This is a genomic window from Bacillus sp. S4 (assembly GCF_040838205.1).
GTDB lineage: Bacteria > Bacillota > Bacilli > Bacillales > Bacillaceae_G > Bacillus_A > Bacillus_A cereus_U.
Window position 1 is genome coordinate 1 of record NZ_JBFPJI010000010.1, and the last position, 43117, is coordinate 43117.

Consider the following 43117-nt stretch of genomic DNA (forward strand, 5'->3'; position numbering starts at 1 on the left):
CCGCTATTTGTGGGCAGTAAACGCCCGATTGGTGAAGGCTAATAATCAGTGGGGGGATGAACAAAACCCCCACTGATTAAAGTTTCACTTTATGGGACTAATTTTTTTACAACCGGTATTCTTTGCAACACTAAAGTGATTAACATACTAAGGACAATTGTAATCATCACATTAATAGGTATCGCCAAGATTGCATGTACATGTTCATTTACCTTTGGAAAGACCCTGTACAGATAGTTATTTAATAAGAAAAAGTGAAGGATATAAATACCAAGGCTCGTTTGATTTATACCGCGTAATAAAAATGGTAATTCCCTTTCCGAATTTTGGAAATAATATTTAAAGAATATAAATAAGCCAATTGTCATAAGTACAACACCTGGAGCAAAGTATCCATACCAAAACTGGTCCAATTGTCCATTTGCTTGGACTGTATAGTAATATGTAATAAAGAATGTAGTACTAAATCCTACGATTCCTCCGACGTAAGCGATAGTCCTCCATTTTTTAACAATATCATAATTTGATAAATAATAACCAAGTAGAAAATATCCTACATAATTCGTAACATAAAATAATTCAATATTAAAGTTAATAGGGTAATAATATTTTGCTAAATTAACCACAACAGATGCATATATCCATAAAATTAAAAAATACTCTATCTCCCTCTTTTGAGCATTCTTCACAAAAATTTTCAGTAAAGGTGTAATTAAGTATATCCCTACAATCATGTACATGAACCATAAATGTCCACCAATACTATCTGTTAGAAAATACTTTATCCCCTGCTTTATCGAACGTGGGAAATATCCCGCATAAGCCCCGTATAAGTAAAATAAAGCACTCCAAGCTACAAAAGGTATAATTACCTTACTTGCACGCTTCCGTATAAAATCACCAATAGAAATGTCTTTCGTTCCCTTTAATAATAAAGCACCACTAATCATCACAAAAATTGGAACACTGGCACGTGAAATTGATTCAAAAAGGTTACCAGCCATCCAGCGCGACACGTTATTTGCATCTAACATGGAAACATAGCCAGCAGCAACATGAATTGTAACGACTGCAATTGTCGCTAATACACGCAACCAATCCATATACACTAATCGGTTCATTAACACCCCTCCTAAATTTACATATTTAATTTTTTATTTACCACACATAATTTTATATTAAATTCCGATATATTAAAACAAATTGTGACGATATCAACCTATAACAAACCTAAATAAACTTAATTTTTTAATATAAACATTAAAACCTTTGACTTATTAGTGAAAATAATGTAAATTATCTTTTGGACGAACATTTTCAAAGAAACTAAATAAAATATTCGTATTTTAGGGGTGTAAATGATGGAAAACGTATTTGACTATGAAGATATTCAATTAATTCCTGCAAAATGTATTGTAAATAGCCGATCCGAATGTGATACAACTGTCACTTTAGGAAAACATAAATTTAAATTACCTGTCGTACCTGCAAATATGCAAACGATTATTGATGAAAGAATCGCAACTTATTTAGCTGAAAATAATTACTTCTACATCATGCATCGTTTTCAACCAGAGAAACGAATTTCATTCATTAGAGATATGCAATCACGTGGATTAATTTCTTCAATCAGCGTTGGTGTTAAAGAAGACGAGTACGAATTCGTACAACAATTAGCTGCTGAGCAACTTTCACCTGAATACATTACAATCGATATCGCACATGGTCACTCTAACGCTGTGATCAACATGATTCAACATATTAAAAAACATTTACCAGAAAGCTTCGTTATCGCTGGAAACGTTGGAACTCCAGAAGCGGTAAGAGAATTAGAAAACGCTGGTGCTGATGCAACAAAAGTTGGCATTGGACCTGGTAAAGTTTGTATTACTAAAATTAAAACAGGCTTTGGAACTGGCGGTTGGCAGCTAGCTGCACTTCGCTGGTGTGCAAAAGCTGCAAGTAAGCCAATTATCGCTGACGGTGGTATTCGTACACATGGCGACGTAGCTAAATCAATTCGATTTGGAGCAACTATGGTTATGGTCGGTTCTCTATTCGCAGGTCATGAAGAGTCTCCAGGGGAAACAATCGAAAAAGATGGCAAACTTTATAAAGAGTACTTCGGTTCAGCTTCTGAATTCCAAAAAGGTGAGAAGAAAAACGTTGAAGGTAAGAAAATGTTCGTTGAGCATAAAGGTTCTTTAGAAGACACTTTAATCGAAATGGAACAAGATCTTCAATCTTCTATCTCTTACGCTGGTGGAACAAAATTAGACGCAATTCGTACTGTAGATTATGTAGTCGTGAAAAACTCTATTTTCAACGGTGACAAAGTATATTAATTTATAAATTTAACTAGAAGGACAAGCATAAAAAATGCTTGTCCTTCTTTTTCATGTATAAAAATGTAAAATATTTTCATTTCACTGAATTTTCTAGTATCATGTTTTTAGATACTTATAATAAGGGGGATATAACAAATGAAAAATGTAATTGAGAAACGCCTTATTCGCGCGGAAGTCCCTACTGAATTGACATGGGACCTTTCTGATTTATACGAATCTGATAAAGAGTGGGAAACTGCATTACGTGTATTAACAGACGATATAAAAAAACTTGATGCATTTAAAGGACAATTACACACTAGCCCCGCTACCTTATTAAATTGCCTACTTTTAGAAGAAGAGCTTTTAATGAAGTTAACAAAACTCGGCGCATATGCAAATTTAAAAGAATCCGCTGATCGTACAGATTCAGTTATTCAAGCGAACTCTTCCAAAATTTCCGCTCTAGGAACGAATGTACATACCGCACTATCCTTTATTCATAACGAAATTCTCTCATTTAAGGAGGGAATAATTGAAAAATATTTAACTGAGGAAATAAAACTTGAACCTTTCCGTAAATCATTACTAGAGATACTCAAAAAGAGGCAGCACTCTCTCTCTCCTGAAACAGAAGAAGCTCTTGCTGCACTCGGCGAAGTTCATAGTTCACCCTACAAAATTTACGGCATGACTAAATTAGCCGATATGGATTTCCCTTCTATACAAGATGAACAGGGAAATGATTTGCCTGTATCGTTTGCATTATTCGAAAGCAAATATGAATTTTCTCCAAGCGCATATATACGTAAAAAAGCATATTCATCATTTGTTTCCACATTGAAACGATATAAAAATACAGTTGCAACAACATATGCTACTGAAGTAAAAAAACAAGTGGCGCTTTCTCGTTTGCGCAAGTACGAGTCCGTTACCCATATGCTTTTAGAACCTCAAAAAGTTCCACTTGAAATGTATAACAACCAACTAGATATTATTTATAACGAATTAGCGCCTCATATGCGCCGTTTTGCAGATTTAAAAAAGAATGTATTAGGGCTTAATCAAATGCTTTTCTGTGACTTACATGCACCGTTAGATCCTGAATTTAATCCAACAATCACTTACGAAGAAGCTGGCAAACTCATTCAAGATTCTTTAAAAGTATTAGGAAATGAATATAGTTCCATTATCGAAAAGGGCTTCAAAGAAAGATGGGTAGACCTTGCAGATAACGTAGGAAAATCAACAGGTGCCTTCTGCTCTAGCCCATACGGTTCTCACCCTTATATTTTAATTACATGGCAGGGTACGATGCGCGGGTGTTTCACATTAGCTCATGAATTTGGACATGCTGGTCATTTTTATTTAGCAAATAAAAATCAGCGCATTATGAATGTACGTCCTTCTATGTACTTTGTTGAAGCTCCATCAACGATGAATGAATTACTATTAGCTCAGCATTTACTTGCGACTACTGAAGATAAGAGAATGCGCAGATGGGTTATTCTGCAACTACTCGGCACATATTACCACAACTTCGTTACCCATCTACTTGAGGGAGAATATCAAAGAAGAGTATACGCTCTAGCAGAAGAAGGGCAAGCACTCACAGCTACAACTTTAACTGAAATAAAAACAAAGGTCCTTTCGACATTCTGGGGAGATTCCGTAGAAATTGATGAAGGCGCTGGTTTAACATGGATGCGTCAACCTCACTATTATATGGGCTTATATTCTTACACATATTCAGCAGGCCTAACTGCATCTACCGCTGTAGCCCAAATGATTCAGGAAGAGGGACAGCCTGCTGTTGATCGCTGGCTCAACGTACTCCGCGCAGGCGGTACGATGAAACCACTCGAATTAATGAAACACGCTGGAGTAGACATGTCAAAACCAGATGCAATCCGTAAAGCTATTTCTTACGTCGGTTCCTTAATTGATGAACTAGAGCACTCTTATCAAGAATAAAAATAAGCCCTCGTTTTATGAGGGCTTATTCTATATTTACTTTCCAAATCTTTTGCGGTATCCGCACTTTCTACACAGTTCTTCTACTGCAACCCTTTTTGAAAATCCATCTACAATATTTTGCGCTCTATCGCCTTCAATAATATTAGAGAATGAATCATTATTAATATTTCCAAGGTTAATAATTCCCTCACCATCTAAACAGCAAGGAATAACCGTTCCGTTCGCTAAGATTCCAGCCTGATTACGAAGTCCATGACAGAAGCCTTTTCCATCATCCTCTTCTTCATGTAATGCTGGCCACTGGAATTCATAATCTTGATTAATAAATACACGTTCTGCAATTTTTATACCTTTTCCTGGTGTAAGCTTCTCTTCAATGTTATAAGAAAGATCAAATTCATTTTCGATAATAGATAATAAATCTCTATTCCGTTGAATTTCAAGATTCGTTTTGTTATCCTGAGTTAAATTCCACAACCTTAGCGAAACAATTAAATCCGATTGACTTGTCGCCTCTCTAATGAAAGAAAGTATACTCCTTACATAGCCCTCTTTATCTTGCGATCCTGGGTGTCCATCAAAACTGTGCAGTGAAAAATTCATTTGTCTTAACGCAGGCTTATTTAACAGTCTATGTCTTCTCTTATTAATTAACGTTCCGTTCGTTGTAATGTTAACTTTAAACCCTTTTTCATGGCTTAAATCTAATAGTTGATCTATTTTCGGATGGAGCAATGGCTCACCCTTCACGTGCAAATAGATGTAGTCTGTGTGAGGTTTAATTTGGTCTAATCTTTTAGCAAAATCCTCCACAGAAATGAATTGCTTCTGCCTTTCCGTCGGCGGACAAAAGCTGCACGCAAGATTACATACACTCGTAATCTCCAAGTAAAACTTTTTAAACTTCTTCACCTTTAATTCCTCACTTCTATGACTACTTATACTTTTTTCCTCTTCATATTACAACACACTTTTTTATAAATAGAAACATACTTATTTTAGGAAACCTTCGTACTACCTATTAATGTTTAAAAGACCATCGGTGGTTTTTGTCCAATGGTCTTTTTTACTCTTTATATACAAAGGAAAAATTTATTTATGATACGGTTCACCGCGATTAATACGAAACGCTCTATACACTTGCTCAAGCAATACTAATCGCATTAATTGATGTGGTAATGTCATCTTTGAGAAGGAAAGAGATTCGTTTGAACGCTTCATTACTTCAGAACTAAGCCCCAGTGATCCACCAATTACAAATGTGATTTTGCTCTTTCCATATGTAGCAAGGCGATCTATACTTGCTGCAAATTCTTCTGATGATTTTTGTTTTCCTTCTATAGCTAACGCAATGACGTGCGTATCATCAGAAATTTTATCCAGTATACGTATGCCTTCTTTTTCTTTTACAATTAGCATTTCTGCTGCACTTAAATTTTCTGGTGCCTTTTCATCTGGCAACTCAATTACTTCTACTTTTGCGTAAGAAGATAATCGTTTTAAGTATTCTGCTATACCTTGTTTTAAGTATTTTTCTTTTAATTTTCCGATTGAAATAATCGAGATATTCACATCTATTCCCCACCTTACAAACACGTTATCCACAGGACTTATCCACATATCCACAAATGTTACCCACATATTGTGTGAGAATCTGTGTTCGATACAACATATGTCGCCTCATTTTGACAAAATTCACATGTTTTTTTCTCTTCTTTAGAGTTATCCACATTGTTAATAACCGGTGCGACTTCACACTCATCCACAATGATATCTAATGCTAATTCAACATGTTCTAAACAACAAGGTAAATTCATATTCTTCACCTCACTTTTCTACAATAGAAAACAGGAGGTAGGCCCTCCTGTTTTTAATACTTTTGAATGCCTAATTTCACCGTTGTTGTCGCTCGTTTTGTACCACGATAAAACGTAAGAGTCATTTTATCATTAATTTTTTTATTATATAAGGCCGTGCGGAACCCAATAATATCGTGCACCGCTTTTCCATCTACCGCCACAATAACATCATGTTCTCTAAGACCCGCATCCGTACCTGGCGAAGGACTTTTCACATCTAAAATGCAGACTCCTTCTGTTACGTTACCTGGTAAGTGTAATGTTTTTGACCAATAGTAACTCGGAATCTCATTTAATGATCTTAGTTCAATCCCAACGTAAGGTCTTCTTACTTTACCGTACTTTTCTAGTTCATTCATAATAGGAACAGCTCTCGTAACTGGAATAGCTAGTCCAATTCCTTCTACTTCTTTTGCTGCAATTTTCATTGAGTTAATACCTATTAATTGTCCCGCTACATTTACAAGCGCTCCACCACTATTACCTGGATTAATTGCCGCATCTGTTTGCAATACTTCTACTTGCCAATCGTAATGTCCATCTTGATCTAAATCTACAGGAACAATACGCTCATTAGCCGAAATAATACCTTGTGTGACAGTTCCGGAAAATTGTAACCCCAGTGGATTTCCAATCGCAATAACTGGTTCTCCTCTACGAACGGTATTAGATTCGCCAATTTCAATCACTTTCTTCACATGCTTCGCATCTATTTCTAGTACAGCTAAGTCCGTGACTACATCGGTTCCTAATACTTTACCTGGAATTTTCTTACCGTCACTTAAGCTCACTTCAATACGATTCGCCCCAGCAACAACGTGGTTATTCGTTACAATATACGCATGTCCATCTGTTCTCTTATAAATCACACCAGAGCCTGTACCAGCCTCCGAATCAGCCTCTGAAAAATCGTCTCGTTGAATATTAATAACACCAACAACAGCCTCTGAAGCACGATCAACAGCATCTACAAAGCTAATCTGTTTAACAGGAACATTTCCACTTTGAGCTTCAGCCATATTTTTTTCACTTGCTTCAGCTTGCGGAAGCTTACCTGCATGATTTGAAAATAAAGGAGCTCCAAATGCAAATAATGAAGCACCTACAATTGTTCCCGCTATGCTAGAAATGACAATACCTTTATGTTTCTTTTTCCCTGCGCGTTTAATACGATATTTTTCTTCATCAATAAAGGACATATTTGTTCACCTATCTTCCTGAAAACAACTATATTCACCTTTATTGTTTACTAAAATGAAGAATTATACGTATTGAATTTTCGTAGGCATTTTTTGATCCGTATCATGTATTTCAAAGGATTCTCCAACCCCAAAACCTTTTTCTTCTAATACTTGTGATACAGACATACGCGCTAATTCTTTCATGTTATTATCTAAGCTTAAATGCGCTAAATAAATGTGTTTTGTCTCGTCTGTAATAACATCAGCCATCGCTAATGCAGCGTCCTCATTACAAACGTGGCCAACGTCGCTTAAAATACGTCGCTTAATGCTCCATGGATAGCGCCCCATACGAAGCATTTCCACATCATGATTACTTTCAAATACGAAAGCGTTCGCTCCCTTAATAACACCTTTCATACGGTCACTTACGTAGCCTGTATCTGTAATAAGAGCTAACTTTCTATTATTGTTATGAAAAGCATAAAACATCGGTTCCGCCGCATCATGAGAAACACCAAATGATTCAACTTCAATATCTCCAAATGTTTTCACGTCTCCTACTGAGAAAATGAATTTTTGATCAGTTGGGATATTACCTATTAAATGTTCCATTGCATTCCATGTTTTCTCGTTCGCATAAACAGGTAAATCATATTTACGCGCCAATACACCTAATCCTTTAATGTGGTCACTATGCTCATGTGTTACAAGAATACCTGATATGTCATTTATATTCAGTTCAGCTTGTTTAAATAAAGCCTCTGTCGCTTTACCACTTAAACCTGCATCGACGAGCAGCTTTTTTTCATCTGTTCCTACATATAACATATTCCCTGTACTTCCACTTGCAAGTACACTAAAATGCATACTCATTCTTTCTCACTCCATTATGTTCTTCCGGCACTTGAGTTTCCCCTAATTCCATAACTTGTCCTTCAATTGCATTCACAAAAAAATCCTTTTTCTGTTCTGTCTTTAAGTTCCATGTTGGAGCAAGCACTTGTATATTAGAAGAAGACTCCGCAAGAGTCGCATATCCAATCTGCGCCTCTTTCACGTGCGTATTTTCTGCAATTTTATTTTTCAAATATATATTTTCTAAAGCTGTTTGCGCAGTAATAATTTCTTGTTCTTTCGTCTTTTCGCTTTCGCCCATTTCCTTCAAATCCGTTAACATTGTTTGTTTATACGAAATAAGCTCATTTTTTTCATTTAAATCTACAACAATCATCGCACGATTATTGTAGAAGATTGGTTTATCTTTATACTTTTGAAAGAAGTAAATTTTTGAGTCCTTTATTGCCCCAAACTCATATTTTTGTCCATCCAGCACATAATTTTTCAAAAACTCATTATACTTATCTTTTGACAATGATTTTGTATTTAAAAAAGGCTCTTTTAATTTACTCTCTATTTGATATTCGTCTTGCACATGCGCCGTCTGATTTTTTAAAGATTGCACATCTTCTTCTTTGAAAACCTTATTTTTTGCCATTATAAATGACTCTTTTTTCGGTTCTTTAGGAAAATTCCCCATAGTAATTTTTTCAGCTTTTAATTGTTGATCGATTTTCGTTTCCGTCACAATTTCTAATTGATTACTATCTTGCTTTTGAATGAACTGAAAAATAAGAAAGAGGTCTAAAACAAAAAAGGTCACAATAAATATGGTTTTAATTCGATCCCAATCCATTTAGTCCCCCCTCACTCCACTCATATATTTGTTGCTTACCATCTTCTTCACATTTTACATACCATATCGGCTGTAAGACAGCGATTCTCCCACTCCCATCACTGATGGAAGGTTCCAATGACATTTTATAACCAATACCAACATCCTGAATTGATTTTTTATCAATTTCCGGGTTATTCTCTAGTGATGTCATCACTGTATGACCTGATGCAAGAGAAGTTGTTTGTTGTTTACTAGGCAAAGTAATACTGAACTCAAAAAAGGGTCTTTCATACTGCATAATTTCACCTGAACCCCATACTTGTTTTAATTCCGCTATTCCATTGGCATTAAATACAGGCAAACCATCCTCATATAAACGGAATGAAGTTTTCCTCCCATTAATATAATCAAAACGATAGGACTTAAAGGATCCACTATGCCCACTTACAAAGTCAAAACTTTTTTGTAAAATCACCGCATTATCCGTAGGTTTATCACCATGTACAGCGGAATTTTTATATTTCAACATTGCATCCAACTTATCAATTTCCATAGAACGGATGCCATCCGTAAATGTTTCCTTTTCTTTCTCAGAAATAGGACTTAAATAACGTGGATCACTAAATAAAGCATTTTTGAATGGATCCACCTCTAGTTTAGCTGTAATATACTCTGCCTTACTTAATTCCGTAATCCCATCTGGTAAAAAAAGTTTTTTTGTATCATTTATTTGATATTCAAAATATGGTCTTGCTACTGTTATAAGTTGATTTTGAGCATTTATAATATCCTTTATATAAGCACCGCTCAATTTTGCTTGATATATTTTATGAGGAGTATCATAGGAAACAAAGCTAACTTTAATTTCTTGGTCCGTACTTCTAGAAGGATCAATTATAATACGATTAAAACTTCTGTTACTTTCTATGTTTTTATCTTTAATATTAAACATATCTTTAATCGTATCTAACGGGATATTTGTAGGGAAAACAAATTCAATTTTTTCTTCTCCGTGTACATAAGACAGAAAATCACCTTTAGGGACTGTCCCCGTTATTTCCCTAAAATCATGTAATTCTCCGTTTTCAAGAATTTTATAGATTGAATCCACATTTTCCTTCTTTTCGCTTACATAATGATTTTTCTCTTTATGAATAACGACAGAGGATGGGCGAACAACCTCCGAAATCTTTACCTGATTTATCTCTTCGTTACCTTGAACGAACTTTGTATTTTGCATAGAAGTGGAATCAGGAACATATGTCCATAAGTTAAAAGTAAGAAATAGACTAATGACAACCAAATTAATTAGAACTATCGTTTTAAAGTTTTCCATACTCATTCCCAATCGTCCTCTTCATCTGTCGCCATTGGCAATGTGAAATAAATAGTTGTCCCTTTTCCTTCCTCACTTTTCGCCCAAATCGAGCCGCCATGTGCCTCAATCATTTCTTTCGCAATAGCTAACCCAAGACCTGTACCACCCATTTGTCTCGAACGCGCTTTATCTACACGATAAAAACGTTCAAATATTTTATCTACATTTTCTTTCGGAATTCCCATTCCTTGATCACTCACACTAATCTCTAATAACTCCCCGCGGTCACGCAGGCGATATGTTACTGTACCACCTTCTGGCGAATATTTTAGTGCATTGGAAATAATGTTATATAAAACTTGTGTGATTTTGTCTGTATCCATATCAATAAATCGAGATTTTTTAGAGAAAGATCGTTTGAAGCTTACATTTTGCTCTTTAGACATTTCAAAGCGATCGATAACATTATTAAAGAAGTCAGTAAAGTCGACCCATTCCTTCATTAAGCGATGTTCTGTACTATCTAGTTTAGATAGTTGTAACAATGCATTTACAAGCCTGATCATTCTTTCCGTTTCCTCTTGTGTAACCGTTAAAAATTGCGGTGCAATATTTGGATCTTGCCATGCTCCATCAGTAAGTGCTTCTAAGTAACTGCGCATTGTTGTTAACGGCGTTCTTAACTCATGAGATACGTTCGCAACAAACTCACGGCGCTCTTGTTCTATCCGCTCCTGTTCTGTTACATCATATAATACAGCAATTAAACCATTTGCCTTCCCTGTTTCTTTTTGAATAACAGAGAAACTAGCACGTAAAATATATGGTTCATTTCTCGTACTAAAATCTAATAAAACTGAATCAGGTTCTTCATATAAATGATCAAGTGTAAATTCTTCTTGTATTCCTAACACTTCTAACACTGATTGATCTAGCGCCGTTTCACGCGAAACATTTAACATCTTTTCCGCAGGATCATTTAATAAAATGATATCCCCTTTTCGATCAGTAGCAATTACTCCATCTGTCATATGTGATAAAACGGATGATAATTTTCGTCTTTCACTTTCTGTGGAGGAACGAGCTTGTTGTAATTTTTTAGATAAATTGTTAAAAGATAATGCTAATTGTCCAATCTCATCGTGACTATGCACCTTTACTTTTCGCGAATAATTTCCTTTCGCCATTTCAATTGCTTGTCTTCGCATATCTGAAATTGGTCTCGTAATTGTTTGAGCCAATAAAATTCCAAGTACAGCTGTTACTAATAAAGCAATTACTGTCCCCGTTGCGAAAATTTGGTTGATGTCCTTCATTTGTTTATACACATCTTCCATAGATGCAACAATATGAATGACGCCAAGTACATCTCCGCCCGGCTCTTTTAGAATAGGGGTAATCATAACTTGAACTCGATGACCTGTATGTCCATCTTTCTCAATCTTTGACTCTGGTTTCTTTTGTACCATTACCCGTTGTACAGCTGTATCTGCTGACGTTCGTCCTACCTTATTTTGCTTAGACCCATCTGAAATTGCCATTAATTTTTTAGTAGAATCAATTACACTTACTTCTTGAATATCTCTCTTACGATCTGATGCGAATTTTTGAATCGAATCATTAATAGCTTTATCTACTGATTCTGTTTTAGGACGTTCTTTTACAAACTCTTGCTTCAGGTTATAAGAAAGTAAGTTTGTTTGCTGCGTTAAGGAATCTTGAAAGCCTTTTACAAGGCTTTTTTCTAATTCCCTGACGAAATATACACCAATTACTTGCATTGCTATTAATATTAACAGCATATATATGAGCACAAATTTTAAATGAATAGATTGAAAAAACCCAACTTTCTTCATATACTATTCCTGTTCTGGGTCACGCAAGTAATACCCTACCCCACGTCTAGTTACAATTAAAGTAGGATGACTTGGATTATCTTCAACTTTTTCGCGTAAACGACGTACTGTTACGTCTACTGTACGTACATCTCCAAAATAATCATAACCCCAAACTGTTTGTAATAAATGTTCACGAGTCATAACTTGACCTAAATGCTTCGCTAAATAATGTAGTAATTCAAATTCACGATGTGTAAGCTCAATGCTTTCTTCACGCTTCGTTACACTATAAGCGTTCGAATTGATAACGATTGGTCCAATAACCATTTCGGTATTTTCTTCTTTCTCTGCAGCACCACCCTGCTGATGGCGACGTAAATTTGCTTTCACACGAGCAAGTAACTCCCTCGTACTAAATGGCTTCGTTACATAATCATCTGCCCCAAGCTCAAGCCCCAATACTTTATCAATTTCAGAGTCTTTTGCTGTAAGCATAATAATTGGCATTTCTGAGCTTTTACGTATTTCACGACATACCTCTAAACCGTCTTTTCCCGGTAACATAATATCTAATAAAACCATATCTGGCTGTTCTTCATTTGCTTTTTCAATCGCCTCATCACCATCATGCGCCATTACAATTTCAAAACCTTCTTTTTCTAGGTTGAACTTCAAAATATCCGCAATCGGCTTTTCATCATCAACTACTAAAATTTTCTTTCCCATCATCGTCTATTTCCTCCTTATAAAAATATGATCAATAATCCTCAAACATATTGGTGTTTCTATAGTATGTTCCTATATGACAACAATCTTAGTCTAAGTATTTCTCCTCTATTCTCATAGACTCATGTATCATCCACTTTTACACGGAATCCTATACGATCTATAGAAAAACCTCTAGCTTCAACTGCTAGAGGCTCCTCATTCTATTGTAAAATAACTACCCACTTTTGTAAAACTGGACAAAATAAAAAGGATATTAAGTGGGCCCACTTAATATCCTGAGAGTGGCTCGGGACGGAATCGAACCGCCGACACGAGGATTTTCAGTCCTCTGCTCTACCGACTGAGCTACCGAGCCAAAACTATATATAAAACCACTAATGGTGGTATAAACAAAAGTGGCGGTCCCGACCGGGGTCGAACCGGCGATCTCCTGCGTGACAGGCAGGCATGTTAACCACTACACCACGGGACCAAAAATGAACATAAAAAAACATGACCCGTACGGGATTCGAACCCGTGTTACCGCCGTGAAAGGGCGGTGTCTTAACCACTTGACCAACGGGCCACGAAAAATAAAATGGTGAGCCATGAAGGATTCGAACCTTCGACCCTCTGATTAAAAGTCAGATGCTCTACCAACTGAGCTAATGGCTCATACTCACCAACGTCATATTTTCGTGACGACAAGACATATCATAACATGTTATCTTTCATTTTTGCAATACCTTTTTTTATTTTTTTATAAAAGATAAGAAAAAACTCATGAAAACATGAGTTTTTTCTTAAAAGAATCAATTTTTTATATCAATTAAGCTTCGTATACATTACGAACGATATTTGTTTGATTACGATCTGGTCCAACTGAGAACATAGATAATTGGATTCCTGTTAATTCAGAAACACGCTCTACGTATTTTCTTGCATTTTCAGGAAGTTCATCTAATGATTTCATAGCAGTAACATCTTCTGTCCAACCTGGAAGCTCTTCATATACAGGCTCACATTTCGCTAAAATGTTTAAGTTAGCTGGAACTTCATCGATAACTTCGCCATTGTATTTGTAAGCAACACAAATTTTAAGAGTTGGGATACCTGTTAATACATCGATAGAGTTTAATGATAAGTCTGTTAAACCACTAACACGACGTGCATGTCTTACAACAACGCTATCGAACCAACCTACGCGGCGCGGACGACCAGTTGTTGTTCCGTATTCACGACCAACTTTACGAATTTGATGACCGATTTCATCATTAAGTTCCGTAGGGAATGGACCATCACCTACACGGCTTGTATATGCTTTACATACACCTACAACGCGAGTAACTTTCGCAGGACCAACTCCAGTTCCAACTGTTACACCACCAGCAATTGGGTTAGAAGATGTAACGAATGGATACGTACCGTGGTCAATATCAAGCATAACACCTTGTGCACCTTCAAATAATACACGATGATTGTTATCTAGTGCATCATTTAATACGACAGATGTATCGCATACATACTGTGCGATTTGTTGTCCGTATTCGAAGTACTCTTCAAAGATTTCTTCTACGCTGAAACCTTCTGTATCGTACATTTTTTCAAACAAACGATTTTTTTCCACTAAATTGCGCTCAAGCTTCTCTTTAAATGCTTCACGGTCTAAAAGATCAGCCATACGGATACCAATACGAGCAGCTTTATCCATATATGCAGGACCGATACCTTTTTTCGTTGTACCGATCTTGTTATCACCTTTACTCGCTTCTTCTAACTCATCTTGTTTTAAGTGATAAGGTAAAATAACGTGCGCACGGTTACTTACACGTAAATTATCAGTACTTACACCACGATCGTGTAAGTATTTTAACTCTTCAAGTAATGCTTTCGGATCTACTACTAAGCCATTTCCGATTACACAAATTTTCTCTTTATAGAAAATACCAGATGGAATTAAGTGTAATTTATATTTAACTCCGCCGAAAACAATTGTATGTCCCGCGTTATTTCCACCTTGATATCTTGCAACTACTTCCGCATGCTCAGAAAGAAAATCAGTGATTTTACCTTTTCCTTCGTCGCCCCATTGTGTTCCTACAACTACTACTGAAGACATTATTAAAGCACCTCCGCAATTTTCAAACGATCTATTCAAACAATATAATTGTACCAAAACAGAAAAAGAAGTCAACCAAAAAGCGAACATTTTTTTATCGAAAAACGTTTTCGTTCGTAAGAATTACATATTCACCTTATGAAAGCCCTATCTTTCATATAAAAAAAAAGAAACACATCTTATTATAAGAAATGTGTTTCTTTTTTATACTGCCTTTATGCGTGCGGTGCATGTCCATCCTCAAAGCGGCGTTCTAAGTTGACGAATTTATTAAATTCCTTAACAAACGCAAGCTCTACTGAACCTACTGGACCATTACGTTGTTTTGCAATGATAATTTCAATTGTATTTTTATTTTCTGTTTCACGATCATAGTAATCTTCACGATATAGGAAGGCTACAATGTCAGCATCCTGCTCGATACTTCCTGATTCACGAATGTCAGACATCATCGGACGTTTATCTTGACGAGATTCTACACCACGAGATAACTGCGACAAGGCGATAACAGGTACTTGCAATTCACGTGCAATCCCTTTTAATGTACGAGAAATCTCAGATACTTCCTGCTGACGGTTTTCTCCTGATTTCCCACTTCCTTGAATAAGCTGTAAATAGTCAATCAAAACCATCCCAAGACCTTGTTCTTGCTTTAATCTACGACATTTTGCTCGAATCTCATTTACTTTAATCCCTGGTGTATCATCAATATATATACCAGCATTAGAAAGGCTACCCATCGCCATTGTTAATTTCGCCCAATCATCAGAAGTTAATGAACCGGTACGAAGTCTTTGCGCATCAATATTTCCTTCTGCACAAAGCATACGCATAACAAGCTGATCAGAGCCCATCTCCAAACTAAAAATCGCTACATTTTCATCAGTTTTCGTCGCTACGTTTTGTGCGATATTTAATGAAAATGCAGTTTTCCCCACCGACGGACGCGCTGCTACGATGATTAAATCATTTCGCTGAAAACCCGCGGTCATCTTATCTAATTCAGTAAATCCAGTTGGTATCCCAGTAACTTCACCTTTTTGATTATGCAAAAGTTCAATTTTATCATAAGCATCTACAAGAACATCTTTAATGTTTTGGAATGCTTTTGCATTTGTTTGATGTGATACTTCTAATATTTTTTTCTCAGCCTCATTTAAAAGGCCATCCACATCATCTTCTCGCTCGTATCCATCCGATACAATATGAGTTGCCGTTCGAATTAAACGACGTAAAAGTGCCTTTTCAGCGATGATGCGTGCATAATATTCTACATTAGCAGCTGTTGGAACAACTTCTGCTAATTCTGCTAGATAAGAAACCCCACCAACTTCTTCTAGTAACCCTTGATCAGCCATCGCTGATGTCATTATTACTAAGTCGATTGGTTCTCCCTTATCAGACAACCCAAGCATGACTTCAAAAATCTTTTGATGTTTCGTTCGATAGAACGAGTCAGGTAGCAACAGCTCTGATGCTGACGTTAATGCATCTTGATCAATCAATATAGCCCCTAAAACCGCCTGCTCTGCTTCTATATTATGCGGAGGGGTACGATCAGCCAGTACATCACTCATGCGCAATCCTCCTTGCTTAATTTATTTTTATTGTTCACTAACATGAACTTTTACTGCCGCTGTTACTTGCGGATGCAATTTTACAGTGACTTTTGTATAACCTAATGCACGGATTGCATCGTCCATTTCAAATTTACGTTTATCAAGTTTAATCTTGTGTGATTTTTGCATTGCATCTACAATTTGTTTGCTTGTAATAGAACCAAATAAACGGCCACCTTCTCCAGATTTCGCCTTTAATTCTACAGTTAATTTCTCTAATGTTTCTTTTAATTGTTTTGCACCTTCAAGCTCTGCTGCTGCATCTTTTTCCTCTTTGCGCTTTTGAGCATCTAAAGTTTTCATACTGCTGTTTGTCGCTTCGGCAGCTAACCCCTGTTTTAGTAAGAAATTATTTGCATAACCGTCTGGTACGTTTTTTATTTCTCCTTTTTTACCTTTACCTTTTACGTCTTTTAGAAAAATTACTTTCATGATTGTGTGCCTCCCTGTAAATAGTCATCAATAACAAATTGAAGCTTCTCCTCCGCTTCATCTACTGTAACATTTTTCATTTGTGTGGCTGCATTTGTTAAGTGCCCGCCACCTCCTAAATTTTCCATAATTAGCTGTACATTCAATTCACCTAAAGATCTACCACTAATTCCAATGAAATTTTCTCCACGTTTTGCAATAACAAACGATGCAATGATACCTGTCATTGTCAATAATGTGTCTGCTGATTGTGCAATAAGTACTTGGTCATAATATTCATCACCATCAACTTTAGCAATCGCAATTCCATTTTTATAAATGTACGCATTTTTAATGGCTTTTGCAACTCGTAAATACTGACCCATATCTTCTTTTAAAAGTTCTTGTACAAGTACAGTGTCTGCGCCATGCGAGCGTAAATAAGAAGCGGCATCAAAGGTACGAGCGCCTGTACGGAATGTAAAACTTTTCGTATCAACAATAATACCAGCTAACAATGCCGTTGCTTCTAACATGGTCATCTTTAAATTTTTCGGTTGATACTCAAGTAACTCTGTAACAAGCTCTGCCGTTGAAGAAGCGTATGGTTCCATATAAACAAGTAATGGATCTTCAATGAAATCTTCTCCACGGCGATGATGGTCAATAACTACTACATTTTCAATCTTATGTAACAGTTTTTCCTCCATCACCATTGAAGGTTTATGCGTGTCAACAACAACAAGTAATGAATCATCATTTGCAAATTCCATCGCTTGCCCTGGTGTAATAAAGTGTGACCATAACTCTTCATTTTGTTTCACTTTATCCATCAAACGCTTGATTCCTTTATCAGAATCATTTTCATCTAATACAATATATCCTTTGCGCTCATTTAATTGAGCTACCTTTAAAATACCAATCGCCGCACCAATCGCATCCATATCAGGGGCTCTATGCCCCATTATAATGACATTACTGCTTTCTAATACTAAATCCTTTAATGCATGCGAAATAACTCTAGCACGTACACGAGTACGCTTTTCGACCGGATTCGTCTTGCCACCGTAAAACTTAACTTTACCCGTTGCTTGTTTAATAGCTACTTGGTCTCCTCCTCGTCCTAATGCAAGGTCTAAACCAGATTGAGCCATCGCTCCAAGCTCCGCTAAAGGTAAATCACCTGAGCCAACACCAACACTTAATGTAAGTGGTATATTCCTTTTTGATGTTTCTTCACGCACTTGATCCAAAATACTAAATTTCCCTTTCTCCATTTGCGCTAAAATACTTTCATTTAGTACAACGAAGAATCTTTCTGAAGATGCACGTTTCAAATATGCACCATACTTAACGGCCCATTCATTTAGACGTGACGTCACAAGACTTGTTATATTCGTACGTAATTGATCATCTAACCCTTGTGTAACTTCATCGTAATTATCTAAATAAATAACAGCCAAAACAGTGCGCTGATCCTCATACATTTTTTCAATCTCTGTTTGCTCAGTTACATCAAAAAAATAAATTAGTTTTTCTTCTTTCCTTACAAACACACGGAACTTCCGACTATTTAAAGATACTATATCATCAGAAGTCTCTCCTTTAATAAAAAGGAGTAATGTTTCTGATACATCGTACAGATGCCACCCAGCTAATGCGTGTTGCCCCAAACATGAAGACAAGTAAGGATTTGCCCAATCAATCCCATACTCCTTATTGTATAACAATATACCGATTGGCATCTGGTTGAATGCTTCGTTACTCACTTTTTTTACCCTAGTAATCATATCTGTCGTATACTTTTCAAAGTTCCTTTGAAAGGTAAGTTCAAATCGTATAACTAAAAAGAAAACGATGCTAAAAACCAAAAAGGAAGATATCCCCATAATTAAGTGGAAATAACAGAGAATCGAGATTAGCACCAACACAAAAAATGCCAATACGTAAACAGGATATAAAAACCACTGTTTCTTATAAAATTCAGGCATGTATACAACTCCTATAAAGTAAAACTAACTCACCTTCCAGTTAGTTAAACAAATTAAAATAGTGTAAGGAATATTATTTTATTCCCCTATTTTAGAACGCAATGAAATCCCTAAATCAATTATACCTAAGATTGTCACAAGAGGAAACAGCATTGGAATAAACATACATACAATAAAACTAATAATAGGAATACCCCTCGTAAAACCTTTTCTGTGTGCTAAAAAGGTGATAAACGTTAATCCTTGCAATACGAGCAGCAAAGCAAAGATTACATATAGGTTAGAAAATACCATATGTAAATATGATGTTGGTTCTACTTTTATAAAAGTTGCTAACAAAATAAATATGACGTAATACCAGACAATACTCTTTGGCAATTGTATATCTTTAAATTTAGGCCAAGGTGTAACCTCGTGCTTTAACTTTCTCAAAACACTACCTGATATTAGCACTGTGATCCAAGAAAAACATACAGAAACTAGTACAAGTATACTTGGAAATAACGTCTGTAATATATCATTCATTTGTGCAAATAACTCTTTTTGTTCCTTACTAACTGGCATACCAGCAGCAGTTGCTATCTTTTCACTTTGCGCCATACTTTCACTAAATATATTTTGCATTTGCTTCATTAAATCTATGTTGAAAAATTTTATACTTCCAACATAAATGAGCATCATACCAATTAAATATGCAAGCGTTCCAGCTATCAATATCTCCACTGGTTTTTTCCCTTTTTTATACATATACCCTAATACAACACCTATTAATCCAAACATCACTGTCTTTATGAGACTAATCGGCTGACTCACAATAACTGTAATAAAAAGTGCCGCTACAAAAATAACGAGTATATTAGATAGTTTATGTCTTACTGTTAATAATATAAATGGTAACGGCAACACAAACGTTACCATTGTACCTAAAATCGGAACATACATAGATATAAGCAACAAAATTGCATATATAGCCAACAACGCTGCACCCTCAGTAATAAATCTCGTGTTTTTCATCATTCAACCTCTCTCTCAAAAAAGAAAAGCATAGCAAAATGCACAGTAGAGTCCGACTCTACTGTGCATTTCATACGCTATTATTCACCAACATATGGTAAAAGTGCCATTTGACGAGCACGTTTAATTGCAACTGTAAGTTTGCGTTGGTATTTCGCGCTTGTTCCTGTTACACGACGTGGTAAAATTTTACCGCGCTCAGAAACGAAACGTTTTAATAAATCAACATCTTTATAGTCAATGCGAGTGATGCCGTTAGATGTGAAGAAACACACCTTACGACGTTTCGCACGTCCACCTTTGCGTCCTGCCATGTCTATTCCCTCCATTCTTTGTTAAAAATATCCGATTCATACCATTAAAATGGTAAATCGTCGTCCGAAATGTCAATCGGTTGACCAACATTCGAAAATGGATCGTCATTCTTCGTAAATCCAGTGTTACCTGAGTTACCTGAGTTACCCGAGTTACCCGGATTACTAGATTGACCAAATGGGTTAGAGCTTTGGTTACCGAAACCAGCTCCTGATGGTTGCTGATTGAATGACCCACGTTGCTCCCCACCGCCATTACGCGGCTCTAAAAATTGTACGCTCTCCGCAAGAACTTCTGTTACATATACACGTTTACCATCTTGTCCATCGTAAGTACGAGTTTGAAGACGTCCGTCTACGCCTGCTAAGCTACCTTTTTTCAAATAATTTGCCACGTTTTCTGCTTGTTTACGCCATATTACACAATTAATAAAGTCAGCTTCACGCTCACCTTGTTGATTCGCAAATGCGCGATTCACAGCTAACGTAAAAGTAGCTACTGCAACACCATTGGGCGTGTAACGTAAGTCAGGGTCCTTAGTTAAACGACCAACGAGGATAACACGATTCATCAATCGAACCACTCTCCCTATATATCTTAATTATTTTTCTTCTTCTTTAACAACGATATGACGAAGGATATCTTCGTTGATCTTAGCTAAACGGTCGAATTCGTTAATCGCTTCTGAATTAGAGTTCACCTTTAAGATCATGTAGAAACCTTCACGTAAGTCGTTGATTTCGTAAGCTAAACGACGCTTACCCCACTCTTTTGTGTTAATGATTTCTGCACCATTGTTTGTTAAAACACCTGCGAAACGTTCAACTAAAGCTTTTTGAGCTTCTTCTTCAACGCCAGGACGAATGATGTACATAATTTCGTACTTTCTCATTACACTTTCACCTCCTTTTGGTCTAAACGGCCCATAATGGGCAAGGAGCAATTAATTTATAGTAATTACTCACGAGTTTAGATTATATCATAGTAAGTTATATGAATCAACTCACCAATACGTAAAAAACTTGGCAAACATATAATATATTTGCCAAGTCTATATCTTTATTTTTCCTAGGAAATATTAAATTAAACGTTAAAGCGGAAGTGCATAACATCTCCGTCTTTTACGATATACTCTTTTCCTTCTAAACGTACTTTACCAGCTTCTTTTGCAGCTGTCATAGAGCCATTTGTCATTAAATCAGTATAAGAAACTGTTTCCGCACGAATAAATCCACGTTCAAAGTCCGTATGAATAACACCAGCACATTGTGGTGCTTTCATACCTTGTTTAAACGTCCATGCACGTACTTCTTGCACACCAGCTGTGAAGTAAGTAGCAAGTCCTAATAAGTCATATGCAGCACGAATTAATTGATCTAAACCAGATTCTTCAATACCTAGTTCTTCAAGAAATACTTTCTTCTCTTCCTCATCTAACTCAGCAATTTCTGATTCGATTTTTGCACATACAACAATTACTTGTGAATTTTCATTTGTTGCAAATTCTTTTACCATTTGTACATATTTATTGTCAGAAGGATCCATAATATCATCTTCACTTACGTTTGCTACGTACAGCATTTCTTTCGTTGTAAGTAAATGAAGGCCTTTAACAATCTTCATTTGCTCTTCTGTAAATTCAACAGTACGAGCTGGTTTTCCCTCTTCAAAAGCTTCTTTTAAACGAACTAAAATTTCATGCTCATATACAGCTTCTTTATCTTTTTGTCTTGCTAACTTCGCAACTCGTTCGATACGTTTATCAACAGATTCCAAATCCGCTAAGATTAGCTCTAAGTTGATTGTTTCAATGTCATCAATTGGATCTACTTTTCCTGAAACGTGCGTAATATTTTCATCTTCAAAACAACGAACAACTTGGCAAATTGCATCTACTTGACGAATGTGAGATAAGAATTTATTCCCTAACCCTTCACCTTTACTTGCACCTTTTACGATACCTGCGATATCAGTAAATTCAAATACAGTCGGAACAGTTTTTTTCGGTTCTACCAATTCCGTTAATTTATTTAAACGCTCATCTGGTACTTCTACAATCCCTACGTTTGGATCGATTGTACAGAATGGATAGTTCGCAGATTCTGCTCCTGCTTGTGTAATTGCATTAAATAAAGTGGACTTCCCTACGTTAGGTAATCCAACAATCCCAGCCGTTAATCCCATATTTTTCACTCCTATGTCTCAATCTTTCATCATTATAGATAGTAACGAAAAAAATGACAAGTTTCCACCAAATGAAAAAAAGCAACGGCTGTCTACTGCAGCTGTTGCTTTTTCACTATTCTTCATGCTTCACAAGTATTTTTTTTACCTTGCGATCAAACTCTCTTCGAGGAATCATTACCGAATGGTCACACCCCTCGCACTTAACGCGGATATCCATTCCCATACGAATAATCTTCCAGCGATTTTCACCACATGGATGGGCTTTCTTCATTTCCACAACATCGTACAAGTTATATTGCTTTTGCTCCATTCTCTAAATCCCTCCCACTATTAAATTGCTTTTTCACTAACTAATTCTTCGCGACTATATAAAACCATACGTGGGTATGGAATTTCAATCCCATGTAAATCAAGACGATTTTTAATCTCTTTGCGAAGAGCCCTCGCAATAACTGCATGCTGCATCGGCTCAACTTCAGCAATAACACGTAATACAACTTCAGACGCTGCCAGTGTTTGAACACCTAGCAATTGAGGTGTTGTTACCATTTTCTCATATTTTTCTGGTAATTCCACTAATAAATCTTCAATAACTTGCTCCGCTCGTACTATATCACTTTCATAAGAAATAGATACATCAACAAATGCTACACTATTACTAACGGAAAAGTTCGTTACTTGTACAATACTACCATTTGGTATTATATGAATTTCACCTGTCCAGCTTTTCATCTTCGTTGTACGTAGTCCAATTTCCAAAACAGTTCCTTCAAATTGACCTATTCTTACATAATCACCTACTGAAAATTGATCCTCTAACAAAATAAATAATCCTGTAATAACATCTTTAACTAAACTTTGTGCACCAAAACCGACTGCTAAACCAATTACCCCAGCACCGGCTAATAGACCTGACGCATTAATATCAAACACGCCTAAAATTGCAATTAACATAATGAACATAACAACGTATGCCACAATATTTTCAAGCAACTTCGCTACCGTAACTGTACGACGTTCTGAAATTTGAATCGGCGAACGGCTTCCCATACGAAACGCATTTCGTACAATTGCCCTCGCAACTCGCACAACGATTGCACCAAGTATTAAAATAACGATTATTTTTAGTGATTTCACACCTATATTCGTCCAATCAATGGACTCGAACCATTTCAACGCTACATCCATGTCCCTCTACCTCTCCAGCTAAAATTTCTTTTTAGTTATCCTTATTATTGTATCAGAACTCTCTCTGATTTCTGAAAAAAATTTATGACTTTAATTCCATTTGTTAACTTCCATTCAGGTATAAAATGAAACGAATATATATATACTAGTACTATTATTTCTGTTTTCATTCACAGTTTGCAAAAAGTATGCACTTATAATTTTCCATTTCACACACTATATAACATATTGTGAAAATTTATTAAAAGGATGGGTGCTTCATGAATATTAGAAGTTTTCGCTTACCTTTTTTTGAAAAAGAAACTCAAAATGTTATGCATCATGACTTAGAAGCCTCCGAGACAATCAGTAATTTCTTGCTTTCCCATATTCCCATTAAGACTAATATGCCACTCATTCTCGTTTGTATCGGAACAGACCGATCCACCGGTGATGCACTTGGTCCATTAGTTGGTACTAAACTAGAACAAATTGAAATCAAAAACCTTCAAGTGTTCGGCACACTAGACGAACCAATACATGCACTAAACTTAGAAGAGAAAATTCAGAATATACAGAAAGAAAATCCTGCTTCATTTATTATTGCTGTTGATGCATGTTTAGGAAAATCTCAAAGTATCGGTTCTATAACTACCGGAAAGGGCCCCAGTAAACCTGGAGCTGCGATGAATAAGAAATTACCTGAAATTGGTGATTTGCATATTCATGGCATCGTAAATTTAAATGGTTTCATGGAGTTTTTCGTACTTCAAAATACAAGACTAAGTTTAGTCATGAAGATGGCTGATGTAATTGCACAAAGTATAAAAGAAACAGACCAAAAATTATCTGCATTAAAAAAAGCAAACCATCTATAAACAATAAGATGGTTTGCTTTTTAATTTCCCTTTGATAATAATTCTAAAATTCGATTTAAGTCTTCTTTATTAAAAAATTCGATTTCGATTTTACCTTTTTCTTTTTTCGTTTCTTTGATCTTTACATCCGTACCAAACTTTTCTCTTAAAAATGTTTCACGCTCTACAAAAAATATATTTCTTTCTTTTTTCACTTGTTGTGTTTCACGTGAAACACGTTGATTAATTTCCTGGACAATTTGTTCCAATTGGCGAACATTCAGTCCTTCTTTTTCAATTCGCTTCAATAAAGATTTCAACTGTTCTTCATCTTTTATTGTAAGTAAAGTTCTTCCATGAGCCATTGAAAGCTGACCGTTTGCAATCATATCTTGAACGAATGAAGGGAGGCTTAACAATCGAGTATAATTTGCGATATAAGGCCTGCTTTTACCAAGACGTTTTGCTAATTGTTCTTGTGTTACATTTAGCTCGTTCATTAACATCTGATATGCCATTGCCTCTTCCATAGGATTTAAATCTTCTCGTTGTAAGTTTTCAAGCAAAGCAAATTCCATCATTTGCTGCTCATTTAATTGCCTTACGACAGCAGGCACTTTCTCAAGTCCGGCCTCTTTAGCAGCACGATATCTTCTTTCACCTGCAACTATTTCATATCCTTTAATACTCTTTCGAGCAATTAACGGTTGCAATATACCGTGCTCTTTAATAGAAGCCGCTAATTCCTGAATCGCTTCTTTATTGAAATGTTTACGTGGTTGATATGGATTCGGCCTTAATTCAGTTACTATAATCTCCTGAATCGTTTCTTCTTCTTTCACATCTAAATCTGGAAAAAACACATTGATTCCTCTTCCTAATCCCTTAGCCACCTGCAATCACTTCCTCTGCTAAATCTAAATATACTTCTGCTCCTCTTGATTTAGCGTCATACTGCATAATTGGTTTTCCATGACTTGGTGCCTCACTTAAGCGAACATTACGAGGAATAATCGAACGATATACTTTATCCCTAAAGTATTTTTTCACTTCATCTATAACTTGAATTCCTAAATTTGTACGAGCATCCAACATCGTTAACAATACACCTTGAATTGCTAAATTTTTATTTAAATGCTTTTGCACAAGTCGAACTGTATTTAATAGCTGACTTAACCCTTCCAGCGCGTAATATTCACACTGTACAGGAATAATAACAGAATCTGCTGCTGTTAATGCATTAATCGTTAATAATCCTAAGGATGGGGGACAGTCAATAATAATATACTCATATTCATCACGAATTGGCTGTAATGCTCTTTGCAAGCGTACTTCCCGGGAAATGGTTGGTACCAATTCAATTTCAGCACCAGCCAATTGAATTGTAGCGGGTAGAACATCTAAGTTTTCAGTTGCGGTTTTCCGTATAGCGCCTTGAACATCTGCATCTTCCACAAGAACATTATAAATACATTGATCTAATTCAGACTTTTCAATTCCTACACCAGTCGTTGCATTTCCTTGAGCATCAATATCTACGAGAAGGACTTTTTTTCCTACTTGTGCCAATCCAGCCCCTAAATTAACGGATGTTGTTGTTTTTCCAACACCGCCTTTTTGATTAGCGATAGCAATGATTTTTCCCACGATGTCACCTACTTTCAACCTTTCTTATTCTAGAAACAATTACTTTTATTGTAACATGAAATAAAAGTTTTTCTTTTACGTCCTTATTAAACTTCAAAATTTATTTCCAAACTCCTTCTTGCTTTAACAAGAAAATATAGTAAAAGAGACCTCTCCAATAGGATAAGGTCTCTAGCACGTAATTATTTTTTCTTCGGAATTTTAATCGTAATTTGATAGTATTCATCAAACTCTTCTTCCGCAGAATTAACATTCAAACCACTGTTAACAACCATTTGTAATGATTGTCTAATTGTGTTCATAGCAATTCTTGCATCTCGACTTACTGCTTTTTGCTTCGCTTTGCGCTTTGGTTTTACTTCTTCTAGTAACTTTGCAATTCGTTCTTCTGTTTGCTTTACATTCAATTGCTTCTCCACAATCTCTTGTAAAACCTTCAGTTGTAATTCCTCATTTTTCAAAGGAATAAGGGCGCGAGCATGCCGTTCTGTAATACTTTTTTCTAATAATGCACTTTTGATTTCTTCAGGCAATTTTAATAATCGCAATTTATTTGCGACTGTCGATTGTCCTTTTCCAAGTCGTTGTGCCAATGCTTCTTGTGTTAAATTATGTAACTCAATCAGCTTTTGATATGCCACAGCTTCCTCAATTGCTGTTAATTCCTCACGCTGCAAATTTTCAATTAACGCTACAGAAGCTGTCTCAGTATCATTTAAATTCTTTATTATTGCAGGAACTTTTTCCCACCCTAACTTTGTTGCTGCGCGGAAACGCCTTTCCCCGGCAATAATCTCGTACTTATCATCCTCATACTGTCTCACAACAATCGGCTGGATAAGCCCATGTGTACGAATCGTTAATGCTAGCTCCTCAATACGTGCATCGTCAAAAACTGTTCGTGGTTGATAACGGTTAGGGGTAATGTTTACTATCGGAATTTCCTGTATTTCTTCATATACCTTTTTAGCTATTTCTTCATGGCTTTCGTCTTGTAATTCGAATTCGCTCTCTTTATCTCCAAAGCCAAATAAACGAGAAAACGTATTTTTCATACATATTCCACCACCTTTTAGGCCTATTGACTGTTCTACATAAAATGTTTCCTATGAAACATTTACGTTTTCATTTATATAATTTAATCTTACGTCTAATAAGATTTATTTTTCAATAGGTAATTTATTGGGCGTTCCCGGTTTGCGTGGATATTTCTTTGGTGTCTTGCGCTTTTTCTCGATTAATAAAATATTACGCTCACTTTCTTCAAACGGTAATTGGAACGTAGACATTTCTTTCAATTCTCCGCCAAGTACCTCTAAAGCATATTTGCCATTTTCGATTTCTTCGTTCGCCGCTGCACCTTTCATTGCAATGAATGTTCCCCCTACTTTTACAAGTGGTAAACATAGCTCACTTAATACAGAAAGACGTGCAACTGCACGTGCCATTACAATATCGTATGCTTCACGTACACCTTCTTTTTTCCCAAATGTTTCAGCACGATCATGACAAAATGCAACATCACTTAATTCTAACTTTTGCGCTAAGTGATTTAAGAAATTAATACGTTTTTGTAATGAATCTACAATTGTTACTTTTAAGTGCGGGAAACAGATTTTTAAAGGGATACTTGGGAAGCCAGCTCCTGCTCCAACATCACAAATAGAAAATGGTTTCGAAAAATCATAATAAAAAGCCGCTGTAACAGAATCAAAAAAGTGTTTTAAGTATACTTCCTCTTTCTCCGTAATAGCCGTTAAGTTCATTTTTTCATTCCACTCTACTAACGTTTCAAAATAGATTTCGAACTGCTCTAACTGTCTAGAAGAGAGGGAAATACCCTTCTCTTCTAGCATAGATTGAAATTGTTCTATGTTCATCTAGCAATATCTCCTTACTATGTTATTGGTTCGATACTCGTGCAATTTTTCCTTGTTCAATGTAAATAAGCAAAATAGAAACATCAGCTGGATTTACGCCAGAAATACGTGAAGCTTGCCCCATCGAAAGTGGACGAACATCTTTCAATTTCTGTCTCGCTTCTGTGGCAAGGCTAGAAATCGCATCATAATCAATATCCACAGGGATTTTTTTGTTTTCCATTTTCTTCATACGTTCTACTTGCTGTAAAGATTTCTCGATATATCCTTCATACTTAATCTGAATTTCAACTTGTTCTGTAATTTCATCATTTAATTCTAATTCACTTGGTACTAAAAGATGAATATGCTCATATGTCATCTCTGGACGACGTAATAAGTCACTTGCACGTATTCCATCTTTCAATTCGCTTCCACCAATACTACGAATTAATTCTTGAACTTCAGGACGCGGTTTAATAAAAATACTCTCTAACCGTTCCTTTTCCTGTTCAATTTGTAGTTTTTTATTTGTAAATCTCTCATAACGATCTTCTTTAATTAAACCAATTTCACGCCCAACCTCAGTTAGACGAAGATCTGCATTATCATGGCGTAATAATAAACGATATTCTGCACGAGACGTTAATAAACGGTATGGTTCATTTGTGCCTTTTGTTACAAGATCATCAATTAAGACACCAATATATGCATCAGCGCGACCTAAAATAACTTCTTTTTTACCTAAAGAACGACACGCTGCATTAATTCCAGCCATAAGCCCTTGTCCTGCCGCTTCTTCGTAACCAGAAGTTCCATTAATTTGTCCTGCTGTATATAAATTTTTAATTTTTTTCGTTTCAAGTGTTGGCCATAGTTGAGTTGGTACAATTGCATCATATTCAATTGCATAACCCGTACGCATCATTTCAACATTTTCCAGGCCAGGAATTGTTCTAAGCATTGCACGCTGTACATCTTCTGGTAAACTCGTCGATAAGCCTTGTACATATACTTCTTGCGTATTACGTCCTTCTGGCTCTAAGAAAATTTGATGACGTGGTTTATCATTAAATCTTACTACCTTGTCTTCAATTGAAGGGCAATATCTAGGCCCTGTTCCTTTAATCATACCAGAATACATAGCTGAGCGATGTAAGTTTTCATCTATTAAACGATGTGTTTCTGTACTTGTATACGTTAACCAACATGGAATTTGATCCATAATGAATTTTGTCGTTTCAAAAGAGAAAGCACGTGGCTTATCATCACCTGGTTGAATTTCTGTTTTACTATAATCAATCGTATTACTGTTTACACGCGGAGGTGTACCTGTTTTAAATCTAACAAGATCAAAACCAAGTTCCTCTAAGTGTTCAGATAACGTAATAGATGGTTGCTGATTATTTGGACCACTTGAATATTTTAAATCTCCCATAATAATCTCACCACGTAAAAATGTTCCCGTTGTAATTACAACTGTTTTCGCTGTGTATTCGGCACCAGCTTGCGTAATTACCCCTTTACATACACCATCTTCAACAATTAAACGCTCTACCAGACCTTGAAACAACGTTAAGTTTGGTGTTTCTTCAATTGTTTTCTTTAACTCATGCTGGTAAGAGAATTTATCAGCTTGTGCACGAAGCGCACGTACAGCTGGTCCTTTACCCGTATTTAACATACGCATTTGAATATGTGTTTTATCAATATTGCGTCCCATTTCTCCGCCTAATGCATCAATTTCACGAACAACAATCCCTTTTGCTGGTCCACCAACAGAAGGGTTACATGGCATGAACGCTACCATATCTAAGTTAATTGTTAACATTAATGTTTTTGAGCCCATTCGTGCTGCCGCAAGACCAGCTTCACATCCTGCATGACCTGCACCGATTACTATGACATCATATGAACCGGCATTGTATCCCATTGTTTATTCCTCCTAATAACCTCTATCTTACTAAATCATCTCTGATTAAAGTTTTACTTTATTTTCCTAAACAAAATTGAGAGAACAATTGGTCAATTAAGCTTTCATGGACAGTATCACCAGTAATTTCACCAAGTATTTCCCACGCTCTTGTTAAATCAATTTGAACCATATCAATCGGAACACCATTTTCTATCGCTTCAATTGCATCATTAATTGTTCTTCCTGCTTGTGTTAACAATCCGATATGTCTCGCATTAGACACGTATGTCATATCCGCAGAATCAATTGTTCCTTCAAAGAATAAATCAGCTATTGCCTTTTCAAGCTCATCTATTCCTTGCTCCTCAATTAAAGATGTTGTAATAACACGATTGCCTACCGCTAAATCTGTAACACGTTCCATATCAATTTCTTGCGGTAAATCTGTCTTATTTACAATGACAATGAAATCTTTTCCTTGTACGGCACGGAATAGATCCTCATCTTCATTTGTTAAAGCCTCGCTATAGTTCACTACAATTAACACTAAGTCTGCTTGGCTCATCATTTCCTTCGAACGCTCTACACCAATTCGTTCAACAATATCTTCCGTTTCACGAATTCCGGCTGTATCTATAAGTTTAAGTGGTACACCACGCACATTAACGTACTCTTCAATAACATCACGAGTTGTTCCTGCAATATCAGTTACAATTGCCTTTTTCTCCTGAACAAGACTATTTAATAGCGATGATTTCCCAACGTTAGGTCTACCGATAATCGCGGTAGAAATGCCTTCACGTAAAATCTTTCCTTGCTTCGATGTTTCTAATATCTTTGCAATTTCAGCACGGACATGTGTAGCTTTCTCAATTAAAATATTATGTGTCATCTCTTCTACATCATCATATTCTGGGTAATCTATATTCACCTCAATATGAGCTAATGTTTCTAATATTTCTTGACGCAGATGGCCGATTAATTTAGATAATCGTCCTTCCATTTGGTTAATCGCTACATTCATAGCACGATCTGTTTTCGCGCGGATTAAGTCCATAACAGCTTCTGCTTGTGACAAATCAATACGTCCATTTAAAAAAGCACGTTTTGTAAATTCACCAGGCTCTGCCAGTCGTACTCCTTGTGCTAAAATAAGCTGTAATACTTTATTTACCGAAACAAGCCCACCATGACAGTTAATTTCTACTATATTTTCACGCGTAAAAGTCCTTGGTGCGCGCATAATGGATACCATAACTTCTTCAATAACTTGATTTGTATCTAAATCGACAATATGACCATAATGAATTGTATGAGAAGAAACCTGTGTTAAATCCTTCCCTTTAAAAATACGATCGACTTTCTCAATCGCATCATCCCCACTTACTCGAACAATGGCAATTGCACCTTCCCCAAGTGCTGTGGAAATTGCGGCAATTGTATCAAATTCCATGTCCTTTCACCTCACTTGCTTATTTATCTCTATTTCAACATGAATTTTTTCCGTCACTAAATTATTAGGATACCATAACGAACCTATCTACAAAAGAATAATAACTCATTTTATTATGTCCTTATGTAAAAAACACTAAACTTATTCACAGTGGATAAATCTAGTGTTTTTTAGTTATCCACATTTATTTTCTCCTCAAAAAAACCGGCACTCAATTGAGTAACCGGTCACTTGGAAGATATTACAACATACCGATGTGGTTCTTTCCCTTCAGAAGTTGTAATGATATTTTGATGATTAGATAATGCTTGGTGAATAATTTTTCGTTCAAAAGAAGGCATTGGTTCTAGAACAACTCTTTTTTTCGTACTCACTACTTGTTTTGCCAATCGATAAGAAAGAGATTCTAACGTAGTTTTTCTTTTACTACGATAGTTTTCAGCATCCAGTGTAATACCAATATATTGCTTTGTATTACGATTCGCAACAAGTTTTGTTAAATACTGTAAGGAGTTCAATGTATTACCTCTTTTACCAATTAAAACACCAATATTTTCACCAAAAATTGTAAATTCAACTTCGCGTCCTTTTACAATTTTTCTAATCTCAACTTCCACACCCATATTTTGAACAACATTTTTTAAATACTCTTCACATTCTTGGATTGGATCTTTTTTCAATACAACTTCTACTACAGCGAGGCGATTCCCAAATAAACCTAGGAATCCCCTCTTACCCTCATCGATAATATTTATATCTACTCGATCTTTCGAAACATTTAATTGTCTTAAAGCATCTTGTACTGCCAGCTCGACTGTTTGTCCTTTAGCAGTAATTATACTCACTTGCTTGATCCTCCTGCCTTACTAGCCTTAATTTCAGGCCCTTTGATCATATACATTTGAGCGATACCAAAGATATTACCAACTACCCAGTACAATGATAGTGCTGCTGGGAAGTTAATTGCAAAGACTAAGATCATAATTGGCATAAGCCAAATCATCATTGCCATTTGCGGATTTTGCCCAGCCGTTCCTGCCATTGCAAGCTTTTGCTGAATAAAAGTCGTAATAGCCGCAACGATTGGAAGGATATAGTAAGGATCTGCTTGTCCTAAATCAAACCATAAAAATGTATGTTTACTAATTTCTGCCGTTCTCATAATCGCATGATAAAAAGCGAATAGGATAGGCATCTGAACAAATATTGGTAAACATCCTGCTAATGGATTTACACCATTTTTTTGATACAACTGCATCATTTCTTGTTGTAATTTTTGTTGTGTTGCTTGATCTTTTGAGCTGTACTTCTCTTTTAATTTCACCATTTCTGGTTGTAACGCCTGCATTGCTTTCGTACTCTTCGTTTGTTTAATCATTAATGGTAATAATGCAAAACGAATGATAAGAGTTGTAACAACGATTGCTAAACCATAATTACTACCAAATAAATTTGCAAAATACGTGATTAACTGAGAAAGCGGGTATACGAAATATTCATTCCAAATCCCAGTGCTTTTCGGTGTAATCGGCTGATTTGTTTCACTACAGCCGGTAGCGATTGCCATTAACATAATAACCATGGCTAATAAACCTATTTTCTTTTTCAAAGCTTGCTCCTCCTTGTTTCGGTATGTATATAGTGTAATTCATTTCCTTACGCTACTTTTTTATTCTCTTCATACCAGAGCGTTTAAAGACATGAATTAAGCTTTTCTTTAACTCTTCATATGTCATCTCTGCACAAGGCTTCCTTGCTATTATAACAAAATCTTTTCCAGAATCTATCTCATCTTTTAATTCTATAATCGATTGGCGAATCATACGCTTAATTCGATTACGAACTACTGCATTTCCTATTTTCTTACTAACAGAAAGACCAATGCGAAAATGCGGCTGTTTTTCTTTATCTAATTTGTATACAACAAACTGGCGATTGGCATTCGATTGTCCTTTTTGGAAAACAGCCTGGAATTCATCATTCTTTTTTATACGATTTTTTTTCTTCATATCATTTGACACTCCTGTATCTCATCAGCAGAAACTCATTATTATTAGAAAAAAAGACCACTGAACGATCAGTGGTCTACGCAGATAATACTTTTCTTCCTTTACGACGACGAGCTGCTAGCACTCTACGTCCGTTTGCTGTGCTCATACGGCTGCGGAAACCATGTACTTTGCTGCGCTTACGTTTATTTGGTTGGTAAGTTCTTTTCATTATATGACACCTCCCTGAGGAATATCTGTTAAAGACAGTCTAATAAATTATAGTAAATCAAATAGGAAAATGTCAATGGTTCTCGAAATTTTCATCAAATATTCATTTTTAACCTATTCACACACTTTTTCACAGTCCCTATATTTCCTTGTGGATAAATATATTTTCTCTTTTTTGTATCCACAAACTCTTTTTTTACTTTTACACAGTATATCGTATTGTGGACAAGTTTATTCCACAAGGTATTGATTTTGTGGATAACTTTCTTAAATTCATTGCTATAGCTGCTTTTTTTTGATATTATAGTTGTGTTTTCACTTTGAATAAGTTTTCCACACCTTTATTTTATCCACAATTTGTGTATAACATGTGGATAGTTTAAATCACATGTGGGTAAATAGTTGTCCACATTTGTTTTTTTGTCGAAAACTCTATCTCGGATACTAACGACGTTTTTATATTTTAAAATACGTTTCGTATAAATATGCATTAGAAATATTTACAGGTTGTACAATTGTTGCGCAACCTTATTCTTTTACCATCTTTGTAAAGGAGGGACACCTTTGGAAAATATCTCTGATTTATGGAATAGTGCCTTAAAAGAATTAGAAAAAAAGGTAAGCAAGCCAAGTTATGAAACCTGGTTAAAATCAACAACTGCTCATAACTTGAAAAAAGATGTATTAACGATTACAGCTCCAAATGAATTCGCTCGTGACTGGCTAGAATCTCATTATTCGGAACTAATCTCCGAAACACTTTATGATTTAACAGGGGCAAAACTAGCTATTCGTTTTATCATTCCCCAAAGTCAGGCAGAAGAGGATATAGATCTCCCTTCTGTTAAGCAAAAACACGCACATGATGAGTCTAATCACTTACCACAGAGTATGTTAAACCCCAAATATACATTTGATACATTTGTTATTGGCTCTGGTAATCGTTTTGCACATGCTGCTTCTTTAGCTGTAGCTGAGGCACCAGCTAAAGCCTATAATCCGCTCTTTATTTACGGGGGCGTTGGACTTGGAAAAACACATTTAATGCACGCAATTGGGCATTATGTAATTGAACACAACCCGAATGCAAAAGTTGTATATTTATCATCTGAAAAATTTACAAATGAATTTATTAACTCAATTCGTGATAATAAAGCTGTCGATTTTCGTAATAAATATCGTAATGTAGATGTCTTATTGATAGATGATATTCAATTTCTTGCTGGAAAAGAACAAACACAGGAAGAGTTTTTCCATACATTTAATGCGTTACATGAAGAAAGTAAACAAATTGTGATTTCAAGCGATAGACCACCAAAAGAAATCCCAACTTTAGAAGATCGCCTTCGTTCTCGCTTTGAATGGGGGTTAATTACGGACATTACGCCACCAGATTTAGAAACTAGAATCGCAATTTTACGTAAAAAAGCAAAAGCAGAAGGTCTTGATATACCAAATGAAGTTATGCTTTATATCGCAAATCAAATCGATTCAAATATTCGTGAACTAGAGGGTGCACTTATTCGAGTTGTAGCTTATTCATCTTTAATTAATAAAGATATGAATGCTGATTTAGCGGCTGAAGCGCTTAAAAATATTATTCCAAACTCTATACCTAGAATTATTTCTATTTCTGATATTCAAAAGGCTGTTGGAGGCGTCTATCAGGTAAAGTTAGAAGATTTCAAAGCAAAAAAACGGACAAAATCCGTTGCATTCCCTCGCCAAATTGCGATGTATTTATCACGTGAACTTACGGACTCATCTTTGCCAAAAATAGGTGAAGAATTTGGTGGCCGCGATCATACAACAGTAATCCATGCTCACGAAAAAATTTCGAAGCTATTAAAAACGGATACTCAATTACAAAAACACGTTGAAGAAATTAAGGATATTTTAAAATAGTAGTAGCTGAATAGTGTGAATAACTTAGCTTATTTTACGCACAGTCTATCCACATGTAGATAGACTGTTTTTACATCTCCAAACAGGGTTATCCACATATCCACAAGCCCTATTACTATTACTACTACTTTTTTATCTTTATTAAATAAATAAAATCTTATACTTACCGGAGGTTTTTCGTTATGCGTTTTACAATACAAAAAGACTATCTTGTAAGAAGTGTACAAGATGTAATGAAGGCAGTTTCTTCTCGTACAACAATTCCAATTCTTACAGGAATTAAAGTTGTAGCAACTGAAGAAGGAGTTACTTTAACAGGTAGTGATGCAGACATCTCTATCGAATCATTTATCCCAGTCGAAGATGCTGGAAAAGAAATTGTGGAAATTAAACAATCAGGAAGTATTATTTTACAAGCAAAGTATTTTAGTGAGATCGTAAAAAAATTACCTAAAGAAACTGTCGAAATTTCTGTGGAAAATCATTTTATGACAAAAATAAAATCTGGAAAATCAGAGTTCAACTTAAATGGTTTAGATGCTGCTGAATATCCGTTATTACCACAAATCGAAGAACATCATGTATTTAAGATTCCAACAGATTTACTAAAACACATGATTCGTCAAACAGTATTTGCAGTTTCAAGTTCTGAAACGAGACCGATCTTGACAGGTGTAAACTGGAAGGTATATAACAGCGAGCTAACTTGCATTGCAACAGATAGTCACAGGCTAGCACTTCGTAAAGCAAAAATCGAAGGGTATAATATTGCCGATGAATTTCAAGCGAATGTCGTTATTCCTGGTAAGAGCTTAAGTGAATTAAGTAAAATTCTAGATGAATCTGAAGAAATGGTAGATATCGTTATTACGGAGTATCAAGTATTATTCCGTACAAAACATTTATTATTCTTCTCAAGATTATTAGAAGGAAATTATCCAGATACAACGCGTTTAATTCCAGCTGAAAGTAAAACTGATATATTTGTAAATACAAAAGAATTTTTACAAGCGATTGATCGTGCGTCGCTATTAGCAAGAGATGGTCGTAACAACGTTGTTAAATTATCAACATTAGAACAACAGATGTTAGAGATTTCTTCGAATGCACCAGAAATCGGAAAAGTAGTAGAAGAGGTTCAATGTGAAAATGTAGATGGAGAAGAATTAAAAATATCTTTTAGTGCAAAATATATGATGGATGCATTAAAAGCTTTAGATAGTACAGAAATTAAAGTTAGTTTTACTGGAGCGATGAGACCGTTTTTAATTCGCACAGTAAATGATAATTCTATTATCCAGTTAATTTTACCAGTCCGTACTTACTAAGTAAGGATTAAGGGTTGCTAGTGTAAAGGTACTAGTGACCCTTATTTGATTTGTAGGGTATTACTTTCCTAATGCTAGTTTATTTAGTACAATGAAAGAATGAACACTTTCAGAAAGTGAGCGATTTTATGAAACTTATTAAGATTTCAACAGAATACATTACACTAGGACAATTTTTAAAGTTAGCTGATGTAATTGATACAGGTGGCGCTGTGAAATGGTTCTTACAAGAATATGAAGTATATGTGAATCAAGAACTTGAAAATAGAAGAGGCCGAAAGTTATATGCAAATGATGTTGTTGAAATTCCGGGAAGCGGAACTTTCCAAGTTCAGGCATAAAGGGGGATCCCTTTGTTTATTACAGAGATACAATTAAAAAACTATCGCAATTATGAGCATTTAGAGCTTTCCTTTGAGGATAAAGTCAATGTAATTATTGGTGAAAATGCGCAAGGGAAAACGAATCTGATGGAAGCTATTTATGTATTGGCGATGGCGAAATCCCATAGAACTTCGAACGATCGTGAACTCATTCGTTGGGATGAGGATTATGGTAATATAAAAGGTAGATTACAAAGGCGAAATAGTTCATTATCCTTAGAATTAAATATTTCAAAAAAAGGTAAAAAGGCAAAGTTAAATCAGTTAGAACAACAAAAATTGAGCCAGTATATTGGTGAAATGAATGTTGTTATGTTTGCCCCAGAAGATTTAAATCTTGTAAAAGGAAGCCCCCAAGTACGAAGACGCTTTTTGGATATGGAACTTGGACAAATAGCTCCGGTCTATTTGTATGAATTAAGTCAATATCAAAAGGTACTCACGCAACGAAATCATTTACTTAAGAAGATGCAAGGGAATAGTAAAAATGAGGAAACGATGTTGGATGTATTTACACTTCAACTTATTGAGCATGGTGCAAAAATTTTGCGAAAACGTTTTGAGTTTTTGCATTTACTACAAGAATGGGCTGCTCCAATTCACCGCGGGATTAGCAGGGGATTAGAGGAGTTAGAAATTGTTTATAAACCAAGTGTAGATGTATCAGAATCAATGGATTTGTCGAAAATAAAAGAAGTATACTATGAAAGTTTTCAATCTGTGAAACAACGTGAAATTTTTCGTGGTACAACTTTACTAGGTCCTCATCGTGATGATTTACACTTCTTCGTTAATAGTAAAAATGTTCAAGTCTTTGGTTCACAAGGACAACAACGAACAACCGCACTATCCCTAAAATTGGCTGAAATTGAATTGATATACTCAGAGGTTAAGGAATATCCAATCCTTTTACTAGATGATGTGTTATCAGAATTAGATGATTATCGCCAATCGCATCTGCTAAATACAATTCAAGGAAAAGTACAAACCTTTGTGACGACGACGAGTGTCGACGGAATTGAACACGAAACATTGAAAGAAGCGAAAACAATTCATGTAACGAACGGCACGGTAGATTGTGAAATAGACAGGAAATAATTTCTGTTTAAATGGAAAAGTAGGTGATCTTTGTGTCAATGGAACAAAAGCAAATGCAGGAAAATGCATATGATGAAAGTCAGATCCAGGTGTTAGAAGGACTGGAAGCGGTTCGTAAGCGTCCTGGTATGTATATCGGTTCTACAAGTGGAAAAGGTCTTCATCACCTCGTATGGGAAATAGTTGATAACAGTATTGACGAAGCTTTAGCGGGATATTGTGATGAAATTAATGTCAGTATTGAAGAAGATAATAGTATTGTTGTAACAGATGATGGTCGTGGTATCCCAGTTGGTATTCAAGAGAAAATGGGACGTCCCGCTGTAGAAGTTATTATGACGGTACTCCATGCCGGTGGTAAATTTGGCGGTGGCGGTTATAAAGTCTCCGGTGGTTTGCATGGAGTAGGTGCATCTGTTGTAAATGCTTTATCAATAGAATTAGAGGTATTTGTACATCGAGATGGAAAAATACACTATCAAAAATATGAACGTGGGATCCCAGCTGCGGATTTAAAAGTAATAGGTGAAACTGATCGTACAGGAACGATCACACGCTTTAAGCCAGATGCAGAAATTTTTACAGAGACGACAGAATACGAATTTGATACATTGGCTACTCGTATGCGTGAGTTGGCGTTTTTAAATCGTAATATTAAATTAACAATTGAAGATAAGCGTGAACATAAGCAGAAGAAAGAATTCCATTATGAAGGTGGAATTAAATCATATGTTGAACATTTAAATCGTTCAAAACAACCGATTCATGAAGAACCTGTATATGTTGACGGTTCAAAAGATGGGATTCAGGTTGAGGTTGCTCTTCAATATAACGAAGGCTATACAAATCATATTTATTCATTTACGAATAATATTCATACGTATGAAGGCGGTACACATGAGGTAGGTTTTAAGACTGCTCTAACACGTGTAATTAACGATTATGGTCGTAAAAATAATATTTTAAAAGATGCGGATAGTAATTTAACTGGTGAAGATGTTCGTGAAGGTTTAACAGCAATCGTGTCAATTAAGCATCCAAATCCACAATTTGAAGGACAAACAAAGACGAAACTTGGAAATAGTGAAGCGAGAACGATTACAGAGTCTGTATTCTCAGAGGCGTTTGAAAAGTTCTTACTAGAAAATCCCAATGTTGCACGTAAAATTATAGATAAAGGGACTATGGCAGCGCGTGCACGTGTAGCGGCTAAAAAGGCGCGTGAACTAACGCGCCGAAAGAGTGCTCTAGAAGTTTCAAGTTTACCAGGGAAGCTAGCTGATTGTTCTTCTAAAGATCCAGCAATTAGCGAAATTTATATCGTGGAGGGTGACTCTGCGGGCGGATCTGCAAAACAAGGACGCGATCGTCATTTCCAAGCGATTTTACCACTGAAGGGTAAAATTATTAACGTTGAAAAGGCACGTTTAGATAAGATTTTATCAAATGATGAAGTTCGTACAATTATTACAGCAATAGGTACAAATATTGGTGGGGATTTTGATATTGAAAAAGCTCGATATCATAAAGTTATTATTATGACAGATGCCGATGTTGATGGTGCGCATATTCGTACCCTATTATTAACGTTCTTCTATCGTTATATGCGTCAAATCATTGAGTGTGGTTATATATATATCGCACAGCCACCGTTGTTTAAAGTACAACAAGGTAAAAAAATTCAATATGCTTATAACAATAAAGAACTTGAAAAAATACTAGCTGAATTACCAGCTCAACCTAAGCCTGGGATTCAGCGTTATAAAGGTCTAGGGGAAATGAATCCAACTCAGCTGTGGGAGACGACAATGGACCCAGAAGTACGTTCATTACTTCAAGTTTCCCTTCAAGATGCAATAGAAGCAGACGAAACGTTTGAAATTTTAATGGGTGATAAAGTAGAGCCGCGTCGTAACTTTATCCAAGAAAATGCAAAATACGTGAAAAACCTTGATATTTAAGTGAGTAATGACAGGAATCTAAGTATTCCTGTCTTCTACATATAAATCAATGTATGTGTAACGGAAATGTAAGAGGAGGTGCTCGTTGATGTCAGACAATCAACAACAAGCACGAATTCGAGAAATTAATATTAGTCATGAAATGCGTACCTCATTTTTAGATTATGCAATGAGTGTTATCGTGTCTCGTGCATTACCAGATGTTCGTGATGGATTAAAACCAGTTCATCGTAGGGTTTTATATGCGATGAATGATTTAGGAATTACAGCTGATAAAGCATATAAGAAGTCAGCGCGTATTGTCGGTGAAGTAATTGGTAAGTATCACCCGCACGGTGATGCAGCTGTTTATGAAACAATGGTACGTATGGCGCAAGATTTTAGTCAACGTTACATGCTTGTTGATGGACATGGTAATTTCGGTTCTGTTGATGGAGATTCAGCGGCGGCGATGCGTTATACAGAAGCAAGAATGTCTAAGATTTCTATGGAATTAATACGCGATATTACAAAGAATACAATTGATTATCAAGATAACTACGATGGTTCTGAAAGAGAACCAGTTGTATTACCAGCGCGTTTCCCTAACTTATTAGTCAATGGTACGACGGGTATTGCGGTTGGTATGGCAACAAACATTCCACCGCATCAACTTGGAGAAGTAATTGATGGTGTGTTGGCATTAAGTCATAACCCTGATATCACTATCGCGGAATTAATGGAATATATTCCTGGACCAGACTTCCCAACATCAGGTTTAATCTTAGGGCGAAGTGGAATTCGAAGAGCTTACGAGACAGGCCGTGGTTCTATTATAATTCGTGCTAAAGTTGAAATTGAAGAGAGAGCCAACGGTAAACAATCTATTATTGTAACTGAGCTACCTTATCAAGTTAACAAGGCACGTTTAATTGAAAAAATTGCAGAATTAGTTCGTGATAAGAAAATTGAAGGTATTACAGATTTACGTGATGAATCGGATCGAAATGGTATGCGCATTGTTATGGAAGTACGTCGCGATGCAAATGCAAATGTACTATTAAATAATCTTTATAAACATACAGCACTTCAAACGAGTTTCGGTATTAACATGTTGTCTCTTGTAAATGGAGAGCCACAAGTTCTAAATTTAAAACAAAATTTATATTATTATTTAGAGCACCAGAAGGTCGTGATCCGCAGACGTACTGCCTATGAGTTAGAGAAAGCAGAAGCGCGCGCTCATATTTTAGAAGGATTACGAATCGCTTTAGATCATCTTGATGAAGTCATTACGTTAATCCGTAGTTCAAAAACAGCTGATATTGCAAAACAAGGTTTAATGGAACGTTTCGGCTTAAGTGAGAAACAAGCACAGGCAATTTTAGATATGCGTCTGCAACGCTTAACTGGATTAGAACGTGAAAAAATCGAACAAGAATATCAAGACTTAATGAAGCTGATTGCAGAGTTAAAAGCAATTTTAGCAGATGAAGAGAAGGTTCTTGAAATCATTCGTGAGGAATTAACGGAGGTCAAAGAACGTTTTAATGATAAGAGAAGAACAGAAATTACAATTGGCGGTATGGAAGCTATAGAGGATGAAGATTTAATCCCAGAACAAAATATCGCAATTACACTTACTCATAATGGTTATATTAAGAGGTTACCGGCTTCTACGTACAAAACACAGAACCGTGGGGGACGTGGTGTACAAGGAATGGGTACGAATGATGATGACTTTGTTGAACATTTATTAACAACGTCTACTCATGATCATATTTTATTCTTCACAAACAAGGGTAAAGTATACCGTACAAAAGGATATGAAATTCCAGAGTATAGTCGTACGGCAAAAGGCATACCAATTATTAATCTATTAGGGGTAGATAAGGGTGAGTGGATCAACGCTATTATTCCAATTCGTGAATTTGGTGACGACCAGTTCTTATTCTTTACAACGAAACAAGGTATTTCTAAGAGAACGCCGCTCTCATCATTTGCAAATATACGTACGAACGGTTTAATTGCAATTTCGCTTCGTGAAGAAGATGAATTAATTTCTGTACGTTTAACATCTGGTGATAAAGATATTATCGTAGGGACGAGCAACGGTATGTTAATTCGCTTCAATGAACAGGATGTACGTTCTATGGGCCGTAATGCAGCTGGTGTAAAAGCTATTACACTAGGCGAAGAGGACCAAGTAGTAGGTATGGAAATTGTTGAAGAGGATACGAATGTCTTAATCGTAACGAAGAACGGGTATGGTAAGCGTACGCCGGTTGAAGAGTATCGACTACAGAGTCGTGGTGGTAAAGGTCTGAAGACTTGTAACATTACAGACAAGAACGGTAAATTAGTAGCAGTTAAGTCTGTAACAGGTGAAGAAGACATTATGTTAATTACAGTAGCGGGTGTTATTATTCGTATGCCAGTTGATCAAATCTCTCAAATGGGGCGTAATACACAAGGTGTTCGTCTAATTCGATTAGGGGATGAGCAAGAGGTAGCGACAGTAGCAAAAGCACAAAAGGATGAAGAAGAAGAAATTAGCGAAGAGGTTTCTTCTGAAGAATAAGAGTGGGGATTTCTCCCCCTCTTATTTTTTTATAATAATACTTGCATAGCAATAGGGAAGTGTATATAATAGGCAGAGTCAGCAAATGAGAGATACAAGTTATCGAAAAAAACTTGTTGACGAAAATAATATACTATGATATATTATGAAAGTCGCTGAAACGCGATGTTGAACTTTGAAAACTAAACGAAACAAACAACGTGAAACGTCAATTTTTATTTTT

General features: G+C 35.9%; 40 protein-coding genes and 4 tRNA genes. 9 read left to right on the plus strand and 35 right to left on the minus strand.

Annotation, left to right across the window (positions count from 1 at the left end; all coding sequences use genetic code 11):
- Window positions 1-89 precede the first annotated feature (89 nt).
- Entirely contained in the window at window positions 90-1121 is a 1032-nt protein-coding gene (locus AB3X48_RS02795; protein WP_088099753.1) for an acyltransferase, read from the minus strand.
- Between the two features lie 240 nt (window positions 1122-1361).
- Between AB3X48_RS02795 and guaC the strand changes: the two genes are divergently transcribed.
- Window positions 1362-2345 (plus strand): GMP reductase, encoded by a 984-nt coding sequence (gene guaC / locus AB3X48_RS02800; RefSeq protein WP_088099754.1) that lies wholly within the window; start codon window positions 1362-1364, stop codon window positions 2343-2345.
- A gap of 138 nt (window positions 2346-2483) precedes the next feature.
- The gene (gene pepF, locus AB3X48_RS02805; protein ID WP_088099755.1) at window positions 2484-4301 is read left to right on the plus strand and encodes an oligoendopeptidase F; all 1818 of its coding nucleotides are present in this window, start codon (window positions 2484-2486) and stop codon (window positions 4299-4301) included.
- Between the two features lie 36 nt (window positions 4302-4337).
- Here pepF and AB3X48_RS02810 read toward each other — a convergent pair whose 3' ends face one another.
- The 24 genes from AB3X48_RS02810 to AB3X48_RS02925 form a co-directional block, all read right to left on the minus strand.
- On the minus strand, window positions 4338-5216 hold the full coding sequence (locus tag AB3X48_RS02810; protein ID WP_002159675.1) for a radical SAM/SPASM domain-containing protein: 879 nt from the start codon (window positions 5214-5216) through the stop codon (window positions 4338-4340).
- 180 nt (window positions 5217-5396) lie between these two features.
- Complete coding sequence (gene rlmH, locus AB3X48_RS02815) at window positions 5397-5876, minus strand: 23S rRNA (pseudouridine(1915)-N(3))-methyltransferase RlmH (protein WP_002123590.1); 480 nt, start codon at window positions 5874-5876, stop codon at window positions 5397-5399.
- Window positions 5877-5935: 59 nt separating this feature from the next.
- Window positions 5936-6121: a CxxH/CxxC protein gene (locus tag AB3X48_RS02820; protein WP_002035001.1), complete on the minus strand. Its 186-nt coding sequence runs from the start codon at window positions 6119-6121 to the stop codon at window positions 5936-5938.
- A 53-nt stretch (window positions 6122-6174) separates the two neighbouring features.
- Window positions 6175-7362, minus strand: coding sequence for a S1C family serine protease (locus AB3X48_RS02825; RefSeq protein WP_088099756.1), 1188 nt, complete (start codon window positions 7360-7362; stop codon window positions 6175-6177).
- Window positions 7363-7425: 63 nt separating this feature from the next.
- Entirely contained in the window at window positions 7426-8220 is a 795-nt protein-coding gene (gene yycJ / locus AB3X48_RS02830; protein ID WP_002138925.1) for an exodeoxyribonuclease YycJ, read from the minus strand.
- The gene (locus AB3X48_RS02835) at window positions 8204-9040 is read right to left on the minus strand and encodes a two-component system regulatory protein YycI (RefSeq protein ID WP_016106794.1); all 837 of its coding nucleotides are present in this window, start codon (window positions 9038-9040) and stop codon (window positions 8204-8206) included. Before AB3X48_RS02835 ends, yycJ begins: the two co-directional genes overlap by 17 nt.
- On the minus strand, window positions 9021-10364 hold the full coding sequence (locus AB3X48_RS02840; RefSeq protein ID WP_016106795.1) for a YycH family regulatory protein: 1344 nt from the start codon (window positions 10362-10364) through the stop codon (window positions 9021-9023). The genes AB3X48_RS02835 and AB3X48_RS02840 overlap by 20 nt, the downstream gene beginning before the upstream one ends.
- Window positions 10361-12196: a cell wall metabolism sensor histidine kinase WalK gene (walK, locus tag AB3X48_RS02845; protein WP_002144571.1), complete on the minus strand. Its 1836-nt coding sequence runs from the start codon at window positions 12194-12196 to the stop codon at window positions 10361-10363. Before walK ends, AB3X48_RS02840 begins: the two co-directional genes overlap by 4 nt.
- Window positions 12197-12199: 3 nt before the next feature.
- Entirely contained in the window at window positions 12200-12907 is a 708-nt protein-coding gene (gene walR, locus AB3X48_RS02850) for a cell wall metabolism DNA-binding response regulator WalR (protein ID WP_002089942.1), read from the minus strand.
- Window positions 12908-13189: 282 nt separating this feature from the next.
- Window positions 13190-13262: transfer RNA gene (locus tag AB3X48_RS02855), tRNA-Phe, on the minus strand.
- 41 nt (window positions 13263-13303) lie between these two features.
- Window positions 13304-13379, minus strand: a tRNA-Asp gene (locus AB3X48_RS02860).
- Between the two features lie 21 nt (window positions 13380-13400).
- Window positions 13401-13472 (minus strand) — tRNA-Glu (locus tag AB3X48_RS02865).
- 13 nt (window positions 13473-13485) lie between these two features.
- Window positions 13486-13561: transfer RNA gene (locus tag AB3X48_RS02870), tRNA-Lys, on the minus strand.
- A gap of 154 nt (window positions 13562-13715) precedes the next feature.
- Window positions 13716-15005, minus strand: coding sequence for an adenylosuccinate synthase (locus AB3X48_RS02875; RefSeq protein ID WP_367958750.1), 1290 nt, complete (start codon window positions 15003-15005; stop codon window positions 13716-13718).
- 215 nt (window positions 15006-15220) lie between these two features.
- On the minus strand, window positions 15221-16582 hold the full coding sequence (gene dnaB / locus AB3X48_RS02880) for a replicative DNA helicase (protein ID WP_002113222.1): 1362 nt from the start codon (window positions 16580-16582) through the stop codon (window positions 15221-15223).
- Between the two features lie 27 nt (window positions 16583-16609).
- Window positions 16610-17056, minus strand: a complete 447-nt coding sequence (gene rplI, locus AB3X48_RS02885) for a 50S ribosomal protein L9 (protein WP_016106796.1) — start codon at window positions 17054-17056, stop codon at window positions 16610-16612.
- Complete coding sequence (locus tag AB3X48_RS02890; RefSeq protein ID WP_016106797.1) at window positions 17053-19026, minus strand: DHH family phosphoesterase; 1974 nt, start codon at window positions 19024-19026, stop codon at window positions 17053-17055. Before AB3X48_RS02890 ends, rplI begins: the two co-directional genes overlap by 4 nt.
- A 78-nt stretch (window positions 19027-19104) precedes the next feature.
- The gene (locus tag AB3X48_RS02895) at window positions 19105-20040 is read right to left on the minus strand and encodes a YybS family protein (RefSeq protein WP_016106798.1); all 936 of its coding nucleotides are present in this window, start codon (window positions 20038-20040) and stop codon (window positions 19105-19107) included.
- A gap of 80 nt (window positions 20041-20120) precedes the next feature.
- Window positions 20121-20354: a 30S ribosomal protein S18 gene (gene rpsR / locus AB3X48_RS02900; protein WP_000918874.1), complete on the minus strand. Its 234-nt coding sequence runs from the start codon at window positions 20352-20354 to the stop codon at window positions 20121-20123.
- Between the two features lie 44 nt (window positions 20355-20398).
- A complete protein-coding gene (gene ssb, locus AB3X48_RS02905) occupies window positions 20399-20929 on the minus strand; it encodes a single-stranded DNA-binding protein (RefSeq protein ID WP_002159667.1) in 531 nt (176 codons plus the stop codon).
- Between the two features lie 27 nt (window positions 20930-20956).
- A complete protein-coding gene (gene rpsF / locus AB3X48_RS02910; protein WP_002144565.1) occupies window positions 20957-21247 on the minus strand; it encodes a 30S ribosomal protein S6 in 291 nt (96 codons plus the stop codon).
- Window positions 21248-21438: 191 nt separating this feature from the next.
- Window positions 21439-22539 (minus strand): redox-regulated ATPase YchF, encoded by a 1101-nt coding sequence (gene ychF / locus AB3X48_RS02915; protein ID WP_002159666.1) that lies wholly within the window; start codon window positions 22537-22539, stop codon window positions 21439-21441.
- A 115-nt stretch (window positions 22540-22654) separates the two neighbouring features.
- Complete coding sequence (locus AB3X48_RS02920) at window positions 22655-22852, minus strand: DUF951 domain-containing protein (protein ID WP_000436054.1); 198 nt, start codon at window positions 22850-22852, stop codon at window positions 22655-22657.
- Between the two features lie 20 nt (window positions 22853-22872).
- A complete protein-coding gene (locus AB3X48_RS02925) occupies window positions 22873-23730 on the minus strand; it encodes a mechanosensitive ion channel family protein (RefSeq protein WP_016106799.1) in 858 nt (285 codons plus the stop codon).
- Between the two features lie 260 nt (window positions 23731-23990).
- On the opposite strand from AB3X48_RS02925, the gene yyaC reads away from it, so the two are divergent.
- Window positions 23991-24587 (plus strand): spore protease YyaC, encoded by a 597-nt coding sequence (gene yyaC, locus AB3X48_RS02930; protein WP_016106800.1) that lies wholly within the window; start codon window positions 23991-23993, stop codon window positions 24585-24587.
- Window positions 24588-24607: 20 nt separating this feature from the next.
- Here yyaC and spo0J read toward each other — a convergent pair whose 3' ends face one another.
- From spo0J to rpmH, 10 genes are all read right to left on the minus strand, one after another.
- Window positions 24608-25459 carry a stage 0 sporulation protein Spo0J gene (spo0J, locus tag AB3X48_RS02935; RefSeq protein ID WP_171902578.1) on the minus strand — a complete coding sequence of 284 codons (852 nt, stop codon included), beginning with the start codon at window positions 25457-25459 and terminating at the stop codon, window positions 24608-24610.
- On the minus strand, window positions 25452-26213 hold the full coding sequence (gene soj / locus AB3X48_RS02940; protein ID WP_002016469.1) for a sporulation initiation inhibitor protein Soj: 762 nt from the start codon (window positions 26211-26213) through the stop codon (window positions 25452-25454). The genes spo0J and soj overlap by 8 nt, the downstream gene beginning before the upstream one ends.
- 182 nt (window positions 26214-26395) lie before the next feature.
- A complete protein-coding gene (noc, locus tag AB3X48_RS02945) occupies window positions 26396-27268 on the minus strand; it encodes a nucleoid occlusion protein (RefSeq protein ID WP_016106801.1) in 873 nt (290 codons plus the stop codon).
- 105 nt (window positions 27269-27373) lie between these two features.
- Window positions 27374-28093 (minus strand): 16S rRNA (guanine(527)-N(7))-methyltransferase RsmG, encoded by a 720-nt coding sequence (gene rsmG, locus AB3X48_RS02950; protein WP_002089956.1) that lies wholly within the window; start codon window positions 28091-28093, stop codon window positions 27374-27376.
- 22 nt (window positions 28094-28115) lie between these two features.
- Window positions 28116-30005: a tRNA uridine-5-carboxymethylaminomethyl(34) synthesis enzyme MnmG gene (mnmG, locus tag AB3X48_RS02955; protein ID WP_002159664.1), complete on the minus strand. Its 1890-nt coding sequence runs from the start codon at window positions 30003-30005 to the stop codon at window positions 28116-28118.
- Between the two features lie 58 nt (window positions 30006-30063).
- Window positions 30064-31440, minus strand: coding sequence for a tRNA uridine-5-carboxymethylaminomethyl(34) synthesis GTPase MnmE (gene mnmE / locus AB3X48_RS02960; protein WP_002034990.1), 1377 nt, complete (start codon window positions 31438-31440; stop codon window positions 30064-30066).
- A gap of 227 nt (window positions 31441-31667) precedes the next feature.
- Window positions 31668-32285, minus strand: coding sequence for an RNA-binding cell elongation regulator Jag/EloR (jag, locus tag AB3X48_RS02965; RefSeq protein WP_016106802.1), 618 nt, complete (start codon window positions 32283-32285; stop codon window positions 31668-31670).
- Window positions 32282-33049: a YidC family membrane integrase SpoIIIJ gene (gene spoIIIJ, locus AB3X48_RS02970; RefSeq protein ID WP_002144555.1), complete on the minus strand. Its 768-nt coding sequence runs from the start codon at window positions 33047-33049 to the stop codon at window positions 32282-32284. Before spoIIIJ ends, jag begins: the two co-directional genes overlap by 4 nt.
- A 52-nt stretch (window positions 33050-33101) precedes the next feature.
- Window positions 33102-33449: a ribonuclease P protein component gene (rnpA, locus tag AB3X48_RS02975; protein ID WP_002089963.1), complete on the minus strand. Its 348-nt coding sequence runs from the start codon at window positions 33447-33449 to the stop codon at window positions 33102-33104.
- A 76-nt stretch (window positions 33450-33525) separates the two neighbouring features.
- Window positions 33526-33660 (minus strand): 50S ribosomal protein L34, encoded by a 135-nt coding sequence (rpmH, locus tag AB3X48_RS02980; protein ID WP_002068706.1) that lies wholly within the window; start codon window positions 33658-33660, stop codon window positions 33526-33528.
- Between the two features lie 563 nt (window positions 33661-34223).
- Between rpmH and dnaA the strand changes: the two genes are divergently transcribed.
- The 6 genes from dnaA (at window position 34224) to gyrA (ending at window position 42894) form a co-directional block, all read left to right on the plus strand.
- The gene (gene dnaA / locus AB3X48_RS02985) at window positions 34224-35564 is read left to right on the plus strand and encodes a chromosomal replication initiator protein DnaA (RefSeq protein WP_002144554.1); all 1341 of its coding nucleotides are present in this window, start codon (window positions 34224-34226) and stop codon (window positions 35562-35564) included.
- A gap of 182 nt (window positions 35565-35746) precedes the next feature.
- A complete protein-coding gene (gene dnaN, locus AB3X48_RS02990) occupies window positions 35747-36892 on the plus strand; it encodes a DNA polymerase III subunit beta (RefSeq protein ID WP_002130198.1) in 1146 nt (381 codons plus the stop codon).
- Window positions 36893-37020: 128 nt separating this feature from the next.
- On the plus strand, window positions 37021-37233 hold the full coding sequence (rlbA, locus tag AB3X48_RS02995; protein WP_002159661.1) for a ribosome maturation protein RlbA: 213 nt from the start codon (window positions 37021-37023) through the stop codon (window positions 37231-37233).
- Window positions 37234-37245: 12 nt separating this feature from the next.
- Complete coding sequence (gene recF, locus AB3X48_RS03000) at window positions 37246-38373, plus strand: DNA replication/repair protein RecF (RefSeq protein ID WP_016106803.1); 1128 nt, start codon at window positions 37246-37248, stop codon at window positions 38371-38373.
- Window positions 38374-38411: 38 nt separating this feature from the next.
- A complete protein-coding gene (gene gyrB, locus AB3X48_RS03005) occupies window positions 38412-40334 on the plus strand; it encodes a DNA topoisomerase (ATP-hydrolyzing) subunit B (RefSeq protein ID WP_033710559.1) in 1923 nt (640 codons plus the stop codon).
- A gap of 88 nt (window positions 40335-40422) precedes the next feature.
- The gene (gene gyrA, locus AB3X48_RS03010; protein WP_016106804.1) at window positions 40423-42894 is read left to right on the plus strand and encodes a DNA gyrase subunit A; all 2472 of its coding nucleotides are present in this window, start codon (window positions 40423-40425) and stop codon (window positions 42892-42894) included.
- The last annotated feature ends 223 nt before the right edge of the window (window positions 42895-43117 follow it).

What these genes read in the sequence shown, in the direction of transcription:
- AB3X48_RS02795 (WP_088099753.1), bottom strand. Translation starts at nt 1,121, where the DNA reads ATGAACCGATTAGTGTATATGGATTGGTTGCGTGTATTAGCGACAATT.
- guaC (WP_088099754.1), top strand. Translation starts at nt 1,362, where the DNA reads ATGGAAAACGTATTTGACTATGAAGATATTCAATTAATTCCTGCAAAA.
- pepF (WP_088099755.1), top strand. Translation starts at nt 2,484, where the DNA reads ATGAAAAATGTAATTGAGAAACGCCTTATTCGCGCGGAAGTCCCTACT.
- AB3X48_RS02820 (WP_002035001.1), bottom strand. Translation starts at nt 6,121, where the DNA reads ATGAATTTACCTTGTTGTTTAGAACATGTTGAATTAGCATTAGATATC.
- AB3X48_RS02825 (WP_088099756.1), bottom strand. Translation starts at nt 7,362, where the DNA reads ATGTCCTTTATTGATGAAGAAAAATATCGTATTAAACGCGCAGGGAAA.
- yycJ (WP_002138925.1), bottom strand. Translation starts at nt 8,220, where the DNA reads ATGAGTATGCATTTTAGTGTACTTGCAAGTGGAAGTACAGGGAATATG.
- AB3X48_RS02835 (WP_016106794.1), bottom strand. Translation starts at nt 9,040, where the DNA reads ATGGATTGGGATCGAATTAAAACCATATTTATTGTGACCTTTTTTGTT.
- AB3X48_RS02840 (WP_016106795.1), bottom strand. Translation starts at nt 10,364, where the DNA reads ATGAGTATGGAAAACTTTAAAACGATAGTTCTAATTAATTTGGTTGTC.
- walK (WP_002144571.1), bottom strand. Translation starts at nt 12,196, where the DNA reads ATGAAGAAAGTTGGGTTTTTTCAATCTATTCATTTAAAATTTGTGCTC.
- walR (WP_002089942.1), bottom strand. Translation starts at nt 12,907, where the DNA reads ATGATGGGAAAGAAAATTTTAGTAGTTGATGATGAAAAGCCGATTGCG.
- AB3X48_RS02875 (WP_367958750.1), bottom strand. Translation starts at nt 15,005, where the DNA reads ATGTCTTCAGTAGTAGTTGTAGGAACACAATGGGGCGACGAAGGAAAA.
- dnaB (WP_002113222.1), bottom strand. Translation starts at nt 16,582, where the DNA reads ATGAGTGATGTACTGGCTGATCGTACCCCTCCGCATAATATAGAAGCA.
- rplI (WP_016106796.1), bottom strand. Translation starts at nt 17,056, where the DNA reads ATGAAAGTAATTTTTCTAAAAGACGTAAAAGGTAAAGGTAAAAAAGGA.
- AB3X48_RS02890 (WP_016106797.1), bottom strand. Translation starts at nt 19,026, where the DNA reads ATGCCTGAATTTTATAAGAAACAGTGGTTTTTATATCCTGTTTACGTA.
- AB3X48_RS02895 (WP_016106798.1), bottom strand. Translation starts at nt 20,040, where the DNA reads ATGAAAAACACGAGATTTATTACTGAGGGTGCAGCGTTGTTGGCTATA.
- rpsR (WP_000918874.1), bottom strand. Translation starts at nt 20,354, where the DNA reads ATGGCAGGACGCAAAGGTGGACGTGCGAAACGTCGTAAGGTGTGTTTC.
- rpsF (WP_002144565.1), bottom strand. Translation starts at nt 21,247, where the DNA reads ATGAGAAAGTACGAAATTATGTACATCATTCGTCCTGGCGTTGAAGAA.
- ychF (WP_002159666.1), bottom strand. Translation starts at nt 22,539, where the DNA reads ATGGGATTAACGGCTGGGATTGTTGGATTACCTAACGTAGGGAAGTCC.
- AB3X48_RS02920 (WP_000436054.1), bottom strand. Translation starts at nt 22,852, where the DNA reads ATGGAGCAAAAGCAATATAACTTGTACGATGTTGTGGAAATGAAGAAA.
- AB3X48_RS02925 (WP_016106799.1), bottom strand. Translation starts at nt 23,730, where the DNA reads ATGGATGTAGCGTTGAAATGGTTCGAGTCCATTGATTGGACGAATATA.
- yyaC (WP_016106800.1), top strand. Translation starts at nt 23,991, where the DNA reads ATGAATATTAGAAGTTTTCGCTTACCTTTTTTTGAAAAAGAAACTCAA.
- noc (WP_016106801.1), bottom strand. Translation starts at nt 27,268, where the DNA reads ATGAAAAATACGTTTTCTCGTTTATTTGGCTTTGGAGATAAAGAGAGC.
- rsmG (WP_002089956.1), bottom strand. Translation starts at nt 28,093, where the DNA reads ATGAACATAGAACAATTTCAATCTATGCTAGAAGAGAAGGGTATTTCC.
- mnmG (WP_002159664.1), bottom strand. Translation starts at nt 30,005, where the DNA reads ATGGGATACAATGCCGGTTCATATGATGTCATAGTAATCGGTGCAGGT.
- mnmE (WP_002034990.1), bottom strand. Translation starts at nt 31,440, where the DNA reads ATGGAATTTGATACAATTGCCGCAATTTCCACAGCACTTGGGGAAGGT.
- rnpA (WP_002089963.1), bottom strand. Translation starts at nt 33,449, where the DNA reads ATGAAGAAAAAAAATCGTATAAAAAAGAATGATGAATTCCAGGCTGTT.
- rpmH (WP_002068706.1), bottom strand. Translation starts at nt 33,660, where the DNA reads ATGAAAAGAACTTACCAACCAAATAAACGTAAGCGCAGCAAAGTACAT.
- dnaN (WP_002130198.1), top strand. Translation starts at nt 35,747, where the DNA reads ATGCGTTTTACAATACAAAAAGACTATCTTGTAAGAAGTGTACAAGAT.
- rlbA (WP_002159661.1), top strand. Translation starts at nt 37,021, where the DNA reads ATGAAACTTATTAAGATTTCAACAGAATACATTACACTAGGACAATTT.
- gyrB (WP_033710559.1), top strand. Translation starts at nt 38,412, where the DNA reads ATGGAACAAAAGCAAATGCAGGAAAATGCATATGATGAAAGTCAGATC.
- gyrA (WP_016106804.1), top strand. Translation starts at nt 40,423, where the DNA reads ATGTCAGACAATCAACAACAAGCACGAATTCGAGAAATTAATATTAGT.